The sequence below is a fragment of the Microcoleus sp. CAWBG640 genome (assembly GCF_020883015.1).
Classification (GTDB): domain Bacteria; phylum Cyanobacteriota; class Cyanobacteriia; order Cyanobacteriales; family Microcoleaceae; genus Microcoleus; species Microcoleus anatoxicus.
This window is the reverse complement of the sequence record NZ_JAHRFC010000038.1, coordinates 1-57,671: the sequence shown is the minus strand read 5'-3', so window position 1 is coordinate 57,671 and position 57,671 is coordinate 1. Positions and strand designations below refer to the sequence as shown.

Sequence of the window (57,671 nt, the reverse complement as noted above, 5' to 3'; positions counted from 1 at the left end):
CTGGGTTACAGGAGTAATTTTGGCAGTCATCACCGTCTCCTTCGGCGTGACCGGCTATTCGCTACCTTGGGATCAAATTGGTTACTGGGCCGTCAAAATCGTTTCCGGCGTTCCCGAAGCCATCCCCTTTGTCGGTTCTTTAATGGTTGAGTTACTCCGTGGCGGCGTCAGCGTCGGTCAAGGCACATTAAGCCGCTATTACAGCTTGCACACATTTGTGTTGCCTTGGCTGATTGCAGTATTCATGCTGGCTCACTTCTTGATGATTCGCAAACAAGGAATCTCAGGCCCGTTGTAAGTTTTGAGTTGTAGGGGCAATATTTTTTTTGCCCCCCGCTAAGTTTTGAGTTGAAAATTCAGAATTCATCGCTCATCATATTTATTTACAGCCAACAACCAAAAGGAGAACACTGTCGTTATGTCTATTCTCAAAAAACCGGATTTGAGCGATCCAGCGCTCCGCGCTAAACTCGCCAAGGGCATGGGCCACAACTATTACGGCGAACCAGCCTGGCCCAATGACTTGCTCTATGTTTTCCCTGTAGTAATCATGGGAACAATTTCTCTGTGCGTCGGTTTGGCTGTGCTTGACCCGGCTTTAGTTGGGGAACCTGCTAATCCTTTTGCTACTCCGCTAGAAATTCTGCCGGAATGGTATTTGTGGCCAGTGTTCCAACTCCTGCGCGTTTTACCTAACAAATTGTTGGGTATTGCTTGCATGGCTGGCGTTCCCCTGGGTTTGATTTTGATTCCGTTCATCGAGGGCGTTAACAAGTTTCAAAATCCGTTCCGTCGCCCTGTGGCTACTACTGTTTTCCTATTGGGAACAGCAATCACTCTGTGGTTGGGTATTGGCGCTGTTTTCCCGATCGACAAATCTTTCACTCTTGGTCTGTTCTAAGATTTAAGCTTGGTTGATTTTGACGCCCGCAGGTTTTCTAGAAGTGCTTTTGTACTTAAGGGAAACTTTTGCGGGCGTCATTTTATTTGGGATTAATTAAAAATAAAATTTTGCATTTATAGTCGATCGCATTATCGATACCAAAAAAAATGACTCTAATCCTGATACCACATCATTAGAGTCGGAAATCGATCGAGTGGTTTATATAGTCGAGATGACTTGAGCCACTTGTCAGCAAAGTAAGTCAGTCTCTCTTCCAGGCGATCGCACCCTTTCTTTTTCTTGACTTACGGATGGGGGATAACAAACCGGGTTTTTTACGAAAATAGTTCGTTGTAGCCCCGAGATTTGGTAAAAAACCCGGTTTCTTTGGTCGAAGTGCGTTTAGGATTTTTCATAACGGACTAGAAGATGCCAGACAAAAATATCCGGGTCGTCATGGTCGATCATCTCTTTAAACATGGAAACAAAAGGCTCATAGTCCAAAAACTCCATCTCCAAACTGAGTTGTTTTAATCCCGCTTCTTTAAAGATGCGATTTAACCGCAACGGAGTGTAATAAATTTGGGCAGTTTGCCACTCAGCATCCCAAACTTTATTGCCGTAGACATCGATAAATCCCTCTGTAACACAGTGAGCGTGTTTGCGACTAAAATAGGCAATTTCTAAGAAGCATAAGGTGGTTGGGAAATATCCGTATATCTTGCCACCTGGCTTGAGAACTTTTCCAAATTCCCGAATCATGTGGCGGTTGGTTTTATCTTCACTGGAAACCACGGAATTTGCGAGGAGGACGTAATCAAATTTATCGTTCCACTCCGGTTTTTGTTCGGTGATTCGCGTGGAGTCTACTTCCTCAAACACGATTTGCTGATTGTTGAGTCGGGAATCTCCATCTGCTTTTTCCCAATCTGCTCGTGCTTTTTCAATCGCTGTTTTGGAAAAATCGGTACAGTAGATTTGTCCAATTTGGGGGCAAAATTCTAGTAAGGTTTTCTGAAGATAAATTTCCGAGCCACAACCGGGAATTAGGACTTTGATGTCAGGCGAGTTGGGAATATCATAGCCGGGAGAACGCTCTGGACGGATTAAGTTTTTGCAGATTTTGGGGTCTTGGGTGATGCTGAAAGCGGTGTTGGTATAATCTTCGTGGTTTTTATCCCAGAGAGCTTTCTCTTCTTCAATAGATTTCGAGCCAAGGCCATGAGAAGAGGGAATGAGCCATTTGTAATCATTTGTGCCGGTCATAATTTTTAACTCCAAAATATTCAGTACAGGTCAAATCTGCGTATCAATCACTCACCACCAAGCCGCCGTTTTCCATCACGTAAGTCACATCCGCACGCAACGCATTAGCCATGCGGTGGGTGATGAAAATAACGGTGCGTTCTTTGGTAATACGCTCGATGGTGGTGAGGATTTTGGCTTCCGTGGCGGGATCAAGTGCGGATGTGGCTTCATCGAGAATCAGAATTGCTGGATTTCTCACCAACGCCCTGGCGAGGGCGATTCTTTGGCGTTGTCCCCCTGATAGCTGTCCGCCCCTGTCACCAACGGTAGTGTCATAACCTTGAGGTAAGGTCAAAATAAATTGGTGAATTTCTGTGGCTTTGGCTGCGGCTTCGACTTGTTTGTCAGTGGCTTCTAGATAGCCCATGCGGATGTTTTCTCGCACGGAGCAATTAAAGAGAATTACATCCTGAGAAACCAGTCCAATTTGAGAACGGAGGGAGCGTACTGTTGCATGACGCAAATCAACTCCATCAAACAGAATGCGTCCTTTATCTGGGTCATAAAATCGCGTCAGCAAGTTGACAATTGTACTTTTGCCTGCTCCACTTTGACCCACAAATACCGCGAAGTCTCCTTGGCGAATCTTTAGGGATAGATTTTTAACTCCTCCTCTATCTTGGGAGTAGCTAAAGCTAACATCGTCAAAGTAAATATCACTGGAAAAGTGAGGTAAATCAATCGCATCCGGTGCATCCTGAATCGCCGGAGTTTCTGATAAGATATCGCTGATGCGTTGCAGCCCTGCTACTCCATCAATAAATGCAGGTATTGACGAAGTTAAACCAAGTATATTGAGATTCAAACCTACCAGTAAAACTTGAAAGGAGGTAAGAGTTCCTACAGAAATTATATTCCTGTAGGTCATCACTGCACCAATACTTAAAACGATAAGCTGCGTCATGACAAAACCAATCATGGGGACTTTCTGCACTAAGTAGGAGAGAAAGGTTGCCCGGACATAAACCTGTTTTAAGTCATTCAAATCGGTGGAAAAATCCTTAGTCATTTGGTTTTCCAGCCCGAATATCTTGACAACGGTTTGCGAGAGGATATTCTCTTCGACAACGCTGGCAATCTGTCCTTCTTTTTGCAGCAACTTATAGCCGACTTCGGTGGCAAGGCTGGCAATTTTTGCTGGAGCAAGGGTACAGATAGTTAAACCAATTAAACTGAGCAGGGCTAATTGCCAGTTGAGGAAGAAGAGGAAAACCAGAGAAAATAGGAAGTTAGACAGTTCTAAAACAACGACTGTCAGCCCCATTGTAATTACACCATTTTCCACCTTTTGGACATCGGCGATTAGACAATTGACAATATCCCCGGCTGAACGTCGCCCAAAAAACTCCATTGAAAGGCTTTGGAGATGCTGGAATAGAGAGTGTCGGATATTGTTAGTTATCAAAATGCCCAAACGCGCTCCTAGGAAAATTCCTAGCAAACCGATGCAGGCATATAGAATTGCTCCAACAACTAGCAATGACAGGATTAGAACCAGAAGACTATAGTTTTGGGGAACGATGGCGGCATCGATGATAAATTTTAAGCTGGCTCGGAAGACTGAATCGAATGCTGCGTCGAATATTAGGCAGAGAAAGAGTAAAATGAATTGCCATTTGTAGGAGGCAATGTATTTGTTGAGGGTTTTAAAGAACCAAATAAGTTCCATGAGTTATGGGAGTTTGTCTACAGGCACGATTTATACTTTTACTTTTACCGTTATAATCTGGATAGCTTCTTACTAAGCAGGGTGATCGGTACCCAGTTGAAATCAATTTTTAATCACATTTCATCAGCTTAACAATGTAATTATGATGATTTAGTTGTTGATTTTATAGCCAGGGTCTGTAAAACATAATTACCCTCCTGTTTGATGAGTATATTTATTGTTTTTGATGGTGTTTTTTCTCAATCTTTTTGTAGATTAACCTATATAGAATTGAGTTGTCAAGTAAACAAGTAAGGTTTACATTAACTTTAACTTAAAATTATTTTATTTTAAAATTTAAATTAATTCAGTTGAGTGAATCTTAGATATTAGTTTGATAACTAGAGAAATATGTGCTTTTAAATGAGTCTAAATAAGTAAGCCTTGTCTTTATTAATAAGACAAGGCTTGACACCGAGTTGCACGGTTGTTTGCTACAAGGTGAAAATATCTGTATTAAGCATTCTGTTGAATTTGTTAGCTTCACTCCTGATCAACGCGGAGGCTTGTGTGAGAGATCGTAGGAATCACTTAGTTCAGGCATCAGAGACAAACGGGCAAGCTGAAACAACTCGCAGTAGTACTTATAGTTATCCGCGTTAACGAGTTTGTCTACATCAGAGAGATTGATGGAGCAACTGTTCATTCCGTATATCTTGTCGTCCGTCCCAAGTACTAGATGAGACAACTCATGGATTATTGTTCCAGCAGCAGAGTTGGTGCCGAGTACACTGTAATCTGCGATGAGCGGTTGACAGAAGTGCATGACAGGGTTGTAGTTTACGCTTTTACTTGTGGCACAGTCTTTACAGAATACATAAGCTTTCGACGAAGTGTCTTTTGGATCGTATTTGATTTGTATTGGCTTAGAGATTAATGCTTCTTTCAAAGATTTAAGTTTCTTGGCTACGATTTCTGGCTTATTATCTCCCCAAAATCGCTTAAACGCAGTTAATACATCTTTATATGCGTCGCTTGCTTTATTCATTGTCTGTAAAGAGTTGGCACTAGAGTAGGCTTTAGAGACAATGTTTTTGGCTTGGTTGAATGCGGCAATGTATTTATCCACATCCTTAGAGTTGAAATCAATTAATTCAGGCTGCATCTAAACATCTCCTTTATACAAAATAGGAATACAAGCGGTGAATAGTCATTCCGAGTTCGCGAGGCTTTACAACTTGCCTTGGTGTCATCAGATGGGAAAAATCTTTCTTAAGAGGCGGAAATTCTCGCCTTTGAGATGTAGGGTGAGCAGTGCCCACCCTACATCTATAAATCACATTTAATCAGCTTACAAATGTAGTTTTGCTGAAAAAATATTGGTTCTACCAGATTCTTCTTACTTTAAACATGATTAAGCTCCGTTGAGAGTTGTTTATTGTTGAGACAAACTTTTATTTTTGTCTCTATAATAAGACGAATCCAGAGGTCAATTTCTGAATTTTTCGAGTTAGAGGCTGTTTTTTCCTAACTCAATGCACTCTGAGAGGTTCAGATCCCCGACTTCCCTAAGAAGTCAAGGATCTAGGCTTTAGCCCGATCGCCCTTTCGCCTCTTACCTTTCAGCCGTTTCACAGCCTCCTCAACCTCCCCGCGAAAAGGGTAGAGCAACCGCCGACTCAGCGCACTTCGATAAGCCTCCACAGCCTCCGTCACATCCCCCAACCCCAACAACGCTCTCCCTTGCCAGTAACCAGCCATAGCTGGGTCAAACTCCATCAATTCCCGGAACTGACAAGCCTTTTCCAACCATTTCCGACTCGCCACCTCATCCCCCAACACTCCATAACTTTCCCCCAGCCACACCGCAGCAGATACAGATTGCAGATAACCCCCATCTTCTGGTAACAACTGCCATCCTTGCGCCAAAGCCTCCACCGCCTCCCGGTGTTTAAGAGCCAGCGCCAACACCCGCCCATAACCAAACCAAGCATCAGGTAACTGCGGCTCAAGTTGCGTCCCCTTCGCAGAGAGACTGCACCCCCGATCGATTTCCTGAAAACTTTCCACCAACACCCGCCCCGCCGTCGTCCAAACACTCCAGCGATCGGGAAAACGATCGAGCATCTCTTCTACTATTGATGTAAGGGTTACTTGAGGGTTCGATCCCCCTAAATCCCCCTTAAAAAGGGGGACTTCCAGAGGAGTTTCCCCCTTGCAATTAGAAGACTTCGCCTGCTCTAGCTCCCCCCTTTTTAAGGGGGGCTGGGGGGGATCTAGAGAGGCTGGGGGAGAGATAACAGACAAAATTTCACACAACGCCCGATAAATTTCACAATCCTGCGGATACAGACGATAAGCCTTCAGCATCGCCTCAGCCGCTTTCTGATATTCCCCCGTGTGGAACAAGTAACGCCCGTAGGAATACCAACCCCTAGGATGATTCGGGTGTTCCTCAGTAAACCGTTCCAACACCCCAACCCCGTTAGCCGACTCCCCCCGGAAAAGGTGATAATATGCCAGCAACTCGCGGGCATCCGCCGCATCAGGAGCCAGTTGCAGCACAGAAGCGATCGTCTTTTTAGTCTGCTTCCCCTCCTCACCCGATACCAATCTCATCCGGCAACGAGTATCCGCCAGTCGTTTGAGTACCCCGAAATCACTCGGAGCCACCTCTAGCGCTTTGCTCAACCGTCGCTGCGCTTCCCGCACATTCCCCCCCGCCACCAGAGCGTCATAGCAGCCGATCGACGCGACAATATCCTCCGGGTGCAGCGACAAAACGGCATCAAAGGCTCGCAAAGCTGCAACCGCATCGCCTCTCCCCACCTGCACCTGCCCCAACGCCAGCCAGTGAGCGGCATTGTGAGGTTCAAGGGTTGCCGCCGACTCAAAAGCCAGTATCGCTGCCTGAGTATCACCTCTACAGAGTGCGATCGAGCCGCTGATATGCTGTTGAGTCGCCTCATTGCGTGCATTGGCCAAGGCACTTTCATAAACCGCTACTGCCTCAACCTCTCGTCCCATAAGCTGCAAGAGTTTTGCCAATTGCAAGTGGACGGCGATCGATGGTGGTTGCTGTCGCTCGATCACTTGGCGATATTCCTCAACCGCCTGCTCGATATGACCGATTTCATACAGCAGATTCGCCAATTCCAACCGTTTCTTCCATCCAGATGGATACTGCTGCACGTACTCACTTAATGTTTTCAGCTTCTGCTCTTGTCGGGTTGGCTTGGAGTCTGCAACCAAGTAAGCGTTCAGTTCCACCCCAGAGGACTGAGTGAGGGATACCACCCGGAGTGTAGTGTTTCTAGACATATTGCTGTTACCTGATAATTAATTGTCTCGCCAATGTTCTGAGGGATGGGGGCGATCGAGTCGGATTGTAGGGGCAATCCCCCCGCGATCGCCCCACCCGCGATCGCCCCAACCGCGATCGCCCCAACCGCGATCGGCCCACAATCTTGACGGGGTAGGCACGGGGGCACTACCCCTACAGTAAAATCATTTGCGATCGAGGCAACGTCCCCCTTTTGAGAAGACTCGGAGGAATCTAACAGAGCATCATCCAACCCTGACAAATACCCGCTCAAACGCTTTTGCAGAATTTCTCGTGCCTGTTGGATGCGCTTGTAAACGTTATTGAGCGAGAGAGCAAGTTGTTGGGCAATATCTTGATAGGCAATCTGGTGGCAGTAACGCAGGATAAACGGATTGCGCAGTCGAGAAGGCAGAGTATCAATAGCGCGGCGAATGTATTTCCCTAACTCATGATGCAGAAGTGCCTCTTCAGGAGAGTCCAAACCAGAAATAAATGCTGAATTTCCTGTAGCAGCTATTTCTTCAATATCCTCGATCTGCATTGCTTTCCGGCGACGTTCTCGGTGTATATCTATACATAGATTATGGGTTAAGCGAATCAGCCAAGCTCGGAGGTTGGTGATTTGTGCGGCATAGTCTGGTAATTTATCCCAAGCTTTGAGCATGGCGCGACTGAGCACTTCTTCGGCATCAGTAGTATTCCCCATCCACTTGACACAGCAACGGTAAAGATAATCTCGGTTCTGTTCCCATAGCTGCCAAAATGCTTTCTCTATATCTTCACAGCCACCCCAAATGTCTTGTGCAATAACGGATTGAGAACTTGACATGATTTAAAAAATGGTGAAAGATAAATGTGAAGGAACATTCCTCTGTTCCTTTTTTCGTTGCACCCCAATCCCGCAAACATCTAGCTCACTGTGGTCTCAGTATTTATGCGGATAAAGATTGGATTCAGTTGCTCTTTTTTTGAGGCTGTATCTTTTCCATGTCTTTATCATGGCTCCCCTACCCTGTCCCTGTCAGTCGGAAAAGTCGGATCGTAAAGTCGGAAAAGTCGGATAATAGTTCTTAGAGCTTTCCCCACCGACTTACTTAACGCCAGGGATCGGCTTCAAAGTATGGTGCTGAATCGCCTACAATCAAAACTACGGTGCATAACTCAAAACTAGGGTGCAAAACTGGAAAAACCTTACCCGATGAGATGGATTTGTACATGACTTTTCAAGAAGCCCTAGAATTTATCGAAGCAGCCTTAGAGTTCAAGACCAGTAAAACGTTAAGTTTGCTTGAAAAAGAAATCTTAAAAGCTGCTTGGGAAAACGCAACTTATAGTGTCATTGCTGACAGCTTGTACCTCAGCGTAGGACATATCAAAGATTTAGCGGCCCTCCTGTGGCAGCGCCTTTCAGACGTAATGGGAGAAAAAGTTACTAAGAATAACTTCCGCTCTCTGGTAGAGAAGCAAAGCACCACAAGTGCGATCGCCCATGCCAAAGTCGAACCTATGACGATGACTGCGGGAGGAGGAAGAGACATCGATGAATTAGAAACTCCCAAAGGCAACATTTTAATTGTGGATGACCTCCCAGAAAATCTGCATTTCCTCACAGAAATTCTGACTAAGCATGGGTATAAAGTTCGCTGCGTCACCAATGGTGCGATGGCATTGAGGACAGTTCGCAATCATCCCCCCGATGCTATGTTGCTGGATATTAAAATGCCAGACATGGACGGCTATCAAGTCTGCGAAGCCCTCAAATCCGATGAAAAAACCTCAGAAATTCCGATTATTTTCTTAAGTGCACTTGACCAAGTTTTTGATAAAGTCAAAGCTTTTAAAGTAGGGGGAGTTGACTACATTTCTAAACCTTTTGAGCCGGAAGAAGTGCTAGTTCGCCTCGAAACTCACCTCACTATCGGGCGTCAAAAACGCCAGCTTAAAGAAGCAATCGAGCGACACCAGCAAACCGCTGAAATTGTCTACCAATCTCGCACCATGCTGGCAAATTTGCTAAACTCATCTCTGGATGGAATAGCCGCGGTGCAGGCGGTGAGGGGGGATATCGCTGGAGAAATTGAAGATTTTCGCTGCTTGGTAGTTAACCCTGTCTTTGCCAGAATCTTAGGGAAAAAACGAACCGAACTCGCAGGCGCACCCCTCATGAAAAAACTGCTTAATCAATTGAATCCCGGATTGTTTGATTTATTAGTAGAAGTTGTTGAGACTGGAGAATCGCTTGAAGGAGAGGTTCATCTAGAAAGTGATTACCTGGGCAAATGCTATTATTTCACTGCTGTTAAATTGGGAGACGGTTGCTCAATTACTATCCGCGATCTTACAGACTTAAAACAGTCGCCATTAAGGTCAATGATGGAACTGAACCAACCGCATACTAGCATCAAATAGGATAAACAGTGCTTACGCAATCTGACCCAAGAAACCTCGCTTTTAGCTGAGTCTCGATCCCCCTAAATCCCCCTTAAGAAGGGGGACTTTGAAATGCCTGAGATTTATCGCTTTTAGCTGAGTCTCGATCCCCCTAAATCCCCCTTAAGAAGGGGGACTTTGAAATGCCTGAGATTTATCGCTTTTAGCTGAGTCTCGATCCCCCTAAATCCCCCTTAAGGGGGACTTTGAAATGCCTGAGATTTATCGCTTTTAGCTAAGTCTCGATCCCCCTAAATCCCCCTTAAAAAGGGGAGTAGGGGTTAACTTTGAATACTCTTGTCCCCCCCTTCTTAAGGGGGGCTAGGGGGGATCGATCGCGGGCGTGTACTTCATAAACCTGCAATCTGCTGTCTCATCATTCACCAACCAAGGGTTCAGTTAAATCCAGAATCTTCTCAAATTGAAACTTATTCACCCAATTTCTGAGAGTTTGAAGCTCGAAAGCGTGAGATTCAGGAATTTCCTTAAGGAGTTGAGACACTAATTCCGAGTCCGCGTCAAGAGCTGCTTCATGCAATTTTACAATCCATTTTTTTGACATCGCTGCTAATAAATCAGTGAAATTTAACGGTTCTCCCGTCATAGGAGAAGGGGGAGACGGTGGCTGTTGTTCCTGATAAATATAACTGACACCCAAATGTTTAGCCATGATGTCAAAAATGGCTTCTTTGTGGAACGGTTTTCGCACAAAATCATCGCAGCCAGCCGATAAAATAACTGCCTTTTCTTCTTCCCACACGCTAGCTGTCAGGGCAATAACAGCAGTAGCTTGACCTTTAATAGTGCCTTTAATGCGTTTTGTGGCTTCATAACCATCCATAACGGGCATTCTCATGTCCATCCAGATGAGATGCGGTGAGTAGGAATCCCAAATTTCAAGCGCTTCAATACCGTTACTCGCTTCTTCCACTTCAAAACCAAGAGGTTTGAGGAGTTTAATTAACAGTTGCCGATTGTCATCTTTATCGTCCACTACTAGGATGCGATATTGGGGTTGGTTAGGCGCTAGGGCCACGACGCGACGATTGTAGGGTTGGTTTTGACTTGCGCTGGCATCAGCGATACCCACAGGAATGTCAAATCTAAATGTTGTGCCAGTTGTGTCTTCTAAAAATTCCTTGAGAGGCATTCCAGGGGTGAAAACTTTACCGTGACTAATGACTGTTATTTCACCTCCCATCAAGCGGACAAATTGACGGCTAATCGTCAGTCCTAATCCGGTTCCTTGCTGCACTTTTTGACCGGATGCTGTTTGCACGAAGGGTTGGAATAGTTTCTCCAGTTCGTCGGCAGCCATACCAAGTCCCGTATCTTTGACTTGAAAGGTAATGGTTGTTTGTTGTTGGTTGTTGGTTATTTGTGTTTTGGGTTGACTTTTGGCGTTTGCTTGTTTACTTTTTACTTCAACAGACACGCTTCCCGAAGAGGTAAATTTAACGGCATTACTTATCAAGTTAATCAGCACTTGCCGCAATTTGACTTCATCAGCGCAGATATATTTAGGAACATCGGCAGCACATTCAAATCGCAATTGTAAGCTTCGATCGTTTGCTTTCAACGCAAACATATCCTCGATATCAGCTAGGAAGTGATGGATGTGGAAATTATTTTCTGATAGCGTCATGCGTCCAGCTTCTACTTTGGAAAGGTCAAGCACCTGATTAATTAGAGATAATAAATGCTCTCCACTGCGATGAATAATGTTGAGGTTTTCTGTTTGTTCACTTAACAGATTTGTATCCTGATTCATCAGTTGAGAAAAGCCGAGAATGGCGTTCAGGGGAGTTCGCAATTCGTGGCTCATGTTGGCAAGGAAAGTGCTTTTGGCGAGGTTGGCGGCAACGGCTGTTTCTTTTGCTTGTTCGAGTTCTGTTTCTGTTTTTTTGCGATCGCTAATTTCCTGTTCTAAGCGGACATTTTCAATCAGCGTCATCTCGGCCTGTTTGCGATCGCTAATATCTTGAAAAGCTGCGATCGCATATTCTACATTACCCGTATCATCGAAAATCGGCGTACTCGTTGATTCTACAAAAATGCTCCCGTCGCTGTGGTGCAGTTCCAAATCATCCGCCTGCGCGGTTTCACCGCCAAGCGATCGCACTAGGGGTAGCTGTTCGACTGGATATATCTCCCCAGTGCCGGCGCGATAAACGCCATAGGTTTGTGATAGTTGCTGAGTTTCGGCTTTGGGTAAATCTTGAATATTCAGTAACTGCTGTGCAACTTGATTGGTGTAGATGATTTGTCCTTTGGCGTCGTGAACGGAGATGCCCAGGGGAATAGCATTGAGGAATTTATTCAGGCGATTTTGCGTGGATTGTACTTGGGTGTAGAGTCTAGCGTTGGTAAGGGCGATCGCCGCTTGTGTTGATAATAGTTTAATTAGTTCCAGGCGATCGGGTGTAAAAACGCCATCTGCTAAATTATTTTCCAAGTAAACAATCCCAATTAATTGCCCTTGATTCAGCAGAGGGGCGCAAAGAATCGACTTAGGTTGGTATGTTTTGATATAAGCATCTTGGGTAAATCTGCCTTCACGGGCAACATCGCTTTCAATCAGTCCTTCCTGAGTCCTTTCAACATAGTGAATAATCGACAAAGGCAGACAGGTTTCTATAGGAGTCGATTGCAAAACCATCACCTGATTTGAGTTAGCCTCGCCTGACGCTTCGACTCTTAGTTGTCCTTGAGACTCTAAAATTAGATAGCCAGTTTGTGCGCCGCAGCTTTCCAGCAGGATTTTCATCAAAGTCGTGAGGAGTTTATCCAGCTCAATTTCACTGGCGATCGCCCCAGATGCTTTCATCAATGCTGCCAAATCCAGGACTTCACCTGAAATACTACCCGACGAAGTATTAGGTAGGCTGTTGCGCGAATTTATGGACATATTGGCTGTAGTAAAACGCTTTAAAAGTTCTGGATACTGCCGTTTCAAATCTGTCATTTTAGCTGTAGCACCCCAACGTAAATAGCAGTAGTAAGCATTTGTCATATAGGCTTGGGCAACTTGCTCTTTTCCCCAAGCGAAGTAAAACTTGGCAGCCAATTCATTAGCCAAAGCCTCTTCGTTGATGTAGTCATGTTCTTTGGCTAAGGCAATGGCGCGATCGTAATAGTCTATAGCGAGAGTGGTTTCACCCAAAACTCGATATCGTTCTGCCTCCACTAGATAGAATTTATGGAGATGAGTCATCGGAGCAAACTCCGCCCATTTCTTGATCTTTTTCTGGTTGGCTTTCACCTTCTGGAGGATCAGTTTTTGCTCGGACTTGGGTGCGTCAGAATAGATGGCAAGATAAACTAAAGAATTATAGAAATGGTACAGAGGAATAGTACCTACAGCGCTATCGCTATATTTTTCGGCGGATTTAGCATTTTCTATAGCTTGCTGATAGTCTTGAAAAATATAGCAGAGAAAGAACTTAAAAAAATAGAGGGATCGACAAATATTTTGAGCCTTCGCTGACAGATGCAAGGGTAACATTTTCCTTTCGTCATAGCTTTTACCAATTAAAAGACACTTATCTTCAGCCTGTCCCATCAAGTTCAATAAAACCTGTCGATTGAGTTGGTTGTAGTAATATGATGTTTCTTGCTTCAGTTGGCTGAGGGTATTACTGTACATTGCCATCTCGGCCTCGACTGTTGCCAATTCCTTCCCCAATACATAGGAATGGTAGCAGTATACGCAAACTGAATAAGCTGCATATTCTAAGTCTCCAGTTTCTAGGGCTATCGAGTAAGCATTCTGCAAAGGGTTTAAAGTTTCCCTAAGATGTTCTTTCCAATGTTTGACAAAGTAATTAACAATAAATATTGTTCGGGATTTGAGTTCTTTAGTATTAAACTTATCGAGTAACAAGAGAGCAAGTTGCCCAAATTGATAACCAGTCTCAATGTCTCCTACGGTTTCTCCAGCCAGAATGAGTCCGTAAGTAGCATAGGCACAAGAAGACACAGAAGTATTCCCGTATTTGATGGATAAATTTACCTGTTTAAACACCATCATCGGCAGGAGTTCAGGTGTTGCAAAATGGGCGGCAGAAACGACTGTTGAGAGGATACGCATTGCTGCCAGTTTATCAGGATTAGTCATCACTGGTAGGTCGATTAAGTCCTCGATTCGCTTCCCTACTAAACTTAACTTAGTCTTCACCAGTTCAAGGAAAATATTGAATTGTGTTGGTTTTTGGGGAAAGCGAATCCCCAACAGCTTTAATACTGAAAGTGCCGTATCTATTGCTTCCAGAGGTTTGTTTTGTGCTGTATAGGCTTGAATCTTGACTTCATAGACTTTCACTTTGTCCAGCAACGAAGTAGCTTGTTGAAGCACAAGGTTAGCCAATTTTTCCATTTCCTCAACGTGACCACTCAAGATAGCAGCTTCTACTGTTTCCACATAAAGTGCCAGAGTGAGGTCATACTGACGAAGCCAACTATCTGCACTCAAGCAATTTATACCAATTCTTAAGTAATTCCAGGCGGGTTTCCAAGCTGCTGATGCCTTCGCTTTTTTGCCAGCAATCAGATTTAATTGAGCAAGTTTATCTCTTTGTAACTGAACGTCAATTGCTTCAATACCGAAGTTGAGTTGATTGACAATATCAAAAATCTTTTGTTGGAGGTTCTGTGGTGGTGTATTTTGTAACAACAGTTGCCCGATTTTCCAGTGAACCGCTTGCTTGGAGTCTGGGGGAATTAGAGAATAGGCTGCTTGCTGGATGCGATCGTGAGCAAATTTATAAGTAATGTTTAAGTCATTCGCCTCTCGGTTTGTTTTTAGGAATTTGTACTCATCCCCAACGGGTAATATCAATCCCGCTTGAATGGCATCCCATAATTCATTGGCCGTTTCTTTTTGAGAAGTTTCATTGATGGTTGAAAGCGTTGTCAAATCAAATTTGTTGCCAATACAAGCGGCTAACCGTAAAACTTTTTGTGTGGGTTCTGATAAAATTTGAATTTTATCTGCCATGAACTCAACAACGTTATCAGTAATATTCCTCGTTATAATTTGCTCGAAATCCCAATACCAAGCCCCAGCATTCGGATCAAATTTCAGCAATTGCTCTGTATAAAGTGACTTCAGAAACTCTTTGATAAAAAACGGATTTCCTTGTGTTTTTTGCCAAACCAACTCGGCTAATCTTTGCGTAGAGACGCACTCAGTTTTCAGCGTATCCGCAATGAATTCATTAACCTGGTTTAAATTTAAGGGTGAAAGGGAGAGATGATTAATTACTACTCCCTGTTTTTTCATCTCAGATAAAGTCAGCATAGTAGGATGAGTTGCACTGACTTCGTTATCTCGATAAGCTCCGATTACAAACAGATATTGAGTAGTAAAATTGGTCATTATCAACTGGAGCAATTGCAGCGTAGCGCTGTCTGTCCACTGAAGGTCGTCTAGAAATAGGACAAGGGGATGTTCTTTTTCGCAAAAGACATGAATCAAGTTTTGAAAAGCTAAATTAAACCGATTTTGTGCTTCTGTTGGCGGTAATTCGGGGACTGGATTCTGTTTGCCAATAATCAGTTCTACTTCGGGAATAACATCAATAATAATTTGTCCGTTAATTCCTAATGCGCGTTGAATCTTTTCTTGACACTGTTGTAATTGCGCTGGAGTTTCGGTGAGTAGTTGTCGCACCAATTCTTGGAAGGCACCGACTAAAGCTTGATAGGGAATATCGCGTTGCAACTGGTCAAATTTACCTGCAATAAAGTAGCCACGTTTTTGAGTGATGAGCTTATACAATTCCTGGACTAAAGCTGATTTTCCGATGCCAGAAGCTCCAGAAATGAGTATGAATTGAGTTTGTCCTTGTTGAGGATAATTTTGTTTTTGAGTTGTGGTTGGGTTATTTGACTCTACTTCTTGCTCTTCTCTAGCAGCTAGGCGCCGGAATGCAGCCAATAAGGAATCTATCTGTGCTTCTCTCCCGTACAGTTTTTGAGGTAGTTGTAGTTGAGGATAAATATCTCGGTTTCCCAAGGGAAAAGCTTTGACTTCACCAGTGCTATATTGATCCAGACAAGTTTCTAAATCTGCCTTTATTCCCCAAGCACTCTGATATCTATCTTCTGCCATTTTTGCCATTAACTTGATGACAATCTCTGAGAAATTTAAGGGTATTTCTGGATTGATTTCATGAGGCAAAATTGGTTGTTTGGCAATATGGCAATGGACTAACTCAAGGGCATCTGCTGATTCAAAAGGCAATTGATTGGTGAGCAGTTCGTAGAAAGTAACGCCGAGAGAATAGAAATCGGTGCGGTAGTCGAGTAATCGATTCATCCGTCCTGTTTGTTCGGGGGAAATATAAGCTAAGGTTCCTTCTAGAAGATTGGGACTTTTGAGGCTGAGATATTCTTGGGATAGGATGGTAGATAAGCCAAAGTCAATGATTTTTAATTGTCCGGTTTCAGCATTCAAGACAATATTAGATAAATTGATGTCTTTGTGAATTATATTATGTTTATGAATTTCACCTAAATTCTTGGTAATTTGGATGGCGATGTGGAGAATTTCTGATATTGAGAACCTACGGCGTTCCAAAATTTTTTTTAACGACTCTCCGCCAAAATCCTCCAACAAAATCAGTTGGGTATTCTGGTATTTTCTTAACTCGTAGGCTTTAATTGTTCCCTCTAGATTAAGACTGCAAGTGATTTCGTATTCTTGTTGATAGCGGTAGAGTTCGGCTGGTGTGGGGTAATCCTGTTTGAGGAGTTTCAAAATCACTGGTTGCTGATTTTGATTCAGGACGCCTCGGTATACGAGTGAATTAGCACTTTGGTAAATTTGGTCGATAATTGTGATATCTGGCAGTGAAATCATCTTGGGAATTACTTCTGCCTCAAAAGTATAACTAGGTTATTTTAGGTTGATAGTGCGTCTAGGACTTTGAGAATTGCAACTCTCGCACGTTGCGTATAAATACTGTAAAACCCGCTCATTGAGCGGGTTTTATGAATCGGAACGACAGGATTTGAACCTGCGACCCCTACTACCCCAAAGTAGTGCGCTACCAAGCTGCGCTACGTCCCGACAGCTTTAACAGCATATCATCAAATTCAGAAAAAAGTCAAAAAAAATCAAAAAACTTTTAAAATTTTTGCAGCTTGGGTCAAACCAGGTATCGCAGCCGGGGGCCAAAAACCCTCACACCTCCTACCAGCACTGAGGATGAACTGCACGCTGTAAGCTTGGGGATAGCCTTCTACTTGCACCCACACTAAATCGCTTTCGGCTTCGATCGCGATTTTTTCCTCTTCCATCAACTCACTGGCCATTTGAGTCATGGTGGCGGTTAATTGGGCTAGTAGGCTGCAAAAATCGTTCAACTCAGCCTCGGTGAGCTCGATCGCCCAACCATCGCCACCCACTAAACCCTGAAACTCGGTGCTGTTGGGGTTCCATCCCAAACGCCATCCGTCACCTGTCTTAATTACGCGATCGACCATGGAGAAATTTTTGATATCGGATGATTTAACCGCAGAGAACGCAGAGAACACAGAGGAAGAGAAGAGAGGGGCATAATTATGATTCTACCTAATCATTGAAACAAAATTTTAAGGTGCTAGCAACTTAGCGTCTCCTGGCTGGGGCTGAGGTATTGTCGGCGAGTTCGATCGCCCTTCTGGTTTTCCTCCCGCCGGTGTTTTGGGGTCTGATGAGCCCAAATCCCCTGTAAAAACATCAACTAAAGCTTGAACCAAAGCATCGCGCTGACTTCTATTTAAACTTTGAATCGCAGCCCGATCGCCCTCCAAGGGATTCGATCGCAAAACATCGTTTCCGGGATACACACTTTCGACCAAATAATCGGGAGTTACCCCCAAATAATCAGCTAAACTCAATTTCCAATCAAAGCGATAATTGGGTGGCCGTCCTTTGACAAACACATGATATCGAATCAAGCGTGCGACTAAAGTATTATTGGGGTCTACTTTTCCAGTTTCCTTAGAAATGTAATTATTGGCGAGGGGGAAATCAGGCAATTTTTGATAGACAAATTTCCAAGCATCTTGGACTCTCACTTGTTGCGCCTGCGGTTCTTGAGCAACCCGTACTTCAGACACAGATTGATTAGCCCGCAATACCGAAGGTTCCATCGCCGATAGACTTAGTTCGCCCGATTCCAATATCCAACTCAAAAGCGTGAAAATCGCCACACTCAAAGTAATTAACAAAAAACTCAAGGCCAGCTTTAATTTCTTCACGGTTTTGATGATTTGTTCAAATATAAAATAATTTCAGCAAGTTTTGAGTGTAATACCAATTTAATGTGAAGTTGCACATATTTCGATCCCCCTAAATCCCCACCCCCCCCTAGCCCCCCCCAAGGGGGGAAGGGGGACTTTGATCAGAATCTTGTCCCCCCCTTATTAAGGGGGGCTAGGGGGGATCGGATTCTATGCAGCCTCATAAAAAATTGGTGTGAGTCAAAATAATTGCTCGCACCTCAAAACTCTCCAAATAGCTAGATGTCTCCGATAATTTCCGGCTGTGTCAATTCGTCAGACATTTCAAATATAGCCCGCATCACTGGTTTCATTTGATGGTCGTCATTGTTGTCAAAATCTTCATAGCGACGACGTTTGGCGCGGTTCGCTACCTGTACCGTAATCCGATAGCGGTTGGATGCAGCACTGATCAACTCTTCTGCCCTACGGGTTAGCTGAGTTGAATCAAAGGGTGGACGCTTAGCCATGAGACTACCTACTTATCTGATGTTAGATTCTAGTTTACCAACAAATTCGGGTAAATCCACGGTCTAATACCAATTTTTTATGAAGCTGCATAGAATTCGATCCCCCCTAACCCCCCTTCAGAAGGGGGGGACAAGAGTCCAATCAAAGTCCCCCTTCTTAAGGGGGATTTAGGGGGATCGGAATATGTGTAACTTCACATTAAATTGGTCTAAGTGCGATCGGGTTGAAGGCGATCGAGTCGCATTGAAATATAGTGTCAATATGTTAATTATTCATTGAGTACCTTTTTGTTATGCAGGTAGCCACAGCCCATTCATTTAGTCACTTGCGTCCGATAACTTCTCATCCCCTAAAATTAGTGGCGTTTGGGGACAGTTTAATCTATGGTTTTGGCGATAGTGTGGGCGGGGGCTGGGTGGAACGACTGCGGCGCCAATGGATGTTGTCGGAGAGTCCTGGACACGTTCTGTATAATTTGGGGGTTAGGGGCGATCGCGCTTATCAAGTCTCTCAGCGGCTAGAGAATGAGTTTCGTCACCGTGGTGAGCTCAGAAATCGTGTCCCGGATGCGATGATTATTTCGGTAGGGCTGAATGATTCGGCGAGAGTACAATCTGCGATCGGGCGTAACTATACTGATTTTGAACATTTTAAAACAGTTTTGGATAACTTGTTAAATTTGTCACAACAACTTTGTCCAGTGATTTTTGTCGGGATGGTGCCGGTGGATGAAAGTAAAATGCCTTTTCAGGATTGTTTGTACTATAGTCATGCTGACCAGTATCGATATAAAGAAGCAACCAGAGTGGCTTGTTTGGAGCGGGGAATCCCCTATTTAGATATTTTTGACAAATGGTGCGATCGGGGTACTGATTGGTGGCGATCGCGCTTAATTGCAGATGGGCTTCATCCCAATGTGGCGGGGTATCAATCTTTGTTTGAAGATGTCACAAGTTGGGAACCCTTAACAGCGATCGGTCTTTAGTCCGCATTAGATATTAGATATTAGATTTGAGATTAAAAAATTAGGAATGATATCAAATCCGTTGGCATCCGAATTATTCATCTCTCTTCTCTGACTCTGCGGACTCTGTGGCCTCTGCGGTTTAATCATTCCGAAAAAAAACTATGCGATATCACAATCAACAATCAACAATATTTTAGCAGTGAGTTATGAAGATTCTGTTAGTAGAAGACGACGATCGCATTGCCCAAGCATTAGCAGAAGCCCTCACCGATCAACATTATGCCGTAGACATAGCCGCCGACGGTCAAGAAGGTTGGAACTTTGCAGAAACTTTTACCTATGACTTAATTCTGCTAGATGTGATGCTGCCAAAAATAGATGGAATCACCCTTTGTCAGCGCTTGCGCCGACAAGGTTTAAAAACCCCCGTTCTCATGCTAACAGCCAGAGACACCAGCAATGATAAAGTAATAGGACTAGATGCCGGAGCTGATGATTATGTCGTTAAACCCTTCGATTTACCAGAATTAGCAGCAAGAATTCGAGCCTTACTGCGGCGGGGAAGTACAACTTTGCCACCAGTATTAGAGTGGGAAAATCTGCGTTTAAACCCGAATACCTGCGAAGTTACTTATCGCGATAATTTGCTGCACTTTACACCAAAGGAGTACAGTTTGCTAGAATTATTCCTACGAACAGGAGGGCGCGTTTTAACACGGAGTGCTATCCTAGACCATATATGGGCTTTTGAAGACTCGCCAGGAGAAGAAACCGTAAAAGTTCATCTCCGGGGTTTGCGACAAAAACTGAAAGCAGCAGGCGCACCAGCTAATTTTATTGAGACTATTTATGGCATGGGTTATCGGCTCAACCAAAACCTCTAATCCCCAATTTCAAGCTTTGGGATGGCGTTTATTGCTATCTTACTTAACAGTTATGGTAGCTATTTTAGGAACTTCTGCTATTGCTGTTTATGAATTATTTACCAGCAGTCTGTATCAAGAATTAGACCAGCGATTGGAGGTTTTGGCTCAAGCAGCTTCTCACAGTTTAGTTGCGATCGAAAAGCAGCACCTTTCAGAACATCCAGAAAAAAAAGGCGATCTATCTCATCAACAAAGTGAACAGCGCAATGATGACTTTCAGATTGAACTCGATCGCGAAAAAGTAACGCGCCAGTTAGACAAAGACGGAGACTTAGACATTCCCTGGCAAAATCTGCGGGAACCAGATCAATCTGTAGAATGGTTTAATGAAGCAGGTAAAATGTTAGGAAATTCCGGCAAGAGTTTACCACCTGTAATAATAAAATCGGGTTTCCAAACCATACAAAACGGGCAAATTCGGTCGGCGACAATTCCAGTTTATATTTCTTATAATGATAAGAAACAAGAATTAAAAGGTTATATTCGCACCAGCGAATCTACTAAAGAAGTCGAAGAAGTTCTCAGCAGACTCCGCTGGAATTTGGGTTATGGGAGTATTATTTTTCTGAGCTTGACTGCGGTTGGTGGTTTGTGGCTGACTAAGCAATCTCTCAAGCCAATTGAGGATAGTTTTCAGCAGTTAAAACAATTCACTGCTGATGCTTCTCACGAGTTGAGAAGTCCGCTGACGGCGATTAAAACTTCAGTGGAAGTGATGCAGAGTCATCCTGAGAGAATTCATGCAGCGGATGTTAAGAAAATGGTGGCGATCGCCTCTGCTACTAAACAGATGACTCAGTTAGTTGAAGACTTACTTTTATTAACTAGAATGGATGCACCAGCAGCCATGATCGCCCGCGAGTGGATAGCGGTTCCGTTAGACGAACTATTAGAGGATTTGCTAGATTTGTGGGAACTGCAAGCTCAAGAAAAGCAAGTTATTCTCAAGTCAAATTTAGCCATTGATACGTCTGTAATGGGAGATGCTGCACAGCTAACTCGTTTGTTTTCTAACTTGATTGGAAACGCAATTCATTACACACCAGCGGGCGGAATTGTGACTGTTTCTCTGAGCAGACAGAACCGATCGACAATTGTGAGTGTAGAGGATACTGGTATCGGCATTGCTCCAGAAGATGTCAAGTTAGTTTTCGACAGATTTTGGAGAGCAGATCGAGCCAGAAATCGCCGCGCAGGGGGTTTGGGGATGGGATTGGCGATCGCCCAAGCAATTGTCCAAAGCCACCGAGGAGAAATTAGCGTTACCAGTCAGCTAGGAGTAGGTAGCTGTTTTCAAGTAAAATTCTCCTCAGTAGCTTAAGAGTTGATATTAATAGAAAACCTTAACTCTTCTCCAGATTCTCCTTTTTCACCGCTTTCTCCTTTTTCTCCCTCTTCTCCTTTTTCTCCACCTTCCCCGCCCTTGGAAGCTGTCATTGTGACATTACTATCTGTCAAGGAAAGTTCAGAAGTGAAACTACTTTTTTTCCGGGGTTTTGGTCTTTTTCCTTCGCCGCTTTCTCCTTGTTCGCCCCCACTGCTACTCATTAAGACGATGGGTTTAACTGGCTTGCTGTTGCTCATCGATGAATTAGCAGCATTACTTAAAAGAGAAATAGGGGAAAATTGATTAACACTGCTGTCATTCTGGGATGCGATCGCACTAGCAGCTACAGAGGTTAAAACGCAAGCTCCAATGCCGAGCCAAATCTTAGTTTTACTTTGCATCTTTAAAAAAGCCTTATTCTGGGTGATTACTGCTACTATCCCAGAAAAAAGTAAAGAACTCGGAAAGAACCAAAAACATCGAAAAATTGTTTGCACAGACATTACCTTATTGCTACAATGCGAGTCCATTAGCAACCTGTAGGAGTGTCCCCAATGATTATCTGTATGGCAAATATTCTGACTTCAGAGGAATTAGGATTAATTGTCGATCGCCTAAAAAATGCTGAATTTGTCGATGGGAAATTAACAGCAGGTTGGTACGCCCAACAAGTAAAAAATAATGCTCAACTAAAAAATGATGCGGCTCCAACTCAGGAACTCAGAAATTTAGTCAATCAAGCACTAAAACGCAATTCTTTATTCCAAATAGCGGCGCGCCCTAAAGCAATTCGTCCCATTATGTTTAGTCGCTATCAGGGAGGAATGTACTACGGGACACATATTGATAATGCGATTATGGGAGACGAAGAACTAATGCGATCGGATTTGTCTCTCACTCTATTTCTCAGCGATCCTGCCACTTATACGGGCGGGGAATTAGTGATTGAAAGTACCCAAGGCGAACAAGCTTTTAAACTTGATGCTGGTTCAATGGTTGTTTATCCTACTACAACTTTACATCGTGTGGAACCTGTCACTGAAGGTGAAAGACTAGCGGCGGTGACTTGGGTGCAGAGTTTAGTTCGGGATGCTCACAAACGAGAAATTCTCTTTGATTTGGATACGGTTCGCGATACCCTTTTTCAGAAGTCTGGAAAGACAGCGGAGTTTGACTTGCTATCCAAAAGCATTGCTAATTTGCTGCGAAAATGGGCTGATGTTTAGGTTGAGCAGGACTTACGCAAGAGACTAAGGGATTGGGGCAACCACGGGGATTGCCCCTAGATTAACACGAGATATAGATGTCGTGCATCCAGGACTATTGAGGAGGTTTTGGAGGCGGATGAAAGAAATTTTAGGTCTTTCCGAGTTCTTTACTTTGTTTTGTCACATTAGTAATTGTAAATGAGTTAAGCAACCAGGATCTAACAAATGAGCAACCAAACTAAAATTTGGACAGGCGTGGGACAGTCTTATGTGACACAAGACAATTCTATCGATGTCGATCCAGTATCATCGGAGAGATACCAACTCTCAATTGGTGAAAGTGGTGAAAGTGGTGAAAGTGGTGATGACAGCCGTTACGAAAATGGCAACGGCTATTCTGAGTACCAAAATGGCAACGGCTATTCTGAGTACCAAAATGGCAACGGCTATTCTGAGTACCGAAATGGCAACGGCTATTCTGAGTACCAAAATGGTAACAGCAATTCTGGGTACATAAGTAGTAGCAGCAATGATGGATACCAAAGTGGTTATCAAAACGGCACTTCAGCGAGTGTTAGTAATTATGGATACGAAAGCGGCGGCTATTTCTACGAGAATGAAATTAAAGGTACAGATAGTGATGACAACTTGACAGGAATTCTTGGCAATAATATTTTCAAAGGAGGCAAGGGCAATGATATTCTGACTGGCAGCAATGGCAATGATAAACTAGAAGGCGGCAAGGGTTTTGACACACTTAGCGGCGGTGCAGGAAATGATATCCTTGATGGAGGGAAGGGCAATGATATTCTGACCGGCGGCATGGGTTCGGATTTATTTGAGCTGGAAGGGCGAGGGGCTGCAAATACTCTCGCTCTCGCTGATATCATCACGGACTTTCAAAAAGGCGCAGACATACTGAAGCTCAAAGATGGCTTAGGATTTGCTAACATTAATATCACTCAAGGAACTGGAATTTATGCTAGCGATACTCTGTTAAGGATAGCAGGCACTGGTCAATATTTGGCAGTGTTGAAAGGAGTTAATGCTGGAAATCTTAACGCGACTGATTTTACTTTTTCATAATGCTAGGATTTGCGCCGAAGCCGGGTTTTTCACAACAGGACTTACCCACTTCGACCAAAGAAACCGGGTTTTTTACCGAATCTGCGGGTAACAACGAAATATTTTCGCAAAAAAACCCGGTTTCTGCCTACCCGTGCGTCCAAAACTATACAAAAGCGAAATATTTTCGCAAAAAAACCCGGTTTCTGCCTACCCGTGCGTCCAAGAATATCTGATTTGTCAACAACAAAATATCTAAAAAATAGGAGAATAAATAGATGGCAAGCGCTAACTTTCGCAAACTTCACCGCCAAGTTGCACCGATTATTTTCATCCCTTTACTATTGAGTGCATTAACTGGTGTTGCCTATCGGCTGGGAGAAGATTGGTTTGGCATAGAAGGTGATGCTGCCAAGATTTTTATGGATATTCACCAAGGAAGCTATCTCGGAAAGGAACTCAGACCATTTTATGTGCTTTTGCTGGCTTTGGGAGTGATTGGGCTGATAGTTACTGGTTTGACGATGACCAAATTTTTGGGTGGCGCACGCCCTGAAAGACCAGGTGCTAAACTTGATTTTCGTAAGGTTCACCGTATTGCTACACCGATTATTGTCTTGCCTTTAGCAGTCAGTACAGTCACAGGTGTAATCTACCGAGTTGGCAGAAGTTGGTTTAAGATGCCGAAAGAGGTAGGAGAAGTTTTTCTGAATATCCACCAAGGAGAATATTTGGGAAATTTTTTGATGCCAATCTATGTGTTTTTGGTAGGTTTGGGTGTGATTTTGCTGCTGGTAACAGGAATCAATATGACTGGTATTTTTCGGAAACGCCGCCAGCAAACAACAGAGGAAGATAGCTAATAGATTTTTTTTTCGGGGAATGACTGATGAATATCGTGGTTTTAATTCTCTCTACAGTTGCATCTTTTTTGGGGAACTGGTATACAATAATTCTCTGGTCGCTGACCTTTAATTAAGATGAAAAATAGAAGTATTGAAACGGCAAAATCAAGTCTTAAGTCAAAAATTGTATGGAAAAGTCTGCTACAAGGAAGTCGCACCAGTACATTTTTTAGTGAAGTATTAAGTAACAGCGGTCACTTTTTAATTCTGAAGAGTTTATCAGACTTAATATTAGCTGGTTTCTTCAAATTTATCACAGACCCAACTGAATATTTACTGATAGTAGCAATGCTTGTTCAGGCTTGGTATCTGTCGAACTCGAAATGCCACCGTTTTTGGGGAAACCTGATCTGCGTTGGCATCTATACGCTGATTGATGTGCCGATAGACGGGCTAGATTTTTTCCAAAATCCTAGTCACGTTGTCTTTTGGTTATTTTCTCTGATGATTGCTACTTTGCAAGGATTGCGATTCCATTGGGCTAAGGGTATTGATGATTGGCTGATTCCACTGGAAAGTTTGGTGAGGGCTCTGATGGTGGTAGCTTTTTATGTTGTGATTGGGATTAAGTCTCAATATTTAATTGCTAATCTAGAATTAATTGTGACATTTGCGGGGACGGCAACGCATTGGTTTCTTAGTTGGAGTATGGTGTTTATCGGTTTGCTTTTAGGGTTGCAGTCGGTACAGCTTGTCAAACAGAGAAAGCAGCTACAAAAAACTGCTCAACTACTGGGAAATATGGCAGAATGGGGGATGGGAAGTCATGTAGTAGAAACAGCGCTTAATAATCCAGCAGGTTTGGCTTTTCAAAAGTGCGATCGCACGATTTTATTTATGGATATTCGCGGTTTTACAAGTTGGTGCGAAAAAACTTCCCCTGAGACAGTTGCAGCGGTTCTAAATGAATATTACCGCTGTGTTGAACCAGCAGTTGCTCAGTTTAAGCCTTTAAGAATAACATTTACCGCCGATGAAGTCATGGCGATTTATGCTACGCCAGAGCAGGGAATTGCTGCGGCTAAATCTATGAGTAAAGCTGCTTTAGAAATGCTTGAATTATATGGAATTGGTGCGGGCTGCGGGGTGCATTGCGGGAGCGTTATTGAAGGGCTATTTGGTGGTGAAGATGTTCGGACTTATACGGTAATTGGTGATGTTGTCAATACAGCAAAACGCTTAGAAAGTGCCACGCCTGGTGGTGCGATTACTATTTCTGATGCTGTTTATCAAAGGATGTCACAAAATCTAAGGGTTGAACCTTGCGAACCGATCGCGGCTAAAGGTAAAACCGCGACTTTAATTGCATGGCGGTTAATATAGCTAGCCGTCATTCATGACGAATTTAATATTATTGGTTTTTCCGACCATCGGGCATGGTAGTTCCTCCCATACTGGCTCGATCGAGACTAGCACCATCCATGTTAGAATTACGGAGGTTAGCATTAGAAAGATTGGCATCTCTCAAGTCCGCAAAGCGCAAATCTGCACCGTCTAAATTAGTATTGGTCAAGTTAGCTTTCCTGAAATTAGTATTGCTGATTCTGGCTCCTATTAAAACTGAGCCACTTAAGTCGGTGCGTGCTAAGTTAGTGTTGACAAAATCTGCTATCTCGAAAGTACCTCCGCTGAGGTTGGCGTCTGATAAATCTGCTCCGGTAACGATCGGATTTTTTAAGGTGAGGTTAACTAATTTTACACCTCGGAGGTCGCAGCGGATGCAGCTTTGAGTTAGCAGCAGGGTTTCGACGTTGGCGTTGATTTGCTCAATTTCCTGTTGGGATACCTTTTCGGCAAATTCGGGGGAGACGTAGCCGAGGTTTTTGGGGTCGTCTTTTTTGGGTGGTTGGGGAGTTTTTGGTTGGCCGATCGCACTTAGCCCTAGTCCCACCTGGGGACACTCTGGAATTGCTGCAAACATCAGTAGCGAGATCGACAATATTGTAATTTTTTTCATTGTATTTTTTTTCATATATCGTTGACAAAATACCATTTATATTTTATCTTATAACTGAGCTAAATTGAGCTCAATAAATCCAAATTTAAATAAAAGACTTCGGAACCATCCGGTGCGCGAATTAATTTTTCAACAGCCGCAGGTAGTTGCTGTTGGCGGTACAATAGGGGAATTTCGCAAAAAGCTGCTTCGGAAATTTCTAAAATCTTCGGCATATCAGGAATGGGAATTCCCAACCGCTCGCCTTGATTGAAAGTGCAAACAATTAGGTAGTTGCAGTCAGCCATACTTTTAGTGGATTTAAATATTTTAGATAAATCAATTAGCGTAATTAGTTCTTCCTGATGCCTGACTAAACTATTACCACTATCTAAAAAACCGTAGGGATTAAAGTCTTTGACAACGCGCTGTACTCGTTCAATGGGAACAGCATAATAAACGCTGCCTAGGTCAAAGGAAACTAATTTGCGGGCCGGGGATCTGGCATTAGTTTGTTTCTGGTTGCGGAAGCGGCGATTGTAGTTGGCGTGAGTCATGTCGATTTGGGATTGTGGATTGAATATTATTGAACCGCGAAGGCGCGAAGGACGCGAAGGAAGAACCCCCCTGCCACCCTCTACTCCCCAAGGGGGAAGGAAGAAAATGCTGTTCTTTCTTCGCGCTCTTTGTGTCTTCGCGGTTCGTTAATCATATTGTTTGATGTTTGATTAGTTTGGGGATGGCTTCTAAAAGTTGGGCTTCGCTGTAAGGTTTGGTGAAGTATTGATTTGCGCCTAGTTCCATTGCCATTTGGCGGTGTTTTTCGCCGCTGCGGGAGGTGAGCATGGCTACGGGAATTTTAGCAAACCGTTGGGTCGATCGCACCGATCGCAAAAATTCAAATCCATCCATCCGGGGCATTTCAATATCCACAATCGCTAAACTGCAATCGAGACCGTTTTGCAACTTTTCCAGGGCGTCCAAGCCGTCCTTGGCTTGCACTACTCGATAGCGAGCTCTCGTCAGCATCAATGACAGCAATTGCCGAATTGTATAGGAATCGTCTACCACTAAAATTTGCGGTGCATGACTCGAAGTTGGTGCTAAATGTGGTACTTTACCAGACACAGGGGCGATCGAACTATTTGCTGAAGGTTGGCCCACCAAATCATCCACATCCAAAATAGTCACCACTCGCCCGTCTCCTAAAATCGTACTTCCCAAAACCCCGCGAGGCTTAGACAGAGGCGATGGTAAGGGTTTTACCACAATTTCCTGCTGACCGATGAGCCGTTCCACGGCAACCGCTAGCATTCCTTCGCTAGAAGCTAAGACTAGCACCGGAATGTGCTCTTGGGTTAAAGGGTCAGGAGAGGGGGCATCGGGGCCTAAAACGCTATATTCGAGCAAGTCTTGGAGTCGCACTAAACGAATAAATTCCTCCCGCCACCACAGCATGGGCTGATTTCCGGCGGTGTGCACTTCGGAGGCTTTGATGTGGAGAATTTCCTCGACTGCATCCAGTGGTACTGCTATTTTATTGCGATCGGTCTTCACCATCAAGGCGTCAGTAATCGACAGTAAAAGTGGCAGTTTGATGATAAAACTCGTGCCTTTTCCCAGGCGAGAATCCACCTTTACAGTGCCTCGAACCGTCCGCAAATTCGCCCGTACCACGTCGAGGCCAACTCCCCGCCCTGAAAGGTCGCTCACTTCTTCGACTGTGCTGAAACCAGGCCAAAATAGAAAATCGTAGAGTTCCGCAATCGAAAAATCTTCGGCTTGTTCCTCTGTCGCCAAACCCTTTTTCACAATTTTGCGGCGAATGATTTCCGGGTCAATTCCTTTGCCGTCATCGGCGACAGTGATAATAGTTTGGCCACCTTGGTGTCGGGCTTCTATTTCAATTTGACCGCTGGCTGGCTTGCCCATTTCCTGCCTAATTTCGGGGATTTCGATGCCGTGATCGAAAGCGTTTCTGACTAGATGTATTAAGGGGTCGCGCAAAGCATCAAGCAAACTTTCATCAATTTTAGTATCTCTTCCTAATAGCAGCAGGTTAACATCTTTATCGTAGGTGAGACACATATCCCTGAGTGCTCGCGGCAAGTGATCGACGGCGCGGCTGAAACTGACAACTCGCAACTGCATGACTCGGCTGCGTAGCTGTTCGGTGATGCGACGCAGTTGGTCGATACTGCGCTCGAATCTCATGGATAAGGAGTCTAATTTGGTGGCAGATTGAGCAATTGTTTCAGTGGTTTCGATAACTTCGGAGGCTGTAGAGTGGAACTCTGTGTATTGATCCATTTCTAAGACATCAAAGTGAGAATTGGGTCTAGAGGATTTGCCGTTAGTAATGGTGGGAATTTCTTGGTTTAGTTCTGCAAATTTTCCGATTCCTAGGTTGTCATGGGCACTTTTCCAGTCTCCAAAGCTCATCCTGTCATATTCTTCTCGCAACTGACCGCCGAATTGGTTCAAATCGATAATACTGCGACGGATGCGCTTGACTTCGCTGCGGAGTTCGGATTCTTGAAGTTCTAAGTTGGTACGGTTGATGACTAATTCCCCGACTAGATTGACTAATTCTGTCAAGCGTTCTAAGTCTACTCGGATTGTGGGGCGCTGGGGGCTGGGGACTGAGGATGGTGTAGGGGCGGTGGATGGTGCGTGGGTGTCCTTGGTTTTGGGTTCTGGTTGGCTTTCTTCCTGAGTGGGGGGGGAGATTTTGGGGGGGTCGATCGCCTTTCCTGCTAATATTTGCTGACGTGCGGTTTGTAGGTTTTGAGCAATCGCCCAACCCTGGGATTGCAACTGTTCTAGTGTTAAATCCTTTGAGTCGATCAAATCTCTGAGGGGTTCGGCAACTTTCCCAAAGTCTGGCAATTGCAACATTCCAGCTAAACCGGAGAGTTGGTAATAAACCTGGTTGAGTGCGGTGACGCTGATTGCTAAATCAGCCTCTGAAGCTTGGGAAAGTTCGGTTTCTAGGCGATTTAAGACTGGTGGTAATTCGTGTTCAAAAATCAATTTCAGGGTTTCTGGGGCGGGGGATTTGCTGATTACCGGAACTGCCGGTGGTTCTGGCCTGCCGTATTGACGCTCGAATTGAAGTTGAATTTGGGCGATTATCTCCAAGTTTTCTGTTTGATCGGGACTGCTGACATCGGAGTGGTGAATTGATTCGGTAGTAATTTTTTTGAGAGCATCCACACCTTGTAGCAATAGAGTTACTGTTGTCTGTTCTAGGGCTGACAAGTCTGTGCGATCGCGAAAAATGACAAAACACTCCTCCAGAGTGTGAGCTGCGGCAGATACGTTGTTAAACCCCAACATCGAACCAGCACCTTTGATGGAGTGAGCCGCTCGAAACATTTCTTTTACTGCGGCTTCTCGCTGTTTTAAATCACCAGATTCCATTCCCAATAAGTTGCTCTCCATTGATTGCAAAAACTCTTGGGTTTCAGCGGTAAAAGCATCTATTAATTCGTTTAAGTCGATATCATTCATATTAGTCAGTGGGCAGTGGCCAGTGGGCAGTGGGCAGTGGGCTGTTGGCAGTTGGCAGTTGGCAGTTGACAGTTAACCATCAGGACACTCCAAAAGCCCATTGGTGTCAACAACCAGGTTCATTCCACAGTCCGACAGGGGTTTAAACCCCTGCCTCAAAGCTAAAGTCCTCTTAAGAGGACTGAAGAACTCATGAGTCCTCTTAAGAGGACTTTAGCTATTAGACAGGGAATTCATTCCCTGGCGGACTGGCGGGTAGGCGAGAGGACTGGCGGTTGCTATAGCTTAAGTTGACACCAATGGGCATTGCCGTGTCCGACCTGCTGACAGTCAACTGACAACCGTCAACTAACTCCTAAAATTCGCGACTGACTTTTGCAATTTAGAAACAGAACCAGACAGATCGTCCAAAGATGCTTTAACATCCGAACCTTTTTGAGCAGTTGTATTCGCAATCTCATTCACTTGCTGCATACTGTTAGAAATCTCTTCAGCCGAAATAGTTTGTTTGGCTGATGCACGAGTAATATTTTGCACCAAAGCATTCATTTCGCGGCTAACTTCGATGATGGCATTCAGGTGAGTTTTAGCTTCGCTGGCGAGTTTAGTACCTTCCACTACTTCCAGTGTCCCTGATTCCATTGCCTTCATTACACGACTGATTTCTTCTTGAATTGTACCGACAATTTCGGAGATTTCTTCCGTCGCACCGGCGGATCTTTCTGCTAATTTTCGCACTTCTTCGGCTACAACCGCAAAGCCTAAACCTTGTTCGCCCGCGCGGGCTGCTTCAATGGTAGCATTCAGGGCTAACAAATTAGTTTGGGAAGCAAGTTGAGAAATAGATGTCACAATTTTGCCGATTTGTTGGGAAGACTCGCCCAAACGTTTCATCATTTTTGAGGTTGAGGCGATTGTCAATCGGAGTTCGTTAATGCCTTCTACAGCTCGATCGACCGCCATACCGCCAGCCTCAGCGGTGTGAGAAGACTGTTGGGCGACTGTTTCGGCACGCACCGAAACATCTCGCACGTCACGGATTGAATTGACAATGCGATCGATTTCTTGCATGATGGCAGATATTTTGGCTGCTTGAACTTCTGCTTGTTGCGTCAGTTGGCTGGTATTACTAATTGACTCATCGGTGGCTGATGTTACCTGTTCTGCTAAAGTTTGAATTCCTGTAACCACTTTTCGCAGGGAACCGATCAGGAAGTTGAAGGAGTCGGCGACAGCGCCTAAAACATCGTTATGAACTTCTGCTCTGACAGTCAAATCGCCTTGAGCCGCGCCTTTAATTTCTCCTAACAATTTGAGGACCTGCTGGGTCATTGAATCAGCTTCTGCTTTCCGTTCTGCTGCTAATTTTTCTAGTCCTTCTTGTGCTTCTTTTCGTTCATTGATGTCAAAGCGGATGGCAATATATTTAATAATTTTACCATGGGTGTCAAAGATGGGGGCGATGGTGGAATCTACCCAATAAAACGAGCCGTCTTTGCGCCGATTTTTTATTTCACCCTTCCATACCAAGCCGCGAGAAATCGTCAGCCACATTTCTTGAAAAAATGATTTGGGATGATAGCCGGAGTTGACGATGCGGTGGTCGCGGTTGAGGAGTTCTCCCATACTGTAACCAGATATTTGAGTGAATCTTTCGTTGACGTAGGTGATGATGCCTTTGAGGTCTGTTTCGCTGACGATTGCGGATTCATCGAGGGCATTTTGCCGCGTTTTGAGTTCTTGCAGTAAGCGTTCTTGTGACTCTGCTAACTGCTGCATTCGCTTGGTAGATGCTTTTTCTTCGGTGATGTTGCGACAGACAACTACGCCACCTTGGATCGCCCCTGTTTCGTCTTTGAGCGGCCGGCCGTTAATTTTTACCCACACACCCTCTGGCTTGCCTGCGTGCCTGGTGAAAACCTCTGCGTCGTCAACTATTTCTCCTCGAATGGCCCGCGTTAAAGGTATGTCGGCGGTGGGATAGGGAGTGACTCCATCGCTCAAAAATAAACCGTATTTTGCCGACCACTCGTCGGGCAGTGTGTCTGTTGAACCCAAGCCAAAGATATTTTCGGCGGCGGGGTTGAACAGGAAAAAATTGCCTTTTGTGTCGGCTGCAACTACGCCTTCACCAATGCTATCAATTAGCAGTTGCAAGAGGTTTTTTTGCTGTCTAAATTCGGATTCGGAACGGGCTAACTGGGCGGTTGTTTCTTGTAATTGACTAATTGCGTGTTTGCTGTCGGTAATGTCGCGAGCCACTGCATACATGATCTTTTCTTGGTGTAAAGGTCGTGATTTCCACGACAGCCACTTGTAGGAACCGTCTTTGCAGCGGTAGCGATTTTCAAACGCGATTGTTTCGACTCCCTGAGCTATTTTGTTAGCTTCGGATACGGTATGTTGGCGATCGTCTGGATGAACAAAATTGAGAAAAGGTTGTTCTTGTAGTTCTTCTAAAGTGTAGCCGAGGGTTGTTGCCCAGGCGGGATTGACGCGCTTGAATTTGCCTTCAAAATCGGCGATGCACAGCAAGTCTAGGGAAAGGGTGAAAAACCGATCGCGTTCTTGTTCTGCTTGTTTGCGATCGGTAATTTCGACTGCTACTCCGCCGACACCGATCGGCTGACCGGTTTCTCCTGGTAAAGGAAAATATGAGGCTAGCCAATATCGCTGTACGCCCGGTTGACTGACGGTTGTGCCGGAAACTTCTATGTTTAAAAACGGTTCGTTGGTGGCAAGAATCTGCTGCAACATGGGCTCTAGGGTGTGAACCATTTCGGGTACAACTTCCCTCAGCGTGCGCCCTAGGTGTTGGGCAATTGAAGGCCCGGTGGTTTCGGTCAATTTTTCATTTACTTGCACGAACCGCAGTTGGTCATCGAAGATAAACATGGCGGCTGGGGCGGCTGCAAAAAATGCGTCAAAGCGGGCTTGACGCAAGGCGAGTTCTCGTTCTAGGTTCTTGCGATCGGTCACTTCCAAAATGAAAGCCCCAATCCCGATCGGCTTGCCATCTTCTCCCGGTAGCGGAAAGTAAGATGATAGCCAATCCCGCATGACATCTGGCTGTGCGGTAGTTGGATTGGAGTGTTCCATGTTTAAAATGGCTTGGTTGCTACTCAAAACCTGCTGGTACAGAGGGAAGGTGGTTGATGCCATTGCTGGTTCAACTTCCCATAAGGTTTTGCCAATGTATGCTGAAACTGGCTGGCCGCCAAGTTCGGAGAGTTTTTCGTTGAACTGCACGAAGTGGAGTTGTTCGTCGGTGATAAACATTCCCGCTGGTGAAGCGGCGAAAAAGGCGTCAAAGCGGGCTTGACGCAAGGTTAGTTCTCGTTCTAGGGCAATGCGATCGCTGATGTCGCGGCCTTCTGGAATTAACAGCACGACTTTGCCGCTCTCGTCTTTGATGGGTTTGAGGGAGAAGTCAATGGTTGTGACGAAACCTCCGGTAACTAGGACTTCCGCTTCGTAGCGAACTACCTCGCCGCCGGCGGCTTTGGCGACAGCTTCTCGTACCCGCTGCTTGACTTCTGGGGAAATATCCCACCACGGGGTTTCCCAAAACGGCTTCCCTACTATGTCTTCAATCCCCACATCAGTGGCCCAGAGGGCTGTTTGGTTGACTTCTAACATCGTGCCGTCGGGTTCTAGCAGACCTATAAATTGGAACGATTGGTCAAAAATGGCTCGGAACAGTCTTTCCCGATCGCGCAACATCTCTTCTGCCCGCTTGCGATCGCTGATGTCGCGAGTAACCGTCGCTAAACCCAAAGGCTCTCCTGTTTCTGGGTGTTTAACTGTAAATAGACTGTAGTCAACGGGAATGCTCTTGCCGGTGCCAAAGTGCTTGAACCGAAACTCGCCACGCCAATAGCCCGTTTCCATGACTGTGGGCATAATTTCTGCGGTAAATTGCTGGAGGTCTTCTGGAAAAAAGAATTCCCCCGTATTCTTAGTTTTGAGTTCTTCGGGAGAGTTGAGTCCCACTAGCTTGATGCCAGCGGAGTTCAGGTAAAATGGCTCTCCCTCCATTGTTGCCATGCCGATAAAATCCGAGCTACTTTCGACGATCGATCTCAATCTTTGATTTTCGATTTCGGCTTGCTTGCGCCCTGTAATGTCGTTGTTAGTTTCTAAAATTGCTTTGGGTTTTCCCTGTTCGTCTCGCTGCAAATTCCAGCGGCTGAATACGGTAATTTTGGTGTGGTAATTTGTAGTATGAATCAGTTCTCCTTCCCAATATTCCCGATCCTCTAACTGTGCCAATATGGTTTCTAAAGGTTGGGGAAATATGGTAGTAAATAGAGTATGAGTGCATTTGCCTAAAGCTTCTTGTTTCGTGAAGCCGTACATTCTCTCAGCGCCTTGGTTCCAGTAATTAATCGTCCCGTCTAGTTCTCGAATAATCAAAGCATCGCTGGCAAGGTCGAGCATTTGCAAGTTTTGCTGCATGGCTTGTTCCGTGAGCTTGCGATTGCTAATGTTTCGGGCGATGGTTGACAAAAATTCCACTTCTCCATTTTCAGATTTGTGAGCAATAATTACTTGAGAAACTGGTATTTCTTTACCGTCTAAAGTCTGCCAAATTATCTCGCCACTCCACACTCCGTCTCGGCAAGCTGCGGGTATGCCGACTTTCACAATAGTGTCCTTACTTTTGGGAGATATCACGTCAGAAATGCTGACTCCTGCTAAATCGGTACTGTCTCCAACATTCAATATTTCTCTGGTGGCGCGGTTCATATAAAGACTGTGCCCTTTGGCATCTGCCATAGCTACCCAGTCTGTTGTTGCTTCTAAAATTGATTTGAGGCGTAATAGCTGTTTTTCGACTGCGGCGCAATCGCTAATTTCTTGTTGCAATTGTGCATTGGTTTGGGCAATCTGTTCGGTTCTTTCGTACACTCGCTGCTCTAGTTCTGCGGTTAGCTGCTGCAATTGAGCTTCGGTTTGTTTGTTTTCGGTAATATCCCGACCTTCGGCGAGGATTTGAAATACTTCCCCGGCTTCATTTAATAGGGGTTTCAAGGACAGGTCAATTACTGTCACTTGCTTATTGAATCCGGTGATTTCGTATTCTTCTCGGACAAATTTGCCGGCGGATACTTGTTTGATGTGAGTTTTTAGCTGTTGCTGGTTTGTTGAGGATGATGCCCACCAAGGTGTATACCAAAATTTCTGACCCAGCAAATCTGACGGTTCGTAATCACCAAATTCTAGGGCTGTTTGATTGGCTTCGATTAGAGTACCGTCTGGTTCTAATAGCGTTATTAATTGAAAAGCTTGATCGAAGATGGATTGAAATCGCTGAGTAGTTTCACTTAGGGCTTGTTCTGTGTCTTTTTTAGCTTGCAGAATTTGGGTGGAACCTACTAATAAGCTGTAGCGGTTGGAGAGGCTTAAAAAGGCGATCGCCGGAATTACAGTAATCCAATCGGACACTGTTTGCAAAACAGGGGAGTGTGGCAATCCTAAGTGTTCTGCTGCGTGGCCGCTGTGCCCCAAGGCACAACTCCAAAATATGAATGCTGTGACTGTGGCGAAGGTGTCGAAGCCGAATTGGCGGTTTCGCCACAAACCTAAGCTAATCAGTGAGGCGATCGCAAAGTAACACAAAGAAATGATACAATTGGCTACCCCAAGCAGTAATGGCTGGGAGATGTCTGGTAATGTTAGGGTAAAAGTTGTTGCCACAAAGTCATAGATAAGTTGCATAAGTTAGTTGTTATTGGTTATTGGTTAGTTGTTATTGGTTATTGGTTAGTTGTTATTGGTTATTGGTTAGTTGTTATTGGTTATTGGTTATTTGCAATTACCCATGAACCATTCCCCATTCCCAAATCAAAATTATGCTCCTTACCAGCGTTCGGAATGGGCGATCGCTTCTACATCCACAATCATGAGTAAGCGTCCATCACAATTGTACAAACCTTTGAGAAAGGGGGCGAGGTCAGAACTGACGTCTATGGCGGAGACAATGCGATCGGGATTCAGAGGTAAAACTCCTTCAACGCGGCAGACAGCTAAGCCAATGCGGATTTTAGACAGTCTTAAGTCTCGCGGATCGGGCGCTTCCACAACTAAGATGCGACTGCTGGAATGGTGGGTATCAACTGGTGCGATACCTGTGAATTTACCAAAGTCTGCTGTGGCTAAAATTTCGCCTCGCAAGTTGGTTAATCCCAGCAAAAATGACTGGGTGTTCGGCACCGGCGAAATGGGTTGTTCTTTGAGGGAAAGCACTTCCCGCACTGTTTCTAACTCGACGCCAAACAAACTGTCTGCTTGAGCGAAGACGAGAAATTGCTTTGTTCCATTTGTCTGATTCCCTGTACTGCCAGAAGCAGTTGTTTTCATGGCTTATTTTTAGTCTCTAGTGTAGCTTAAAAAAAGAAATTATGTGCTATCTGTTTGCCCTTAGTCGATCGCCGGAACTCGCCCTTGGCAAAATTTCGCCCTAGATCCCTGTGACACTATAAAAAAATATCTATCTTTGAGCAGGAGTTTATTTTGATAGCAAACGCTGTACAATGTTGACAAGTTGCTGAGGTTCAAAGGGTTTGCTGAGGTAAGCATCAGCCCCTAAATCAGTTCCCCAAGCTCGATCGATCTCGGTGTTTTTATGAGTACAAAATACTACGGGCAAATATGCGGTTTTGCGATCGCCCCGCAATTCTCGAATCACCTCAAATCCGTTCATTCGTGGCATTACTACATCTAAAACGACCAGATCCGGCGCTTTTTCTTGGATACGGGCGATCGCTTCTGCGCCATCTCCCGCCCGGATCACTTCGAGTCCCACATCTTGAAGAATGCGACAGATGATTTCTAGTTCGCTGGGAACATCGTCTACTACTAAGATTTTTGACATGGTTCTACACTTCTTTGCTATTTTTGACGGTATATCGGTTTTATTGGCGGCGCTGCGATCGCCTCTTTGACTTTAGCGCTTGACGGATCAATTCACCCCAATGCAAATACAAATATAACTCACATACCGATTTTAGATGTTAGAGGAGACTATTAGACATCTCCCAAAATGATGGTGGAACAGGCATCTTACCTGTTCTTTACCAGCTTTTGAGGAGAAGTCTCTTGAAGAAAGCAACCCCGTCAGTCTGTCGGCGAAGGAATAAATCTGTTCCCAAATCAATGGGATAGCAGGTTTTCTGTTTCTCCAGGGATGAATCCGCCGGTATGTACTGTGGATGCTGGATTGTCAAATCGATCGGTATGAGAGAGACTGCGATCGGTTACAATTCAGGGTTAGACAAAAAACAACACGGAGAACACGAAAGTATGGTAGCCATTGGAACCAATCTAAACATTGCGACCCTCGAAGCAGAGTACAGCACAAAAACACCGCGAGATATTCTTAAATTTGCCCTAGAAAAATTTGACAATATTGCAATTTCTTTCAGTGGCGCAGAAGATGTAGTGCTGATCGATCTGGCTTCAAAACTCACCAAAAACTTCCGCGTTTTCACCCTAGATACCGGAAGATTGCATTCCGAAACCTATCAGTTTTTAGAACAAGTTAGAAAACATTACGGCATTAAAATAGAAGTAATGTTTCCCGATGCAGCGGAAGTACAAGCCTTAGTAGACGAAAAGGGATTGTTTAGCTTTTATGAAGATGGGCACAAAGAATGTTGTGGCGTGCGAAAAGTCAAGCCACTGCGCCGGAAACTAAATACTTTAGATGCGTGGATTACTGGCCAACGGAAAGACCAAAGCCCCAGTACCCGCAACCATATTCCGATGATTGAACAGGATACTGCATTTTCTACTCCCGACCATGAATTAATTAAATTCAACCCCTTAGCAAACTGGTCTTCCGCAGAAGTTTGGGATTACATTCGTGCTTTGGATGTCCCCTATAATAAACTCCACGAACGCGGTTTTGTCAGCATTGGTTGCGAACCTTGTACGAAAGCAGTATTGCCAAATCAACACGAACGGGAAGGTCGCTGGTGGTGGGAAGAATCGACATTAAAAGAGTGTGGTTTGCACGCTGGTAACGCCCAAAAACAGTAACTGTGGCTGGGGAGTGGTTGCGCCTACAGTCTTTCTGGTGAAAGATGAATTACCATCGAGAATAGGTAATAGGTAATGGGGAATGGGTAATAGCTAATAAGTAATGGGTAATAGCTAATAAGTAATGGGTAATACCCTATGCTCTATGCTCTATGCCCGATTCCCGATTCCCGATTCCCCATTCCCGATTCCCGATTCCCCATTCCCGATTCCCGATTCCCCATTCCCCATTGCCCCCAACCAAAATTTATATACTACAATGTATAATACACAAACAGGAGCCAAAATCCTTGGAACTCAAAAAAATCCGAATCGAAGCCCCTTGAATGTGCAAAAATATTCAAGCAAACACTACTAAATCCTAAAAGGAGAAATTGTTGTGGATTCCAGATATAACCCCGCATCCATAGAAGAAAAATGGCAACAGACATGGGCTGAGCAAAACTTAGACCAAATGCCAGAAGATACCCAAAAGCCTAAATTTTATGCCTTATCCATGTTCCCCTATCCATCAGGAAACCTGCACATGGGCCACGTCCGCAACTACACAATTATTGATGTAATTGCCAGACTCAAGCGGATGCAAGGCTATCGTGTATTGAATCCGATGGGATGGGACGCTTTTGGTTTACCCGCAGAAAATGCGGCCATCGAGAGAGGAATTCCCCCCGCCCAATGGACTAATCAAAATATTGCCCAAATGAAAGACTTATTTCATCGCCTAGGCATTTCCTTTGATTGGACAAAAGAAGTTACAACTTGTTCATCCGATTATTATCGCTGGACTCAATGGATTTTCTTGCAATTTTTAGCAGCAGGATTAGCATATCAAAAAGAAGCGACAGTTAATTGGGACCCCATCGATCAAACAGTCTTAGCAAACGAACAAGTCGATAACGAAGGTCGTTCCTGGCGTTCCGGTGCCAAAGTAGAGCGCAAATTATTGCGACAATGGTTTCTCAAAATTACCGATTATGCCGAACAGTTATTAAATGACTTAGACAAATTGCCAGATTGGCCCGAAAGAGTCAAATTAATGCAAGCCAATTGGATTGGCAAATCCGTCGGCGCTTACTTAGAATTTCCCATTGTGGGGATGGAGGAAAAAATCGCTGTTTTCACCACTCGTCCCGATACAGTTTATGGTGTGAGTTATGTTGTATTGTCCCCGGAACATCCCTTAACTAATCGCGTTACTACACCGGAACACAAAACGGCAGTCGAAAACTTTGTGAAAGAAGTGGCACTGCAAACCGAAATCGATCGCACAGCCGAAGACAAACCCAAGCGTGGCATTCCCACAGGTGGCAAAGCAATCAATCCTTTCAATGGGGAAGAAATGCCCATTTGGATTGCCGATTACGTGCTGTACGAATACGGCACTGGTGCGGTGATGGGAGTACCGGCCCATGACACGCGAGATTTCCAATTTGCCACTCAATATGAACTGCCAATTAAAGTAGTAATTGTGGCAGATGATGAGATGCCGTTGACCGAAGCTTACACCGAACCGGGAATTATGATTAATTCTGAAAGCTTTAACGGTATGGATTCAATTAAAGGCAAAGCAGCGATTATTAAATATGCCGAAAATCAAGGTTATGGCAAAGCGCGAGTCCAATATCGTTTGCGAGATTGGTTGATTTCTAGACAGCGTTATTGGGGTACTCCCATTCCTGTAATTCACTGTCCTAACTGCGGAATCGTACCGGTACCTGCATCGGATTTGCCAGTAGTTTTACCGGAAAATGTAGAATTTACGGGCAAAGGTTCGCCGTTAGCAAAGCTGGAAGAGTGGGTGAATGTTCCTTGTCCGAGTTGCGGCACTCCGGCGAAGCGAGAAACCGATACGATGGATACTTTTATTGATTCTTCGTGGTATTTTTTGCGCTATCCCGATGCGAGAAATGAGGAGCAAGTATTTGATACGGCGAAAACTAATGATTGGATGCCGGTGGATCAATATGTCGGTGGAATTGAACACGCAATCCTGCATTTACTGTATTCACGGTTCTTTACTAAGGTTTTGCGCGATCGGGGTTTGATTAATTGCGACGAACCATTTAAGCGCCTATTAACTCAAGGCATGGTGCAAGCAATGGCCTATAAAAATCCCGTTACTGGCAAATATGTTCCTCCAGCCGAAGTAGATGCGGCAAATCCAAAAGATCCTCAGACGGGAGAACCTTTGCAAGTCTTCTATGAGAAGATGTCCAAATCAAAATACAACGGTGTTGACCCCTTGGATGTTATGGCAAAATACGGGGTTGATACGGCGCGGATGTTTATTTTATTCAAAGCGCCTCCGGAGAAAGATTTGGAGTGGGATGACGCCGATGTAGAAGGACAATTCCGCTTTTTAAATCGCGTTTGGCGGTTGGTGACAGAATTTGCTTCACCCCCCCCAACCCCCCCTTGCCAAGGGGGGGAGAAAGATAATTTCCCGTCTGCCACGCCTTCCCAAGGGGGGGAGAAAGAGGTTTTAAGTAAAGCTGAGCAGGATTTGCGGCGGGCGATTCACATTGCGATTAAGGAAGTGAGCGATGATTTGGAGGGTGAGTATCAGTTCAATACTGCGGTTTCGGAAATGATGAAATTGAGCAATGCTTTGACTGATGCTAAATGTAAAGATTCGCCGATTTATGCAGAAGGAATCAATACTTTGATTCGATTGTTAGCGCCTTTTGCACCACACATTGCTGATGAATTGTGGCATTTAATCGGTAACAGTGAATCGGTACACACGCAAACTTGGCCGATGGTGGATGCTTCCGCATTAGTTACTGATGAAATTACGCTGGTAATTCAGGTTATGGGTAAGACTCGCGGTACAATTCAAGTGCCTTCTGGTGCGGACAAAACTGCTTTGGAAAACTTTGCTCGCGAGTCAGATTTGGCTAAGCGGCATCTGGAGGGTAAGGAGATTAAAAAGGTGATTGTGGTGCCTGGAAAGTTGGTTAATTTTGTTGTTGCTTAGTTGTAACTGCTAATAGGTGTCGTGCACCTATAGGCTCTATACAAGCACAACCTAATTCAGGACTTACTGACTATCAATCTAAAAAACCCGGTTTCTCCGTCGTCAACCTAAAATGACGCAATTACGTTAAGAAACCGGGTTTTTGCGCCCAGGACTATAATTCTCAAAATCCAAGTTGTTGGCGGAGGGCTATTGTTGACTATCTGAGTAGACAAGTTGCCCCCGTCTAACTAATTTTAAGGGAATTTTAGGGTTATTAAGTGCGTCATTTCTAACTTTGAGCTTTTCTTCCCATTCTTTAAATTTTGGTTCTAGAAGTTCGGGTGTGAGTTTATAAATTTGCTTGAGAGTTATGCCTTCATACAATCCAATATACCAAGCTCCAACTTTGCGATATTTTTCAAGTATAATCTCATTCAAATGATGGTGAGTCGTCACGCCACCGCTGCGATTAAGTGAAATATTGATTGTTTTAAGCTCGTATTCTTTTCCTTCGGCATCAATAGCATCATTTCCTTCGCGACCAGGTGATATACGCAGCCCTAAAAGGATTAATAACTGTAAAGTCTTTCCTCCATTATCTTGAAAAATATCGGTAATCCCATATTCATTTGCGAGATTTTGCAATTCTTGGATGCTTTTCATCGCATTTTCTAGCCGTTTAGCATCTGAAATACGTTCTTCTTTTGTAGTAACAGCCTCTTCCACAGGCTCTACAACGGAAGGGGAAACTGGTTCAGCTATGAGTGTGTTAACGAGAGCTTTATTTTCACCGCTTTGACTAAAACTGATTAAATAAGTAGCGGGTACATCAAGGGCTTCAGCCAGAGAAAAAATAAGTTCAAAGGATGGGGATCTTTCACCGCGTTCCAATAAGCTGATATAGTCAGTAATCTTGTCTATAAGTTCTGCTAGTTCGTCCTGTGTTATCCTTTTTTGTCGGCGCAACTGGCTTACTTTTGCCGCAAATTGTCGTCTGGCTTCTTTGTAATTCATGCTCTTTACAATTCATAAAAACGAACTGAAAGTTCGCTTTGTGAATAGTACGAAGAATTTACGGACTAAACAACGTACTGAAAGTACGGATTTGGATGATAATTAAACCAGTTTGTGTCTGTTGTACCTTAAACTAAAATCTAAATTACAAATGAGTAACATTTTGCCGGCGCCAATTTACACCACCAAATACGGTCAATCTTATTTGGGAGATTCTCTTCATCTTCTGAATAGTCTTGCTAGCAATTCTGTAGATTTGGTGATGACATCTCCTCCTTTTGCATTGCAACGCAAAAAGAGTTATGGAAATGAAGATCAAGATTTATATGTTGATTGGCTGCTGGGCTTTGCTCCTGAAATTAAAAGAGTTCTCAAGGATACTGGAAGTTTTGTTATAGACCTTGGGGGTGCTTATCAAAAAGGAATACCTGTACGTTCGCTCTACAATTACCGCGTACTTATTAGGTTATGTGATGAATATGAATTTAAGCTTGCTCAAGAGTTTTTCTGGTTTAATCCTTCAAAACTTCCATCTCCTATAGAGTGGGTGAATAAACAGAAAATTCGGGCTAAAGATTCTGTAAATACTGTTTGGTGGCTTGCTAAAACAGAGCGGCCTAAAGCAAATATTACTAAAGTCAAAGTAGAGTATTCTGAGAGAATGAAAAAACTCTTGAAAAATGCTGATGAATTTTACACGCCCAAGGAACGTCCTTCCGGTCATAATATTAGCGATCGATTTGCTAAAGATAATGGAGGTGCTATTCCATCTAATTTACTAGAGATTGCTAATTCAGAAAGTAATTCTCAATACTTGCGTTGGTGCAAAGAGTTTAATATTAAGGTGCATCCCGCACGTTTTCCCGAAAGATTACCGTCATTTTTTATAAATTTTCTTACTGAACCGGGAGACTTGGTAGTAGATATTTTTTCGGGTTCTAATACTACTGGTCATGCCGCAGAAGAATTATCACGAAACTGGATAAGTTTTGAACAAGAAAAACAATATATTGCTGCATCAATATTTAGATTTTTGCCTCAAGACTCTTTTGGGCAAGCGAATAAATTATATAATCAACTGTTAACAGAGGAACCATCTAGATTTAGTTTACCTCAAAGTAGGCTACTTTTTGAGGTCAATAATTATTGTTTTTGATTTTGCTAAGTAGTCTAATTTTTATTCAGATATGAATCGGCGATTGAAATCGCTTCTACACGAACGAAGTCCGCCTGCACGGACTAAAAGAGATGATTTTAATTGTTAGTTTCAAAAACTAATTGCACGATCGCCCCACAGTCCAATTTTAGTAGAGATTGAGCGCTGCCGCCGTTAACGGAGATTTCTACCCAGCCTTCGGAACCTATTATGGAAATCAAATCTCCCGGCTGGCTGTCGCTGTAGCTTTGGCCGCTGGGTATGAATATTGTATTGTTAAAATTGCTAATTGTGATTGACCAATTTTCGGTTTGAATGCTATGTTTTGGGATATTAGTAATTAGATTGCCAAAGCGATCGCCATATTGAACACAGCCTTCTATACCAGTGGCTGTAATGGCACAATTTGGTATCTGTAACTGTACTAAACTGGCGGGGTCGATCGCCTCTCCCAATTCTTCCAACCGCACCCCAGTGGCCACATGAGCGCCCACAGCAGCGAAAATATCGCGACCGTGGAAAGTGCTGCTGGGTTGAGGTGTGCGCCAGTATTTGGGGTTGGTGAGTTGGACGCAGGCGATCGCCCTTTCCCGACTCAATACTCCGCTAAACAACCCGTTATCGGGCCCGACAAGGAAGCAATTCGCACATTGAATCGCGATCGCCCTTCTGCTACTCCCCACACCAGGATCGACGACGGCAATGTGTACGGTTTCTGTGGGAAAATAAGCATAAGCAGTCATCAGACAAAACCTAGCCGCGGCTATATTTTGAGGCCCAATGTTGTGGGTAATGTCGATGATTTTGAGTTGGGGGTTGATTTGGGCGATCGCACCTTTCATTACTCCCACATAAACATCGCTTAATCCAAAATCTGTCAGTAGAGTTATAGTTCTATTTTTTGACATAAGGAAGAAGGGGGAAGGAAGAAGGAAGAAGGAAGAAGGGAGAAGGAAGAAGGGAGAAGAACCCCCCCCTACCCCCCCCAAGGGGGGAAATAAGAAGGAAGAAGGGGGGAAATAAGAAGGAAGAAGGGGGGAAATAAGAAGGAAGAAGGGGGGAAATAAGAAGGAAGAAGGGGGAAAATCTATAGTTTAAGTAACTTAAAAAATCATATTTTCTGATAAGATTGGGAGAAAGTAAGAGGTAAAAATATGGTATCACAATGGGAAAACTTTCTGCAAAACTTGGGAGAATGGCAAGGTTCTTTTACTGAGTTATCGCCACGGGGAGAGGTGGTTTTAGATACTCCTAGTATTATTACTCTCGAAAGTCTTAACGATCGCAAAACTGTCCGATTACAACTCCGTCGTTTTTACCCAAATCCTAGTGGTGTCGGGGAACCAGAAGTCCGGGAAATTGTTCGAGAATATCAAAACTTGGGACGGGATATCCTATTTTTTGAGAATGGAGCTTTTTGTCAGGGGACTATTCAAATAGCGCCTTTTTCGGAATGCGGTGCTGAGTTTGGTTTTATCTATAATTATCGCCGATTGCGGTTAGTTCAGTTGTACGATACTAAGGGAAATTTATCAACTTTGACTTTAATTCGGGAACAGCAGCCGGATAAAAATGTGCCTGAACGTCCGCCTTTGACTATTGACGCTTTACTGGGAGAATGGCATGGGGAAGCAGTGACGATGTATCCAGATTGGCGCGGGCCTGATTGCTATCTTACCAAACTGCAATTGGATTTGGAAAGTGGCGATCGCCTGGTGCAGAAAATTAGTTTTGGCACGAATGCTGAGGCTAAGACGATCGCTTCGACAGGTATCATAGAAGGTTCGGTGATTAATTTTAAGGAAGGTACTACGCCGATGCAAGTTTTGCTGCTTCCTGACGGTGGTTCTTGCACATTACCTGTCCAAGTTGAACTCAGAAAATCTGTATTTTTAGAGGCTGGTTGGTTGGTTGAACCTGACTTGAGGTTGCGGATGATTCGCAGTTATAATGAGAAAGGTGAATGGGTAAGTTTGACTTTGGTTACTGAGCGTAAAGTTAATTAAAATTGACCAATCACAAACCAGAAACCACAAATAATTATTGGAGATTTCTAATACTGCGCAGCATTTCCAAATGTTTGTGCACAGGGGCGATGGAATTAGCTGCGATCGCCCCGCTAGCGGCCACAGCGGGCAAACCAATCCCCGGAAAGGTGGAATCTCCGCAGCAATACAGCCCCGCTAAAGGTGTTCCCGGCCCCGGAAACAAGCCCCTACCCGCCGGAATTCCCGGCCCGTAGGAACCGCGATGGCGGCGCAAAAACCGTTGGTGGGTGAGGGGTGTGCCGATGAGGGTGACTTCTGTGCGCGATCGAATATCGGGAATAATCCTCTCTAAGGCTTCCCACATGATCTCTGCCCGTGCTTGTTTTTGCTGTTGGTATGCGACGCTGGTGCGATCGAGATTTTGCCACAAATCGTAGGGCTCATTTCCGGGCGTGTAAGCGTGAATGACGTGCTTTCCGGCTGGGGCGAGTCCGGGGTCGAGGAGGGAGGGAATCGAGATGAGAACGACGTTCTGAGGTGCGCTAATGCCCTGTTCCCAGTCCTTGACAAAGATGTAGTGACAGGCTAAGTCCGATCGCACTCCCGTGGCGTCAATTCCCAAATGCAGGTGCATGAAACTGTCGCATTCGGGAGTTGCCTGTCGCTGTTGCCGAAAGCTTTTGGGCACGGAACTTTCAGGCAGCAGTTTTAGGGTATCCCACACCGAAGCGTTGGAGATGACGGCTTTGTGCGATCGAATAACTTTGCCCGATCGCAGCCGCACGCCCACAGCCCGGTTGTTTTCCACCAAAACCTCTGCGACGTGGGAATTCAGCAGCAACTGGCCTCCGTGGCGCTCTAAACCCCGTACCAGGGCATTTACCAAACCTGCACTACCGCCGATGGGATAGTCTAAAACGGCATTGGGGCGATACCAGTCGGCAAACATGAAGGCGACTTCGGCGGAGATAGTCCCGTCTGCCGGAAGTCCAGACAGCAGGAAACACAAAAGGTTCAGCCAATTGCGCACAAAGGGATCTTTGACATTTTCGTCCATAATTTGGCTGAAAGGGCCAGCCAGTTTCAGGGCATTGCCGGCGCTTTGCAGGAAAGCTGGGGCAAATTGGCCTAGGGTGAAAACAGCCCCTAAATCGAAGCGCAAAGCCAGGGGGGGCAAGGCGGTGGCTGCTTGGGCGTAGGGCTCCATGACGCGCTGGAGTTGTTGCCATTCGGCGACGGCGGCGGTGCCTCGCAGTCTGGCGAGCACTTCCCCAAATTGACTCGCGCCGACGGAAGTGTCGAAATCGCCTTCGGGCAAACAGCAGCCCCAAGTATCGTAGGTGATGCAGGGGAGTTGTTCGCCGATCGCATCCAAAACTTGTCGCAGCGGATTTGCCGAGGGGCTGTAAGATAGTCCTGAGTAGAGGGAGGGCCCGGAGTCGAAGTTAAATCCGCCCTTTTCAAAGCCGTGTGCAGCCCCGCCGGCGAGGGAATGACTTTCGCAAACTATAACCTCAAAGCCATAGCGGGCAAGCATTGCACCGCAACATAAGCCGCCGATTCCACTGCCGATGATGATGATTTCTGTGTTGTTTGGGGCGATCGTAACCATGTTTTTCTCCACTAATTAAGTAGATGAGCGGTAAAATACATCTGTAGTTAAATTTGTAGTCAGGACTTTAGTCCTGATTAGCGTCTAATTTCGCTGTTGAGGACTAAACTCATCACTCCCAAACTTCCTGCTACTATATTCTTGGTTAAATGGAACATATATCAATTCTAGAACAAGCCGCCAAATCTAATTCTAAACCATCTTCCAGCGCCGTAGTCACAGCCCTGCTAGCCGCCGAGAAAAACTCCAAAAAAACCAAACCTCGCTATAGTTTTCAGCAGCTAATCGGCAACTGGCAACTGTGCTTTATCACTGGTACAAAAAAGACTAGACAAAAAGCGGGAATTGTGTTGGGTGCGGGAAAATACATTCCTCAGTGGATTGCGAAAATTCAAATAGCTTACTCCGCAGCACCTGTGGCAGAAGGAGAAGACAATAGTGAAATTGGCAGAGTCGAAAATTCTGTGAAAATTGGTACTATGGAACTGACTCTTTCCGGGCCTACTAAGTTTTTACCTAATAATATTTTAGCTTTTGATTTTACCAGAATTATGGTGAAGTTGTTGGGGAAAACTGTATATCAAGGATATATTCGCGGTGGGGAAGCGCGGGAGGCGGAATTTTTGAGTTTGAGTGTGGGGAAACAGGCTTTTTTTGCTTATTTTCTAGTGGAAGATGGGATAATTACGGCTAGGGGAAGAGGTGGTGGCTTGGCTTTGTGGGGTAGGGTTTAACAGAAAAAGGGCGGTGGGGAGACAACAGTCTGTTTCCCTCACCTGGTGACTAAGCAATTTCATTTTAAGATATGTTCTTATTTTGTGAGACAATTTGTTAATTAATTTTTGGGGCAATTTAGGTTTATGAGTAATGATTCTTTGGGTAAGTCTGAGAGCGATCGCAATGGTTTGGTTCCCCAAGGCTGGCTGAGGGCGTTTTGGGAGTTTTCTCGGCCGCACACAATTATCGGTACTAGCTTGAGCGTGTTGGCTTTGTATGCGATCGCCCAAAGCGATCTACTGTTGGCGAATCCTGTAGTTTTACCGCTGGCGTTTGCCTGGTTAGCTTGTATTTGTGGTAATATTTATATTGTGGGATTGAATCAGTTAGAAGATGTTGAAATAGATAAAATTAATAAGCCTTATTTGCCCCTAGCATCCGGAGAGTTTTCTCAGAAAACCGGAGAATTAATAGTTGCTTTGACTGGTGCGATCGCAATTTTAACGGCGATTTTGCAAGGACCGTTTTTGCTGGCGACTGTTGGTGTCAGTTTGGCGATCGGGACTGCTTATTCTCTGCCGCCAATTCGGCTGAAGCGGTTTCCTTTTTGGGCGGCGCTCTGCATTTTTACGGTGCGGGGCGCGATTGTAAATTTAGGGTTATTTTTGCACTTTAATTGGGTGTTGAGTTTGGGAAGGGCGAAAAGTGTTTTTTCGGGCTGGGATTTGGAGAGTTTGTCTGTGGCGATTCCTGGGAAAGTTTGGGTACTGACGGTATTTGTAGTGGTGTTTACCTTTGCGATCGCCATTTTTAAAGATATTCCTGACATGGAGGGCGATCGGCAATACAATATTACGACGTTTACGATTAAAATGGGAAAGCCGGCCGTCTTTGATTTGTCTCGCTGGGTATTGACTGTTTGTTATGTCGGCATAATTTTAGCAGGAGTGTTAATATTGCCAAATGTTAATTTAGGATTTCTGGCGCTTACTCATGTGGTGGCTTTGGGTTTGATGTGGTTTTGGAGCATCAAAGTTGATTTGGAGGATAAAATGCAGGTAGCTCAATTTTATCAGTTGATATGGAAGTTATTTTTTCTAGAGTATATAATTTTTCCAGCAGCTTGTTGGTTGGGATGAGAGAAGAGGGAAGAAGCAAGAAGGAAGAAGCAAGAAGCAAGAAGCAAGAAGCAAGAAGAAAGAAGAAAGAGGGAAGAGGGGAAAAAAATGAAAGTCTTGCGGATGCGCGAGGAAATACAAAAAAGGAATAGTTAACAGATTACAACAAGTTGGCAACTACAAGTTAGCGAAATCCCAAACAACAAAGATAACTATGGCTTCTCAAAATAAATCACAACAACCTGTCAGTAAACTGAATGTGGAAGAGTCTTTGAAAATTGCTTGGGAATATCACCAAGCGGGGCGTTTGTTAGAAGCTGAAAGTTTGTACCGACAAGTCATAGCCGTACACCCGGAGTCTGCGAATGTGCTTTGTTTGTTGGGAATCGCTGTGAGACAGCAGGGTAAAATGGCCGAGTCGATCGCCTTTTATGAACAAGCGATCGCCCAACAGCCAGATTTTGTAGAAGCGCATTTAAACAAGGCTCATGTTTTGCTCGATCTTGGCGAACATCAAAGGGCGATCGCCTCCTACGAACAAGTCCTTCAAATCGCTCCCCATACAGCATTAGCCCACAAAAATATCGGCTGGCTAAAACAGCAACAGGGCGATACCAACGCCGCTATTAGCTACTACCAAACAGCCCTGAAACTAGAACCAACCTGGAGCGAAATCGCCCATAATTTAGGTAATCTTTTCAAAGAACAAGGTCAAACCCAGGCCGCCATTGCTTGCTACCAAAAAGCTTTAGAGACCAATCCTGATTTAATCAATACCATAATCGCTTTAGGAACAGTATGGCAACAGCAAGGTGAATTTCAAGCAGCCATTGACTGTTATCAACAAGCCCTAAAACTAGATTCCAACAATGCTGAATGCGTGAATAACATCGGCGCAGGATACCACGAACAAGGCAAAATACAGCTAGCAATATCCTATTACCAACAAGCTTTAAAATTAAAACCAGATTTAATCGATGCAATTAATAATCTGGGTCATGCTTTTGTCGATATCGGACAATTTAAATCAGCATTCTCCTGTCATTGTCGAGCCTTAGAATTGCAGCCAGAAAACAGTACAGCCCACGTAGAATTTGCCCTAAGTTTGTTATTATTCGGAGATTTGCGACGCGGCTTTGCTGAGTATGAGTGGCGGTGGCGCACTTCCCAACTACAACCGAGACAATTTACCCAACCAGTTTGGGATGGTTCGAGTTTACAGGGAAAAACTATTTTACTCCACGTTGAGCAAGGTTTCGGTGACTCGATTCAGTTTATTCGCTACGCGCCGATGCTTTACAGTCAAGGGGCAAAAGTGATATTGGTTTGCTATCCAGAATTGATGCGGTTATTTTCCACAGTTGCTGGGGTGGAATATTTGTCACTTAATTTTAAAGATTTGCCGGCCTTTGATGTTCACGCACCGTTAATGAGTTTGCCTTATATTTTGGGGACAACTTTGGAAACAATCCCGGCAAATATTCCTTACTTAGCCCCGCCTGCTGAATGCAAATTTGCCCTAGCTTCTGATGCTAAATTGAAGGTGGGAATTGTGTGGGCGGGAAATCCTAAACGCCGAAAAGATGCTCAACGCTCTTGCAATTTGAGCGATTTTATGCAATTTTTAGATGTGCCGGGAATCGCTGTTTATAGTTTACAAAAAAACTTGTCCGAGGACGATCGCGCTTTATTACATCAACACCTAGTCCCGGATTTAAGTCCCCATCTCAACGACTTTGCTGATACGGCTTCTGCTATCTCTCAACTGGATTTAGTCATCAGCGTTGATACCTCCGTTGCACATTTGGCTGGTGCTTTGGGAAAACCAGTTTGGGTGTTACTTTCCTTTGCTCCTGACTGGCGTTGGCTGCTAGATAGAGAGGACAATCCTTGGTATCCGACGGCGAGACTGTTTCGCCAAAGTCAGCCGGAAAATTGGCAAGCATTGTTTGAGGATGTGAAAGCTGCTTTAAGTTTATTGGTGTCTGCTAATATAGAAGCACAATTGCAGCAAGCAGACTCCTTAATGGAAAGTGGCGAAAAAGAAGAGGCGATCGCCCTTTATGAACAGATTATCTCTACTGTCCCCAATTGCGTCCAAGCCCGAATTAACTTGGGTTTTCTCCAACAAGAAAAGGGAGAATTAGATGCAGCAATCCCGCACTATAGAGAAGCTTGGAAACTCGACCAGAATATTCCTCAAACAGCTTACAATTTGGCAAAAATATTTGAAGAAAAAGGTCAAGCACAAGATGCGATCGAACATTACCAAAAAGCTCTGGCGGTGCAACCAGATTTCGTACCTGCACTGATAAATTTGGCGGTGGCGCTACAAGAAAATGGCGAACTTTTAGAGGCTGTAAATCTCTATCGGCGAGCGCTGGAAGTTCAACCCCATAGCTGGGAAGCTTTAAACAATCTGGGGACAGTATTGCAAGAACAGGGGAATTTAGAAGATGCCCTGGAATATTATCACAAAGCTCTGGAATTGATACCAGATTTTGTGGAAGCTATCAACAATTTAGGCCGGACTTTTCTGGAAAAAGGTGCGGTAGAAGATGCGATCGCCTGTTATCGACGAGTGATATCTTTGAATCCAGAACACGCTAGCGCTCGTCTGAATTTGTCCCTGGCTTTGTTGTTGGTGGGAGACTTAGAAAATGGTTTGGCTGAATACGAATGGCGCTGGAAAATTCAAGGATTTCACACAAGTCATTCCGGTTTCTTGACGGGGCCAGATGATACAATTTCCGCCAGAGAATATCGGCCCCTTTGGGATGGTTCAGATTTGCAAGGAAAGACGATTTTACTCCACGCCGAACAAGGTTTGGGCGATTCCATTCAGTTTGTGCGCTATGCTGCGATCGTCAAAAATAAAGGTGGACGAGTAATTGTTGGCTGTTACGCGCAATTACATCGCTTGTTTGCCACCGTTGATGGCATTGATTTACTAATAGTTAAAGGCGAGCCAATCCCCGAATTTGATGTGCAAGCGCCGATGTTGAGTTTGCCATACATTCTCGGTACAACTAAGTCAACAATACCTGCAAATACTGCTTATTTAACACCCCCAGCAGATTGTCAATTGGCTCTATTACCAGGACGCAAATTCAAAGTGGGGATTGTCTGGGCGGGAAATCCTAAACATCGCAAAAATATGCAGCGTTCTTGCAGTTTGAGCGCATTTCTGCCACTTTTGGACGTTTCAGGGGTGAGTTTTTATAGCTTGCAGAAAGAGCTGTCACAGGCCGATCGCACGCTGTTACATCAAACCTCGATCGTCGATTTGAGCCCCCATTTGGGGGATTTGGCTGATACCGCAGCCGCGATCGCTCAACTGGATTTAGTGATTACCGTCGATACCGCTGTTGCCCATTTGGCGGGGGCTTTGGGCAAACCAGTGTGGATTTTGCTGGCGTTTTCCCCCGATTGGCGCTGGCTTTTGGAGCGGGAAGACAGTCCTTGGTATCCGACGGCGCGGCTCTTCCGTCAGTCGATCAGGGGCGACTGGGAGGGTGTTTTTGGGCGGGTGGTACAGGCTCTGGGGCTGGCGGTTTCTCAGCATGGCGCGCCTTCGGATTTGGCCGATGCAGCGTTGCTGGAGGGGCGTGATTTGCAGCGACAAGGCAAGTTTGCGGGTGCGATCGAATGCTATGAAAGGGCGATCGCGATCGATTCTCATAACCCCATGGCGTACAGCAATTTGGGTGTTGTTAAACAACAAATGGGTTTGCTCCCACAGGCGATCGCCCATTACCGCCAAGCTTTAGCCCTTGAGCCGAATTTGGCGGAAACTCTCAGCAATTTGGGGAGTGCTCTGGCGGATGCAGGGGAAACAGCAGATGCGATCGCAGTTTACGATCGCGCTTTGAGTTTAAACCCTAATTGCGCCGAAGCTTGGATTAATCTGGGGCTGGCGCGGGAAGCCCAAGGGGAGTTGGCGGAGGCGATAAACTGCTATCAGCAAGGGATTCAAGTTAATCCTAATTGTCCTGAAGCTTACTTGAATTTGGGCATTGCTTTGGAAAAACAAGGGGATAAAGAAGGGGAAGCCAAGGAGTTTTACGATCGGGCGATCGCCAATTATGAACGGGCGATCGCGATCGAACCGAATTACTTTGAAGCCTTGCACAATCTAGCCTACGCTACTATTCGACAGGGAAAAATTGCCTCGGCGATCGCGTATTACGAGCGATCGACTGCACTGCAACCGAGTTTAGCAGAAACTCTGATTAGTTTGGGGAGTTCGCTGCAACAGCAAGGAAAGTTAGATGAGGCTCTAGCCGTTTGTCAGCAAGCGATTCAGAAATTGCCATCCCATGCTGAGGCTCATTGTAATCTCGGAATTGTGTTTCAGAAACAGGGAAAAATTGCCAAGGCGATCGCCTGCTATCACCAAGCTTTGAGTCTCAAACCAGACTTCCCAACAGCTTTGAACAATCTGGGTAAGGCTTTTGAGGATGATGGCAAAATGGCAGAGGCGATCGAATGTTACCAACGGGCGATCGAACTTCAACCCGATGGAATTAATTCCTGCAACGGTTTGGGAAATGCTTTGCGGCAACAAGGACAGTTTACAGATGCTGTCGCCTGCTACAGTCACGGAGTTGAGTTCAATAAAACTCATCCAGAAGCTCACTTAAATCTCGCTTTAGCTTTGCTGCTGATGGGAGATTTTGAACGCGGTTTTTCCGAGTATGAATGGCGGCTGCTCGTTCAAGAAAAACAGTTTCCCACTAATAACTTTATCCAGCCTTTTTGGGATGGCAAAGATTTGGAGGGAAAAACTATTTTGCTGTGCCCAGAACAGGGTTTAGGCGATGCCATTCAGTTTATCCGCTACGCAGATTTAGTTAAGCAAAAAGGCGGCAACGTCATTGTTTGGTGTTCGCCCCAATTACAGCGCTTATTTGAACAGGTTTGGGCCATCGATCGATTAATAGTCGATCCAGAAGCAGCCCCGGATTTTGATGTGCGCGCCCAATTAATGAGTTTGCCTCACCTTTTGGGTACCACCTTAGCAACTATACCCGCCCAGGTTCCCTATTTAGCACCGCCACCAGGTCTAGAATTTACTCTTCATGCAACTTCCAATTTAAAAGTAGGAATTGTCTGGTCTGGAAATCCTAAAAATTCCCAAAATAACCTGCGTTCATTTCCCTTAACTTGCTTAGTAAAACTCTTAGATATTCCGGGAGTAGAGTTTTACAGCTTACAAAAGGAATGCCCAGAAGCAGAACGTACCTTATTAGAGCAAATGCAGATTGCAGATTTAAGTGCTTATTTGCATGATTTTGCTGATACAGCCGCGGCCATTTCGGCTCTGGATTTAGTCATTTCCATGGATACTTCTGTTGCCCATTTGGCTGGTGCATTGGGGAAACCAGTGTGGATTTTACTTTGTTTTACCCCCGATTGGCGCTGGATGTTGGAGGGGGAAGAGAGTCCTTGGTATCCGACGGCGAGGTTGTTTCGACAAGAAAAAGCCGGGGATTGGGAAGGGGTTTTTGGGCGGGTGGCTTTAGCACTAAAAGCTCAGATTTGCGAGCATCAACCCGATGAAAATTTAATCGAAAATCAGTCCCTTCTAGAGTTAGCTCAACAACAGTTTAATCGGGGAAATCTGCTGAAGTCCCAGGGTGATTTTTTTGACGCGATCGCCTATTTTAAAAAAGCTTTAGTTTATCAGCCAGATTTGATAGCAGCTACAACTAATTTGGCGGTGACGCTGCACCAAATCGGCGATTTTACCGAGGCAGCCAGATATTATTTACGAGCCATAGAAATCGACCCAGACTCCCCTCAAGGATACAACAACTTGGGTATTTTGCACCAATCTCAGGGGCATATGGCCGAGGCTGTGTCTTGTTTTCAAAAGGCGATCGCCCTGAATCCACTCTATGTCAAAGCTCTGAACAATCTCGGCTCAATTCTCCAGCAGCAGGGAGAATTTTCCAGTGCGATCGCTTATTTTCAGCAAGCGCTTTTTGCTACTTCTAATTACGTGCCAGCACTGATAAATCTGGGCGTGGCAATGGAAGCCAAAGGTCAGCCAGAAGAGGCTAAACGCTTTTATCAACAGTGCATTTACCTAGAACCTGACAACTCGCAAGGATACTATTATTTGGGTAATTTGTACTTAAAATTACACGAATTCCCATCAGCAATTGATAATTTAGAAACCGCCTTAGTTTTGCAGCCAGATTCTGTGGAAAGTTTGAATAATCTAGGCAGTGCTTTAGAAGGAATTGGCGACATACCCAAAGCAATTGCCTCTTACGAACGAGCCTTGAAACTTGATGCAAAATGTGGTAAAGCTCATTTCAATTTAAGCTTAGCATTACTGTTGCAAGGAAACTTCGAGCGCGGTTTTGCTGAGTATGAATGGCGATGGGAAACAGAGCAGGGAAAACAATTGGACTGGTTCCCTTTGACACAGCCAGTTTGGGATGGTTCTGATTTGGCAGGAAAAACAATTTTGTTACGTTGCGAACAAGGTTTTGGCGACGCGATTCACTTTGTACGTTACGCCTCCATTCTCCAGCAAAAAGGTGCTAAAGTATTGGTCTCTTGCTATCCAGAACTCAAGGGTTTATTCCAAACAATTCCGGGAATTGAACAAGTAGTAGTTAAAGTAGAAGAGTTGCCGGAATTTCAGTTACAAGCACCGCTGATGAGTTTGCCCTATATTTTGGGAACAAACTTAGAAAATATCCCGGCAAATATTCCTTATTTATCGCCTCCTGCTGACGGGAATTTCTCCCTAGATTCAAACCCAAATTTTAAAATAGGGATTGTTTGGGCTGGGAGTTCGGAACATTTGAAAGATTTTATGCGATCGACTGATTTAAGCTATTTTCTGAAATTGTTAGATATTCCAGGAGTAAGTTTTTACAGTCTTCACAAAGAATTATCGGCGGGCGATCGCACTTTATTAAATCAAATTCCAGTCACAGATTTAAGCGATAATTTGAAGGATTTTGCCGATACCGCAGCGGTGATAGCACAATTGGATTTAGTAATTTCTGTAGATACTGCTGTCGCCCACTTAGCCGGTGCTTTGGGAAAACCAGTCTGGATTTTGCTCTCTTTTGTACCCGATTGGCGGTGGATGTTGAACAGAGAAGATAGCCCTTGGTATCCGACAGCACGGTTGTTTCGCCAGCAAAAACCTGGTGATTGGGAGGGAGTATTCGATCGCCTAAAAACAGCCTTACAACACAGGGCGGGCACGCACCATCCACAAGACAGGGCGGGCACGCACCATCCACCAACCCTAAAGTCTAATTTATTATCACCCGCCCAGGTAGAATTTCACATAGCAAATGCTCTCAACAAACAGGGTAAAAAAGCAGCAGCGATCGCCCGATATAAACAAGTAATTGCGCTGAATCCCAGTCACCCAGAAGCCCACAGTCATTTAGGCTATCTCCAACAAGAAGACGGGCTAATATCCGAGGCAATTTCCCATTATCAACAAGCCCTAGAAATCGACCCCAATCAAGGTGAAACCAACTTATACTTAGGTTACGCCCTCGAAGAAGAGGGAAAAGTTGCTCTTGCGATCGAATATTACGATCGCGCAATTCAATTATCTTCAGACTCAGCGCATACTCATTTGAGACTAGCCTTAGCCTTGCTTTCAACTGGCAATTTTTCCCGCGGTTTTGCTGAATATGAATGCCGCTGGCAAACTCAAGAATTGGAATCCAGATATTTCGCCCAACCACTTTGGGATGGTGGTAATTTCCAGGAAAAAACTATTTTGCTGCACTCAGAACAAGGTTTTGGCGATGCCATTCATTTTATCCGCTACGCACATTTAGTCAAGCAAAAAGGAGGCAAAGTTATTGTTGCTTGTCATCAATCTTTGCAGCGTTTATTTGAAGGAGTTGCAGGCATAGATTGTGTAGTAACGAAGCCAAAGGATTTGCGAGAATTTCAACTGCACGCCCCACTATTGAGTCTACCAAAAATTATGGGTACTACCTTAGAAAATGTACCAGTTAATATTCCTTACATAGCTCCCGTACAGGATTTTAAATATTCCATAGAACCCAATAATCAACTCAAAGTAGGGATTGTTTGGTCTGGTAGCCCGCTGCACCGAAAAAATCCCGTTCGCTCCTGTACGTTGAAGGATTTTAGGAAGTTTTTAAACGTGCCAGGAGTGAGTTTTTATAACCTTCAGAAAGACTTGTCACCGGGCGATCGCACTTTATTAAATCAACAGCAAGTGCAGGATTTGAGCCCAGAGTTAGGAGATTTTGCCGACAGCGCAGCCATTATTTCCCAACTGGATTTAGTAATTTGTGTGGATACTGCTGTCGCCCACTTAGCCGGTGCTTTAGGAAAACCAGTGTGGATTTTGCTCTCTTTTGTGCCCGATTGGCGGTGGATGTTGGAGCGTGAAGATAGTCCTTGGTATCCCACTGTCAGGCTGTTTAGGCAGCAAAAAGCGGGTGATTGGGAGGGAGTGTGCGATCGTCTAAAAACAGCCTTAGAACACCTAATTTCCACTCGTTCCCAGGCTCAGCCTCAAATTCAAGCCCCAGAAACGCCCCCACTAACCCCTAGGGAGTGTTTTCAAGCTTTCCAATTAGATTCAGATCCCCCTAAATCCCCCTTAAAAAGGGGGACTTTGAGTGAATTCTCCCCCCTTGTTAAGGGGGGCTGGGGGGGATCTCCGGGTTTGAAAACAGGCCCTCGTTCCCAGCCTCAGCCTGGGAACGCAGATGCTTTGGCTCCGCCTCAAATTACTCGTTCCCAGGCTCAGCCTCAAATTCAAGCCCCAGAAACGCCCCCACTAACCCCTAGGGAGTGTTTTCAAGCTTTCCAATTAGATTCAGATCCCCCTAAATCCCCCTTAAAAAGGGGGACTTTG

The 57,671-nt window shown here is 44.6% G+C and carries 37 protein-coding genes and 1 tRNA gene (1 of these 38 running past the window's edge); 18 read left to right on the top strand and 20 right to left on the bottom strand.

Annotated features, from left to right (window positions below; all coding sequences use genetic code 11):
- On the top strand, positions 1-298 hold the end of the coding sequence (locus tag AAFP11_RS18730; RefSeq protein WP_340521812.1) for a cytochrome b6. The gene continues 371 nt to the left of window position 1, outside the view; only the last 298 of its 669 coding nucleotides appear in the window; the start codon falls outside the window, past its left edge; its stop codon occupies positions 296-298.
- Between the two features lie 120 nt (positions 299-418).
- A complete protein-coding gene (gene petD, locus AAFP11_RS18725; RefSeq protein ID WP_341736124.1) occupies positions 419-901 on the top strand; it encodes a cytochrome b6-f complex subunit IV in 483 nt (160 codons plus the stop codon).
- A 384-nt stretch (positions 902-1,285) separates the two neighbouring features.
- Here petD and AAFP11_RS18720 read toward each other — a convergent pair whose 3' ends face one another.
- The 5 genes from AAFP11_RS18720 to AAFP11_RS18700 form a co-directional block, all read right to left on the bottom strand.
- Entirely contained in the window at positions 1,286-2,149 is an 864-nt protein-coding gene (locus AAFP11_RS18720; RefSeq protein ID WP_341736125.1) for a class I SAM-dependent methyltransferase, read from the bottom strand.
- A 43-nt stretch (positions 2,150-2,192) separates the two neighbouring features.
- Complete coding sequence (locus AAFP11_RS18715) at positions 2,193-3,860, bottom strand: ABC transporter ATP-binding protein (protein WP_341736126.1); 1,668 nt, start codon at positions 3,858-3,860, stop codon at positions 2,193-2,195.
- Between the two features lie 532 nt (positions 3,861-4,392).
- Positions 4,393-5,004, bottom strand: coding sequence for a M35 family metallo-endopeptidase (locus AAFP11_RS18710; protein WP_341736127.1), 612 nt, complete (start codon positions 5,002-5,004; stop codon positions 4,393-4,395).
- Positions 5,005-5,423: 419 nt separating this feature from the next.
- Entirely contained in the window at positions 5,424-7,160 is a 1,737-nt protein-coding gene (locus AAFP11_RS18705; protein ID WP_341736128.1) for a tetratricopeptide repeat protein, read from the bottom strand.
- On the bottom strand, positions 7,100-7,993 hold the full coding sequence (locus AAFP11_RS18700) for a sigma-70 family RNA polymerase sigma factor (RefSeq protein ID WP_341736129.1): 894 nt from the start codon (positions 7,991-7,993) through the stop codon (positions 7,100-7,102). The genes AAFP11_RS18705 and AAFP11_RS18700 overlap by 61 nt, the downstream gene beginning before the upstream one ends.
- A 386-nt stretch (positions 7,994-8,379) precedes the next feature.
- Here AAFP11_RS18700 and AAFP11_RS18695 point away from each other — a divergent pair, with 386 nt between their 5' ends.
- The gene (locus tag AAFP11_RS18695) at positions 8,380-9,573 is read left to right on the top strand and encodes a response regulator (protein ID WP_341736130.1); all 1,194 of its coding nucleotides are present in this window, start codon (positions 8,380-8,382) and stop codon (positions 9,571-9,573) included.
- Between the two features lie 397 nt (positions 9,574-9,970).
- Here the strand turns inward: AAFP11_RS18695 and AAFP11_RS18690 are convergent, their stop codons facing one another.
- From AAFP11_RS18690 to AAFP11_RS18670, 5 genes are all read right to left on the bottom strand, one after another.
- Positions 9,971-16,456, bottom strand: a complete 6,486-nt coding sequence (locus AAFP11_RS18690) for an AAA family ATPase (RefSeq protein WP_341736131.1) — start codon at positions 16,454-16,456, stop codon at positions 9,971-9,973.
- Between the two features lie 136 nt (positions 16,457-16,592).
- Positions 16,593-16,666 (bottom strand) — tRNA-Pro (locus AAFP11_RS18685).
- Positions 16,667-16,713: 47 nt separating this feature from the next.
- Positions 16,714-17,082: a DUF1818 family protein gene (locus tag AAFP11_RS18680; RefSeq protein WP_341736132.1), complete on the bottom strand. Its 369-nt coding sequence runs from the start codon at positions 17,080-17,082 to the stop codon at positions 16,714-16,716.
- 108 nt (positions 17,083-17,190) lie between these two features.
- Positions 17,191-17,841 (bottom strand): hypothetical protein, encoded by a 651-nt coding sequence (locus tag AAFP11_RS18675; RefSeq protein ID WP_341736133.1) that lies wholly within the window; start codon positions 17,839-17,841, stop codon positions 17,191-17,193.
- 260 nt (positions 17,842-18,101) lie between these two features.
- Positions 18,102-18,332: a DNA-directed RNA polymerase subunit omega gene (locus AAFP11_RS18670; protein WP_340521819.1), complete on the bottom strand. Its 231-nt coding sequence runs from the start codon at positions 18,330-18,332 to the stop codon at positions 18,102-18,104.
- A 293-nt stretch (positions 18,333-18,625) separates the two neighbouring features.
- On the opposite strand from AAFP11_RS18670, the gene AAFP11_RS18665 reads away from it, so the two are divergent.
- The 3 genes from AAFP11_RS18665 to AAFP11_RS18655 all read left to right on the top strand — a co-directional run bounded on the left by AAFP11_RS18665 (position 18,626) and on the right by AAFP11_RS18655 (position 21,547).
- Positions 18,626-19,318 (top strand): GDSL-type esterase/lipase family protein, encoded by a 693-nt coding sequence (locus AAFP11_RS18665; RefSeq protein ID WP_341736134.1) that lies wholly within the window; start codon positions 18,626-18,628, stop codon positions 19,316-19,318.
- Between the two features lie 188 nt (positions 19,319-19,506).
- Positions 19,507-20,184, top strand: a complete 678-nt coding sequence (locus AAFP11_RS18660) for a response regulator transcription factor (protein ID WP_293251332.1) — start codon at positions 19,507-19,509, stop codon at positions 20,182-20,184.
- Positions 20,150-21,547 carry a HAMP domain-containing sensor histidine kinase gene (locus tag AAFP11_RS18655; RefSeq protein WP_341736135.1) on the top strand — a complete coding sequence of 466 codons (1,398 nt, stop codon included), beginning with the start codon at positions 20,150-20,152 and terminating at the stop codon, positions 21,545-21,547. Before AAFP11_RS18660 ends, AAFP11_RS18655 begins: the two co-directional genes overlap by 35 nt.
- Here the strand turns inward: AAFP11_RS18655 and AAFP11_RS18650 are convergent.
- Positions 21,544-21,954, bottom strand: coding sequence for a hypothetical protein (locus AAFP11_RS18650; RefSeq protein WP_341736136.1), 411 nt, complete (start codon positions 21,952-21,954; stop codon positions 21,544-21,546). The genes AAFP11_RS18655 and AAFP11_RS18650 overlap by 4 nt on opposite strands.
- Positions 21,955-22,107: 153 nt before the next feature.
- Between AAFP11_RS18650 and AAFP11_RS18645 the strand changes: the two genes are divergently transcribed.
- The 4 genes from AAFP11_RS18645 (at position 22,108) to AAFP11_RS18630 (ending at position 26,054) form a co-directional block, all read left to right on the top strand.
- Complete coding sequence (locus AAFP11_RS18645) at positions 22,108-22,779, top strand: Fe2+-dependent dioxygenase (RefSeq protein ID WP_341736137.1); 672 nt, start codon at positions 22,108-22,110, stop codon at positions 22,777-22,779.
- Positions 22,780-22,986: 207 nt separating this feature from the next.
- Positions 22,987-23,847, top strand: a complete 861-nt coding sequence (locus AAFP11_RS18640; protein WP_341736138.1) for a hypothetical protein — start codon at positions 22,987-22,989, stop codon at positions 23,845-23,847.
- A gap of 257 nt (positions 23,848-24,104) precedes the next feature.
- Positions 24,105-24,689 carry a PepSY domain-containing protein gene (locus tag AAFP11_RS18635; RefSeq protein WP_341736139.1) on the top strand — a complete coding sequence of 195 codons (585 nt, stop codon included), beginning with the start codon at positions 24,105-24,107 and terminating at the stop codon, positions 24,687-24,689.
- A 117-nt stretch (positions 24,690-24,806) separates the two neighbouring features.
- Positions 24,807-26,054 (top strand): adenylate/guanylate cyclase domain-containing protein, encoded by a 1,248-nt coding sequence (locus tag AAFP11_RS18630; protein ID WP_341736140.1) that lies wholly within the window; start codon positions 24,807-24,809, stop codon positions 26,052-26,054.
- A 28-nt stretch (positions 26,055-26,082) separates the two neighbouring features.
- Here AAFP11_RS18630 and AAFP11_RS18625 read toward each other — a convergent pair whose 3' ends face one another.
- The 6 genes from AAFP11_RS18625 to AAFP11_RS18600 all read right to left on the bottom strand — a co-directional run bounded on the left by AAFP11_RS18625 (position 26,083) and on the right by AAFP11_RS18600 (position 37,057).
- On the bottom strand, positions 26,083-26,688 hold the full coding sequence (locus tag AAFP11_RS18625; RefSeq protein WP_341736141.1) for a pentapeptide repeat-containing protein: 606 nt from the start codon (positions 26,686-26,688) through the stop codon (positions 26,083-26,085).
- 59 nt (positions 26,689-26,747) lie between these two features.
- Positions 26,748-27,224, bottom strand: coding sequence for a chemotaxis protein CheW (locus AAFP11_RS18620; protein WP_341736142.1), 477 nt, complete (start codon positions 27,222-27,224; stop codon positions 26,748-26,750).
- Between the two features lie 151 nt (positions 27,225-27,375).
- Positions 27,376-30,180: a hybrid sensor histidine kinase/response regulator gene (locus AAFP11_RS18615; protein ID WP_341736143.1), complete on the bottom strand. Its 2,805-nt coding sequence runs from the start codon at positions 30,178-30,180 to the stop codon at positions 27,376-27,378.
- Positions 30,181-30,528: 348 nt separating this feature from the next.
- Positions 30,529-35,901, bottom strand: a complete 5,373-nt coding sequence (locus AAFP11_RS18610; RefSeq protein ID WP_341736144.1) for a PAS domain S-box protein — start codon at positions 35,899-35,901, stop codon at positions 30,529-30,531.
- Positions 35,902-36,042: 141 nt separating this feature from the next.
- Positions 36,043-36,543 (bottom strand): chemotaxis protein CheW, encoded by a 501-nt coding sequence (locus AAFP11_RS18605; RefSeq protein ID WP_341736145.1) that lies wholly within the window; start codon positions 36,541-36,543, stop codon positions 36,043-36,045.
- A gap of 148 nt (positions 36,544-36,691) precedes the next feature.
- The gene (locus AAFP11_RS18600) at positions 36,692-37,057 is read right to left on the bottom strand and encodes a response regulator (protein WP_340521844.1); all 366 of its coding nucleotides are present in this window, start codon (positions 37,055-37,057) and stop codon (positions 36,692-36,694) included.
- A gap of 326 nt (positions 37,058-37,383) precedes the next feature.
- On the opposite strand from AAFP11_RS18600, the gene AAFP11_RS18595 reads away from it, so the two are divergent.
- Both AAFP11_RS18595 and leuS read left to right on the top strand, forming a co-directional pair.
- The gene (locus AAFP11_RS18595; protein WP_341736146.1) at positions 37,384-38,223 is read left to right on the top strand and encodes a phosphoadenylyl-sulfate reductase; all 840 of its coding nucleotides are present in this window, start codon (positions 37,384-37,386) and stop codon (positions 38,221-38,223) included.
- Positions 38,224-38,602: 379 nt separating this feature from the next.
- On the top strand, positions 38,603-41,200 hold the full coding sequence (gene leuS / locus AAFP11_RS18590) for a leucine--tRNA ligase (protein ID WP_341736147.1): 2,598 nt from the start codon (positions 38,603-38,605) through the stop codon (positions 41,198-41,200).
- Between the two features lie 189 nt (positions 41,201-41,389).
- Here the strand turns inward: leuS and AAFP11_RS18585 are convergent, their stop codons facing one another.
- Positions 41,390-42,196: a helix-turn-helix domain-containing protein gene (locus AAFP11_RS18585; RefSeq protein ID WP_341736148.1), complete on the bottom strand. Its 807-nt coding sequence runs from the start codon at positions 42,194-42,196 to the stop codon at positions 41,390-41,392.
- 151 nt (positions 42,197-42,347) lie between these two features.
- On the opposite strand from AAFP11_RS18585, the gene AAFP11_RS18580 reads away from it, so the two are divergent.
- Positions 42,348-43,352: a site-specific DNA-methyltransferase gene (locus AAFP11_RS18580; RefSeq protein ID WP_341736149.1), complete on the top strand. Its 1,005-nt coding sequence runs from the start codon at positions 42,348-42,350 to the stop codon at positions 43,350-43,352.
- A gap of 98 nt (positions 43,353-43,450) precedes the next feature.
- On the opposite strand, the gene AAFP11_RS18575 is transcribed toward AAFP11_RS18580, so the two are convergent.
- Positions 43,451-44,260 carry an SAM-dependent chlorinase/fluorinase gene (locus AAFP11_RS18575; RefSeq protein WP_341736150.1) on the bottom strand — a complete coding sequence of 270 codons (810 nt, stop codon included), beginning with the start codon at positions 44,258-44,260 and terminating at the stop codon, positions 43,451-43,453.
- 246 nt (positions 44,261-44,506) lie between these two features.
- Between AAFP11_RS18575 and AAFP11_RS18570 the strand changes: the two genes are divergently transcribed.
- A complete protein-coding gene (locus tag AAFP11_RS18570; RefSeq protein WP_341736151.1) occupies positions 44,507-45,358 on the top strand; it encodes a DUF3598 family protein in 852 nt (283 codons plus the stop codon).
- 34 nt (positions 45,359-45,392) lie between these two features.
- On the opposite strand, the gene AAFP11_RS18565 is transcribed toward AAFP11_RS18570, so the two are convergent.
- Positions 45,393-46,952: an NAD(P)/FAD-dependent oxidoreductase gene (locus tag AAFP11_RS18565; RefSeq protein ID WP_341736152.1), complete on the bottom strand. Its 1,560-nt coding sequence runs from the start codon at positions 46,950-46,952 to the stop codon at positions 45,393-45,395.
- A 149-nt stretch (positions 46,953-47,101) separates the two neighbouring features.
- On the opposite strand from AAFP11_RS18565, the gene AAFP11_RS18560 reads away from it, so the two are divergent.
- The 4 genes from AAFP11_RS18560 to AAFP11_RS18545 all read left to right on the top strand — a co-directional run.
- Complete coding sequence (locus AAFP11_RS18560; RefSeq protein ID WP_341736153.1) at positions 47,102-47,686, top strand: hypothetical protein; 585 nt, start codon at positions 47,102-47,104, stop codon at positions 47,684-47,686.
- A 126-nt stretch (positions 47,687-47,812) separates the two neighbouring features.
- Entirely contained in the window at positions 47,813-48,808 is a 996-nt protein-coding gene (locus tag AAFP11_RS18555; RefSeq protein WP_341736154.1) for a homogentisate phytyltransferase, read from the top strand.
- Positions 48,805-48,939: a hypothetical protein gene (locus tag AAFP11_RS18550; RefSeq protein ID WP_341736155.1), complete on the top strand. Its 135-nt coding sequence runs from the start codon at positions 48,805-48,807 to the stop codon at positions 48,937-48,939. The genes AAFP11_RS18555 and AAFP11_RS18550 overlap by 4 nt, the downstream gene beginning before the upstream one ends.
- A gap of 62 nt (positions 48,940-49,001) precedes the next feature.
- Positions 49,002-57,671: tetratricopeptide repeat protein (locus tag AAFP11_RS18545; RefSeq protein ID WP_341738420.1), on the top strand; the 8,670-nt coding region annotated here is incomplete at its 3' end.

Excerpts from the sequence above, each read along its gene's own strand:
- petD (WP_341736124.1), top strand. The coding sequence starts at position 419 with ATGTCTATTCTCAAAAAACCGGATTTGAGCGATCCAGCGCTCCGCGCT.
- AAFP11_RS18720 (WP_341736125.1), bottom strand. The coding sequence starts at position 2,149 with ATGACCGGCACAAATGATTACAAATGGCTCATTCCCTCTTCTCATGGC.
- AAFP11_RS18715 (WP_341736126.1), bottom strand. The coding sequence starts at position 3,860 with ATGGAACTTATTTGGTTCTTTAAAACCCTCAACAAATACATTGCCTCC.
- AAFP11_RS18710 (WP_341736127.1), bottom strand. The coding sequence starts at position 5,004 with ATGCAGCCTGAATTAATTGATTTCAACTCTAAGGATGTGGATAAATAC.
- AAFP11_RS18705 (WP_341736128.1), bottom strand. The coding sequence starts at position 7,160 with ATGTCTAGAAACACTACACTCCGGGTGGTATCCCTCACTCAGTCCTCT.
- AAFP11_RS18700 (WP_341736129.1), bottom strand. The coding sequence starts at position 7,993 with ATGTCAAGTTCTCAATCCGTTATTGCACAAGACATTTGGGGTGGCTGT.
- AAFP11_RS18695 (WP_341736130.1), top strand. The coding sequence starts at position 8,380 with ATGACTTTTCAAGAAGCCCTAGAATTTATCGAAGCAGCCTTAGAGTTC.
- AAFP11_RS18690 (WP_341736131.1), bottom strand. The coding sequence starts at position 16,456 with ATGATTTCACTGCCAGATATCACAATTATCGACCAAATTTACCAAAGT.
- AAFP11_RS18680 (WP_341736132.1), bottom strand. The coding sequence starts at position 17,082 with ATGGTCGATCGCGTAATTAAGACAGGTGACGGATGGCGTTTGGGATGG.
- AAFP11_RS18670 (WP_340521819.1), bottom strand. The coding sequence starts at position 18,332 with ATGGCTAAGCGTCCACCCTTTGATTCAACTCAGCTAACCCGTAGGGCA.
- AAFP11_RS18665 (WP_341736134.1), top strand. The coding sequence starts at position 18,626 with ATGCAGGTAGCCACAGCCCATTCATTTAGTCACTTGCGTCCGATAACT.
- AAFP11_RS18660 (WP_293251332.1), top strand. The coding sequence starts at position 19,507 with ATGAAGATTCTGTTAGTAGAAGACGACGATCGCATTGCCCAAGCATTA.
- AAFP11_RS18655 (WP_341736135.1), top strand. The coding sequence starts at position 20,150 with ATGGCATGGGTTATCGGCTCAACCAAAACCTCTAATCCCCAATTTCAA.
- AAFP11_RS18650 (WP_341736136.1), bottom strand. The coding sequence starts at position 21,954 with ATGCAAAGTAAAACTAAGATTTGGCTCGGCATTGGAGCTTGCGTTTTA.
- AAFP11_RS18645 (WP_341736137.1), top strand. The coding sequence starts at position 22,108 with ATGATTATCTGTATGGCAAATATTCTGACTTCAGAGGAATTAGGATTA.
- AAFP11_RS18640 (WP_341736138.1), top strand. The coding sequence starts at position 22,987 with ATGAGCAACCAAACTAAAATTTGGACAGGCGTGGGACAGTCTTATGTG.
- AAFP11_RS18635 (WP_341736139.1), top strand. The coding sequence starts at position 24,105 with ATGGCAAGCGCTAACTTTCGCAAACTTCACCGCCAAGTTGCACCGATT.
- AAFP11_RS18630 (WP_341736140.1), top strand. The coding sequence starts at position 24,807 with ATGAAAAATAGAAGTATTGAAACGGCAAAATCAAGTCTTAAGTCAAAA.
- AAFP11_RS18625 (WP_341736141.1), bottom strand. The coding sequence starts at position 26,688 with ATGAAAAAAATTACAATATTGTCGATCTCGCTACTGATGTTTGCAGCA.
- AAFP11_RS18620 (WP_341736142.1), bottom strand. The coding sequence starts at position 27,224 with ATGACTCACGCCAACTACAATCGCCGCTTCCGCAACCAGAAACAAACT.
- AAFP11_RS18615 (WP_341736143.1), bottom strand. The coding sequence starts at position 30,180 with ATGAATGATATCGACTTAAACGAATTAATAGATGCTTTTACCGCTGAA.
- AAFP11_RS18610 (WP_341736144.1), bottom strand. The coding sequence starts at position 35,901 with ATGCAACTTATCTATGACTTTGTGGCAACAACTTTTACCCTAACATTA.
- AAFP11_RS18605 (WP_341736145.1), bottom strand. The coding sequence starts at position 36,543 with ATGAAAACAACTGCTTCTGGCAGTACAGGGAATCAGACAAATGGAACA.
- AAFP11_RS18600 (WP_340521844.1), bottom strand. The coding sequence starts at position 37,057 with ATGTCAAAAATCTTAGTAGTAGACGATGTTCCCAGCGAACTAGAAATC.
- AAFP11_RS18595 (WP_341736146.1), top strand. The coding sequence starts at position 37,384 with ATGTACTGTGGATGCTGGATTGTCAAATCGATCGGTATGAGAGAGACT.
- AAFP11_RS18585 (WP_341736148.1), bottom strand. The coding sequence starts at position 42,196 with ATGAATTACAAAGAAGCCAGACGACAATTTGCGGCAAAAGTAAGCCAG.
- AAFP11_RS18580 (WP_341736149.1), top strand. The coding sequence starts at position 42,348 with ATGAGTAACATTTTGCCGGCGCCAATTTACACCACCAAATACGGTCAA.
- AAFP11_RS18575 (WP_341736150.1), bottom strand. The coding sequence starts at position 44,260 with ATGTCAAAAAATAGAACTATAACTCTACTGACAGATTTTGGATTAAGC.
- AAFP11_RS18570 (WP_341736151.1), top strand. The coding sequence starts at position 44,507 with ATGGTATCACAATGGGAAAACTTTCTGCAAAACTTGGGAGAATGGCAA.
- AAFP11_RS18565 (WP_341736152.1), bottom strand. The coding sequence starts at position 46,952 with ATGGTTACGATCGCCCCAAACAACACAGAAATCATCATCATCGGCAGT.
- AAFP11_RS18560 (WP_341736153.1), top strand. The coding sequence starts at position 47,102 with ATGGAACATATATCAATTCTAGAACAAGCCGCCAAATCTAATTCTAAA.
- AAFP11_RS18555 (WP_341736154.1), top strand. The coding sequence starts at position 47,813 with ATGAGTAATGATTCTTTGGGTAAGTCTGAGAGCGATCGCAATGGTTTG.
- AAFP11_RS18550 (WP_341736155.1), top strand. The coding sequence starts at position 48,805 with ATGAGAGAAGAGGGAAGAAGCAAGAAGGAAGAAGCAAGAAGCAAGAAG.